The sequence below is a fragment of the Azospirillum sp. UENF 111221 genome (genome assembly GCF_058780625.1).
On sequence record NZ_JBSNCH010000005.1, the window covers coordinates 1,354,333 to 1,410,362 of the forward strand.

Here is a 56,030-nt window from a genome sequence, read left to right on the forward strand (position 1 = left end):
CATGCCGGATGCCACCACCGCTCCCTCCCCGCCGCCGCGCTGGACTCAGGACGCCGCCCTGGCGCTGGTGTTCCTGACCCGCCTGCCCCTTCCCCCCTTCGGCCCGCTGAATGGCCTGCTCAGCGGCCCCTTGGCCGAGGGCGCATCGGCGCGGGCGATGGGCTGGTTTCCGCCGGTCGGCGCGCTGATCGGGCTGGCCGGCGCGGCGGTGTACGCCGCCGCCGCCACCCTGCACCTGCCGCCGCTGGCCGGCGCGCTGCTGGCCCTGGCGGCAACCGTCCGGCTGACCGGTGGGCTGCACGAGGACGGGGCGGCCGACGTGGCCGACGGCTTCGGCGGCGGGCGCGACCCGGCGCGCAAGCTGGAGATCATGCGCGACAGCCGGGTCGGCAGCTATGGCGTGCTGGCGCTGGTCTTCTCGGTGGGCATCCGCGCCGCCGCCCTGGCCGCCCTGCCAGTGCCGGCGGCGGTCGCGGCGATGGCGGCAAGCGGCGCCCTGTCGCGCTGCGGGCTAGCGGCGATGGCCCGCGTTTTGCCGGCGGCCCGGCGCGACGGGCTGGCGGCAGCGCAGGGCCGGCCGGCGATGGCGACGGTGCTGCTGGCGCTCCTCTTCGGCATCGCAATCGCCGCCGTGGCGCTCGGCGGACTTGTCCTTCCCGCGCTTGCGGCGGCTCTCCTGGCGGTGGCCGCGGTGGCGGCGCTTGCCCGGCGGCAGATCGGCGGTCACACCGGCGACGTTTTCGGCGCGGCGCAGCAGGCGGCGGAGGCCGCGGTGCTGCTGACCCTGTCGGCCCTCATTGGACCAGCGGCCATCGGAGCAGCGGCATGACCGCCTTGAGCATCACCCCCCTGACCGTCACCCGCTGGTGGCTGATCCGCCATGCGCCGGTCCGCAATCCGGACAACGTCATCTGCGGGTCGAGCGACCGCGAGGCCGACACCGGCAACCGCGCCGCGGCAGATGCCCTCGCAGCCGGCCTGCCCACCGACGCCCTGTGGCTGACCAGCCCGCTGCGCCGCAGCCGCCAGACCGCCCAGGCCCTGTGGAGCCGTAACCCCCGCTTTGCCGGCACCGCCGTGGTAGAGCCGACGCTGGCCGAGCAGGATTTCGGCGACTGGGAGGGCATCAGCCACGACACCGCGGCCCGCCGCGATGCCGAGGCGGCGGCGCGCTTCTGGGCCGACCCGGCCCGCCATGCCCCACCGGGCGGCGAGAGCTTCGCCACGGTGATGGACCGCACGGCGGACGCGCTGCTGCGGCTGACCGACCTCCATGCCGGACGCGATCTGGTTGCGGTGATCCATGCCGGCACCATCCGCGGCGCGCTGGCACTGGCGCTCGATCTGACGCCGGAGGCGGCGCTGCGCCTGCGGATCGACCCCTGGTCGCTGACCCGGATCGACCACCACCACGCCGGGACGGGATCCTGGTCTGTCGGGGGAGTGAATCAGCAGGCCGGAACTTTCTGACCGCGGCGGGCGTTCCCCAGTCTCAGTTGGGCTACCGAACGAGAGGCAGACCATGGTCCATAGCACCACCGCCGGCCACGGCCACAGCCCCGACCAGGGCGATGTCAAGAAGCTCTGGGAGATGATGAAGGGCGTCCAGGTCGCGATGATGACCACGCTGGACGACAACGGCCGGATGAACTCCCGTCCGATGGCGACGCTGTCCCATGCCGGGTTCGAGGACGGCACCCTGTGGTTCTTCACCCGCGCCCATTCCGAGAAGGTGGACGAGATCGACCGCCACTGGCGCGTCAACCTCGCCTATGCCAACCCCGACAAGCAGGATTACGTGTCCGCCTCCGGCGTCGCCGAAGTCGTGCGCGACCGCGAAAAGAATCCGCTTCCTGTGGCGCGACATCATGACCACGTGGTTCCCCCAGGGTCCGGACGATCCCGAGGTGGCGCTGCTGAAGGTGTCGGTCGATCAGGCGGAATATTGGGACAGCCCGTCGAGCACCATGGTCTACGCCTATGGCTATGTGAAGGCGAAGCTGACCGGCCAGTCGCCGGACCCGGGCGACCACGCCAAGATCGCGTTCCAGTAATCGCGTTTTGGTGAAAGCCGGCTGTAGATGCCGGCCTGACACGAAAAAGCCCTCCCTGCCGACCGCGAGGCCAACAGGGAGGGCTTTTTCATTCAAGGCTTAAGAAGCGCGGGGGGCGCTGCTTACCAGCTCTTCGCACGGGCTGCCGGCTTGCCGTTGCCGTGGGCTTCACGACGGGCATGGCCATGGTCCGGGCGGGCGTCGCCGCGGTGGTTGTCATTGCGGGCATAGTCCGGACGCGGACCGCGCGGGGCGTGCGGGCCCTTGGACTCGCCGTTGCGGTGCCACGGCTTGCCGGCGCCGCCACCCGGACGGCCGTTGCGACCGGCCGGACGGCCGGCGCCGCCGGTGGTGAAGGGACGCGTCGGCTCCAGGCCGGGCACCACATGCACCTCGAGCGTCGCCTTCGTGTAGCGCTCGATGCGGACCAGCGTCTCGCGGTCGGCGCGGGCGGCGAAGGAGATCGCAACGCCCGAGGCGCCGGCGCGGCCGGTGCGGCCGATGCGGTGGACATAGTCCTCCGCCGAACGCGGCAGGTCGAAGTTGATGACGTGGGTGATGTCGCGCACGTCGATGCCGCGGGCGGCGACGTCGGTGGCGACCAGCAGGCGGACCTGACCGGTGCGCAGGCGCTGGAGCGTGCGGTTGCGCTTGGTCTGGTCCATGTCGCCGTGCAGGGCGGCGGCGGCATGGCCGGCGGCGCTCAGCTCCTCGGCCAGCGTGTCGGCATCACGCTTGGTGGCGGCGAAGATGATCGCCTTGCCGACCTCTTCCTGGGCGGCGAAATGCTGCAGCAGGCGGCGCTTGTGGTCGAGATCGTCGGCATGGTGCAGACGCTGCTCGACGTTGATCGCGGTCGCCTGGCTCTCGACGGCCACGCGCTCCGGGTTGCGCAGCAGGTTGCCGGCCAGCTGCGCCATGCGGCGGTCCAGCGTGGCGGTGAACAGCATGGTCTGGCGCGTCGGCGGGCAGCACTTGGCGATGGTCTCGACATCGTCGAGGAAGCCCATGTCCAGCATGCGGTCGGCCTCGTCGAGGATCAGCACCTCGACCTCGTCCAGCGCGATGCGGCGGCGGGCGACATGGTCCAGCAGGCGGCCCGGGGTGCAGACGAGAACGTCGACCGGACGCGACAGCAGGCGCAGCTGCTCGCGGTAGGGCATGCCGCCGACCACGTCCACGATGTTCAGCTTCATGAACTTCGCGTATTTGCGGGCGGCGTCGGTGACCTGCTTGGCCAGCTCGCGGGTCGGGGCCAGAACCAGCACGCGTGGGGTGGCGGCGCCGTTCAGCGGCAGCTCGGCGGTGCGGGTCAGCGCCGGCAGCATGAAGGCGGCGGTCTTGCCGGTGCCGGTCTCGGCGGTGGCGAGGATGTCACGGCCCTGGAGCGCCGGCGGAATGGCGGCGAGCTGGACCGGGGTCGGGGTGGTGTATTCGAACGCCTCGAGGGCCTTCAGGACGAGCGGGTGCAGGCCGAGTTCGGAAAACGTCAAGTCGTAACAACCTTCTCAAAGCAACACGGCACAGCCCCGCGCGCCCCGATGGCGGGCGTGGGACATACCGGCGGACTCGCCGGGAGGAGGTCGATAGAGGGAGAGGCGTCTATCCGATGCAGCGGCCAAAGCGTCCCTAGAACACCGGGACGTTTGCCCCCAGGAGGGCTGCCGTTGCGCAATCACAGCGCGTCTCGCTCAAGAGACGCGCGAGCCTCCAGCGAACAAGACGCCCTACATAGGCTATTGCGCCGCACAAAACAAGGCTGATCGCAGAATGAGCCCCGCGTGCCTCACTTGACGACCATGCGTTCGATGTAGATGTCGCGGAACAGGCCGGTGCCCGCCTCGCGGTTGACGGCATCCTTGATGCGCGCCTTCAGAATGTCGGCGGAGCCGGGGCCGGTCAGGGTTTCGCTGTCGATCCGGCCGATGGTCTGGAACAGCCGGTCGGCGATGCGGTCCTGATAGCGCAGGATGCGGTCGGGCTCGATCTTCGGCGCAAGCACCAGCGAGACCTGCATCTCCAACGCCCGAACGCTGCCCAGCGGCACCTCGATGGCAGGCAGCCGCGCCAATTGCGGCTTCGGCCCCATCCGCGCCTCGATCCGCCGCTGGTCCAGGATGCGGTCCAGCGCGATGCCGCCGGCATAGGCCAGCCCGGCCAGCGTGAACAGGGCGATCAGGACGACGATCAGCAGACGGGCGGGGTTTCCCGGCTCCGGCTGGGCGTCTTGGTGCGGCGCCAGCTCGTCCCGCAACGGGTCGGGCGGCGGGGTCGAGAACAGGTTTCCGTGCAGCGTGCGGTGCGTGGCCATGGTCGGCCTCCTGGGGTCGGCCTCCTGCGGGCCGGGCGGGAGCAGTGTGGAGCGTAGTGCGTCGGGTGTTAAGATTCGGTGGAGGGACGCACCCTGTCTCACCGCACGCAGTCGGCAAGCCCGTCCCGCCGCACCACCGCCATCCGCCGCTCGATCACCCCGGCGCGGCGGGTGACATAGGCGCTGGGCCGGGTGGGCGACCAGTTGCGCGGGCTGGGCAGCACCACCGCCAGCAGCGCGGCCTCGCGCCGGGTCAGGGCCGCGGCCGATTTGTTGAAATGGTGCCGCGCCGCCGCCTCGGCGCCATAGACGCCGTCGTCCCACTCCACGATGTTCAGATAGACCTCCAGGATGCGGCGCTTGCTCCACAGGCTTTCGATCAGCAGGGTGAACCACGCCTCCGCCCCCTTGCGGGTCCAGCTGCGGTCGGGCCAGAGGAAGGCGTTCTTGGCGGTCTGCTGGCTGATCGTGCTGCCGCCGCGCAGCCGCCGGCCCTCCTCGTTCTCCTCGAAAGCGCCCTCGATAGCCGCCCAGTCGAAGCCGCCATGACCGCAGAAGCCGGTGTCCTCTGAGGCGATCACCGCCTCGACCAGCGCGGGGGAGATGCGCTCCAGCGGTTCCCAGTCGCGCGACAGACCGGAACCGCCCAGCGCCCGGATCAGCATCAGCGGCGTCGCCGGCGGCGGCACGACCCGGTAGAGCGCCGCCCACAGGATGGTAAAGGCCATCAGCCCCGCGATCCCGATCAGCGCCCAGCGCAGCAGTTTCCGCATACAGCTCCGTCTCCGCTCGGCTCCCCCGGACTTCCCTCAATGGGGGTGAGGCGGCGTTCCGTCAACATGCGGCGCTCGCTTTGCGGCACGCCACCGCCATATAGTGCCGCCGATGGACCTGACCGCCGACCCCACCCCGATCAACAGTCTCGACAACGCGCCCGCCATGGTGGCCGGCGCGCGCCGTGTCGTGTCGCTGACCCTCGACGGCGAGGTCGAGGAGCTGTCGCTGGCTGCCGCCGCGGCGAAGGTGCGCCGCCAGCCGCCTCTGGTCTGCCATGCCCGCGCCTTCGCCCGCCGGCTGGGGATCGACGCCTTCCCGGCCTTCGACGTGCTGGAGCTGTTCGCCTTCGTCCACCCTGCCCGTTTCTGCGTCCCCACCCCGCGCGGCATCGCCGAGGCGCTCGACCTGCCCACGCCTGAGGGTCACGAGGCTGAGGCGCTGGCTCTCCAGCGCGCCGTGCGTCGTCTGCTGGGCGACCTCGGGGCAGCCGGACGGGAGGAGTCCTCCGACCCCGTCGCCTTCGCCTGGGAGATGGGGCGCGCCGGCTGGCCCTGGACGTCGGCGGTGCTGGCCGCGCTCGGCAAGCCGGACGGCCCGGAGAAGGGTGCGGCCCGCTCGGGCCTGCGCGTCTGGACCCGGATCAAGGAGTGGGAGGAGGGCGCACCGCCGCCGCCGCCCGCCCAGAACCCGGTCGATCCGGACGAGGCGCGCCGCCGCCTCGCCGCCATGCTGTCGGCCAATGTGCTGGGCAGGATCGCGGAACCGCGGCCGCAGCAGGCCGACTATTCCAGCGCGGTGTCCGCCGCCTTCGCCCCGCGCCAGCTGCCCGACACGCCGAATGTCGTGCTGGCGGAGGCCGGGACCGGCGTCGGCAAGACGCTGGGCTATCTGGCGCCGGCCACGGTGTGGGCAGAGAAGAATGGCGGGACGGTGTGGATCTCCACCTACACCCGCAATCTCCAGCACCAGATCGACGCCGAGCTGGACCGGCTCTATGCCGACCCGGCGACCAAGGCGCGCAAGGTGGTGCTGCGCAAGGGGCGCGAGAACTACCTATGCCTGCTGAATCTGGAAGAGGCGGTGCGCGCCATGCCGTTTCAGCCGCACAACGCCGTCGGCGTCGGGCTGATGGCGCGCTGGGCGGCGGCGACGCGCGACGGCGACATGACCGGCGGCGACTTCCCCGGCTGGCTGGTCGACATCGCCGGGCGCGGGCCGACCATGGGGCTGGCCGACCGCCGCGGCGAGTGCATCTATTCCGCCTGCGACCACTATGCCCGCTGCTACATCGAGAAGAGCGTGCGCCGCGCCCGCCGCGCCGACATCGTCATCGCCAACCACGCCCTGGTGATGGTGCAGGCGGCTCTCGGTGGCGGCGAGGAACCGACGCTGCCCAGCCGCTATGTCTTCGACGAGGGGCACCATGTCTTCGACGCCGCCGACAGCGCCTTTGCCGGCCATCTGACCTGCCGCGAGACTCAGGAGCTGCGCCGCTGGCTGCTGGGTGCCGAGGAGACCGGACGCAGCCGCGCCCGCGGCCTGAAGCGCCGGCTGGAGGACATCGTCGCCGGCGACGAGGAGGCTCTGCGCCATCTCGACGACATCCTGATCGGCGCCCGCGTCCTGCCGGCCGACGGCTGGTCGGCGCGTCTGGCCGCCGACAATCCCCAGGGACCGACCGAGCGCTTCCTGCTGTTGGCCCGCCAGCAGGTCTATGCCCGTACCGCCGGCCAGGGCGGCCCCTACAGCCTGGAGGCCGACAAGGCCTATCCGGTGGACGGCCTGCTGGAGGCCGCGGCGGAGCTGGAGCAGTCCCTGGTCCGCCTGTCCGAACCGGTGGAGGCGCTGGCCCGCCGGCTGGCCCAGCGGCTGGAGGATGAGAGCGCCGAACTCGACTCCGACCAGCGCCGCCGCATCGACGCGCTGTCGCGCAGCCTGAACCGTCGCGGGACCCTGACGGTCGAGGGGTGGCGTGCCATGCTGCGCACCCTGCCGACCGAGACGCCGTCGCATTTCGTCGACTGGTTCGCGGTGGAGCGGATCGACGGCCGCGACATCGATGTCGGGCTGTACCGCCACTGGGTCGATCCGACGGTGCCTTTCGCCGAGGCGCTGGCCGGTCCCGCCCATGGGCTGGTGGTGACCTCTGCCACGCTGACCGACGGCACCGGCGACATCGGCCAGGACTGGCGCGCGGCGGAGGACCGCTGCGGCGCCAGCCACCTGCCGGCCCCGGCGATCCGCGCCCAGGTCCCCTCCCCCTTCGATTACCCGAACCGCACCCGCGTCTTCGTCGTCAACGACGTGCGCAAGGACGATCTGGGACAGGTCTCGGCGGCCTACAAATCGCTGTTCCTGGCGGCGGGCGGCGGCGGGCTCGGCCTGTTCACCGCGATCAGCCGGCTGCGCGCCGTGCGCGACCGCATCGCCGAGCCGCTGGATCAGGCGAACATCCCGCTCTATGCCCAGCATGTCGATCCGCTGGATGTCTCGACCCTGATCGACATCTTCCGCAACGAGGAGCACGCCTGCCTGCTCGGTACCGACGCGGTGCGCGACGGGGTGGACGTGCCGGGGCGCAGCTTGCGCCTGATCGTCTTCGACCGCGTGCCCTGGCCGCGTCCCGACATCCTGCACCGCGCGCGGCGCGAGGCCTTTGGCCGCCGCCGCTACGAGGACATGATCACGCGGCTGCGCCTGAAGCAGGCCTTCGGCCGGCTGGTCCGCCGGGCCGACGACACCGGCGTCTTCGTCCTGCTCGACCCGATGATGCCGAGCCGGCTGGCCGGCGCCTTCCCCGACGGCGTGGAGATGCGGCGGGTCGGGTTGAAGCAGGCGGTCGAGGAGACAGCGGAGTTCCTGCGGGGGTGGTGAGGGGCAGTCTACCCCTCGCCATTTCCCGTTCTATGGCCTGTCAGGCGGCGCGCAACTCGCTGAGGAAGCTGTCCATCGCCTGCTTCAGCATCGCAGCCTGCCGGGTGAGATCGTCCGACGCATGCTTGACGTTGTTGGTGGCGGCCCCCGTTTCGTTCTCCGCCTGCTGAATACCCAGGACGTTGCGCGAAACCTCGGTCGTGCCGACCGCCGCCTGCTGGGCGTTGCGGCTGATTTCGGACGTGGCACCACTCTGCTGGTTCACCGATTGCGCCATATCGGCCGTGGAGTTGCTGATCTCCTCCACCTGACCGATGATGCTGCGCATCGCGCCGACCGTCCGGCCCGACGCCGCCTTGACCGCGCCGATCTGGTTGGTGATCTGCTCGGTCATCGCGTGGGTCTGGTTGGCAAGGTTCTTCACCTCGCTGGCGACGACGGCAAAGCCCTTGCCGGCCTCGCCGGCGCGGGCCGCTTCGATGGTCGCGTTCAACGCCAGCAGATTGGTCTGGCTGGCCACCGCATTGATCGAAGCCACGATCTGATCGACCTGATCGATGGAGGCGGACAGCAGATCGAGTTGGCGCTGGGCCTCGCCGGCCCCTTCGGCGGCCAGGCGGGAGCGGTCGGCGGCACGCCCCACGCGGTCGGACAGCTCGCCGATCGAGGCGGACAGCTCCTCCGACGCGGCGGCGACCGTCTGGACATTGGCGCTCGCCTGCTCCGACGCGGCGGCGACGGCGGTGCACTGGGCGCCGACCTCTTCGACGGCGGCGGCCAGCTGCGACGAGGTGGCCTGCAACTCGGTCGCGGAACTGCCGACCGCATCGACGATGGAGCCGACCCGCTCTTCAAAGGACCGGGCCATGTCCAGAGTCCCCTGGCGCTTTTCCGCAGCCGCCTGGGCCTCGGCGTCCTTGGCGTCCTGCTCCAGTTGGCGCGTGCGGATCATGCTTTGCTTGAACACCTCCACCGTCCGCGCCATTTCGCCGACCTCGTCGCCACGGCCGGCCCCTGCCACCTCCGTCGTGGTGTCGCCGGTCGCCAGACGCACCATCGCGGCATTCAGGACGGCAACCGGACGACGGATGCCATAGACGACCAGCAGCGCGGACCCCACGGCACCGAAGACGAGGAGCCCGATCGCAATCGACAGGGAGTTGAACACCGTCTGGTTGGTCTTGACGGTCAGATCGTCGGACGAACGGTACACTCCGGCCGACACCTCGTCAGACAGCTTCGCCGCCATGTTGAAGGCCTCGACCACCTGGGGACGCCCTTCCTTCCCATAGATGGCGGCCGCTCCGGCATGATCGGCCTTCTCCTTCGCCGCGAAGACCTTGGGCAGCGAGGACTTCACCATTGCCGTCAGCTCAACGATCCGGGTCACCTTGTCCTTGTTTTCGGGCCTTGCCAGACGGTTCATCACCGCGCTCGAATCCGCGATGGCCGCCTGGATGTCGTCCATCGCCTTGACCAGAGGCGGAAGTCCCGCGGGATCCTGAAGCAGCAGCACGTTGTTGGCCTGACGGCCGAGGTTGGCGAGGTCGCCGCGCATGCGTTCCAGCTTCAGCGAAAACGTCACGTCTCCATCGATCAGGCTGCTGTAGCGGTCGTCGATCTCACCGATCCGGTTGCTCATGTAGATCGACAGTCCCAGCGTGATCAGGCTGAGAAGCGCCACCACTGCATAGATTTTCGTGCCGATCCGGAGATTTTCGATAAGTTTCACAACGACACCTCAGTTGATCCCTGAAAAAAGCGGTTTCCCTGCCGACTTCGACCGACACGGCGAAAGCATTTCCAGAATCACCTAGGTTAACACGGTAAAAATTGCCTTAAGGAACCGGCGGCAAACTGTTCAAAAGACAAACGGACCAAGCCAAAACAGAGACAATCTCTATGAGATTGCATCGCAGACTCACAGCGGATGCCGATCACCCGCCCGGCGCATACACCGCCAGCAATGCAGACAGCGTCACCACGCTGAGCACCGTCGACACCAGGATGGCCGAGGAGGTGCGCTCCACATAGGTCTGGTACTGGCTCGCCACCACGAAGGTCAGGGCACCGGTCGGCAATGCCGCCAGGATCACCGCGCTGCCGGTCCAGAACGGGTCCATCGGGAACAGCGTCTGCGTCAGCACCCAGGCCAGCGCCGGATGGACCAGCAGCTTCAGCGCGCTGATCCAGCCCGCCTCCGCCAACCCGGCGGTCAGCCGCTGCGAGGCCAGGAACAGGCCGATGGCGAACAGCGCGCAGGGGCCGGCGGGGGAGCCCATCAGTTCGCAGAATGTCGCGATCGGCTTCGGCACCGCGACGCCGGGCAGCAGCGCCGACCAGGCGAGGCCGGCGGCGGTGGACAGGATCAGCGGGTTCTTCGCCAGCGCCCGGCCGACATCGCGCAGGGCCTTGCCCAGCCCGCTGCCCTGGCTGTTGGCGAACTCCATCCAGATCACCGCGATGCCGACCATGATGGCGCTCATGATGACGGTCGCCAGGATGGTGGGAGCGAGACGGTCCGGCCCGAAGGCGGCCAGGAACAGCGGGATGCCCATGTAGCCGGTGTTGGAGAAGGCCGAGTTCAGCCCCTGCATGCATTGGATCTGCGTGCGCTCGCGGTACACGAGGCGGCCGATCACAGCACCCAGCGCATAGACCAGCAGCATCGATCCCAGGAAGGCGCCGATGAACGGGCCGTTGAAGATCTCCGGGAGCGACCGCCGCGCCGTGCCCAGGAACAGCACCGGCGGCAGCGCCATCCAATAGACGAACTTGTTCAGCGCTTCCGACGAGGCGGCGCCGAGCAGCTTCGACTTCCCGGACAGGAAGCCGGCCAGGATGATGGCGAATACGGGAAATGCGACATTGAGGACGACGTTCATGGTGCGCGACAATAGGCAACGCCAACCGTCGCGTCGAGCGGCCGACCCCTCCACTCCCGGCATGGCACCCTTGACGGCGCGAAGGCGGCGTTCGAGATTGCCGACCTTACACGCGACCACTCCCCAGCGGAGACCGCCCCATGAGAAAGCCGACCAACTCCATGATCGACCACCACAGCGCACTCATCTACGTCATGGTCCTGGTGTCCGCCTGCGACGGCGACATGACCGACCTTGAACTGGAAGCCATCGGCGAGAATGTGCGCTACCTGCCGATCTTCAAGGACTACAGCGGCGATCAGGTGATGGCCGCCACCCGCGAATGCACCGCCATGCTGTCCGACAATGACGGGCTGGACACGGTGCTGACCATCATCGAACAGGCGCTGCCGTCCAAGCTGCGCGAGACCGCCTATGCGGTGGCCTGCGACATCGCCGCCGCCGATCCCAAGGCATCGCAGGAGGAACTGCGCATGCTGGAGCTGATCCGCCACCGGCTGGGGGTCGACCGGCTCTGCGCCGCCGCCATCGAGCGCGGCGCCCGTGCCCGCCACATGCGTCTGTGACTGTATCCACGTATAGTGAAAGCATCGACATGACCGAAGAAACCATCCGCCCCGACCTCGCCGGCCAGCGCGTCGGCGTCATCGGGCTTGGCCTGATGGGCAAGCCGATGGCCCGGGCGCTCGCCCGTGCCGGCGCGGAGCTGGTGGTGAGCAGCCGCAGCCCCGGCCCGGTCGCCGAACTGGCGGCGGAGGGGATGATCGCCGCCACCGGCCCAGCCGCCGTCGCCGGACAGGCGGGGATCGTCATCCTGATGCTGACCGACACCACGGCGGTGGAAACGGTGGCCGAGGCATTGCTGCCGGGCTTGCGTCCCGGCCATCTGGTGATCGACATGGGCACCACCGCCGTCGCCGCCACCCGCGCGCTGGCAAAGCGCGTCGCCGCCGCCGGGGCGGAGTGGCTCGACGCGCCGGTCTCCGGCGGGACCGTGGCGGCCGAGGGCGCCATCCTCACCATCATGGCCGGCGGGTCCGAGGCGGCCTTCGCCCGTGCCCTGCCGGTGTTGCAGGCGATGGGCCGCCGCATCACCCATGTCGGGGACAGCGGCGCCGGCCAGATCGCCAAGTCCGCCAATCAGGTCATCGTCGCCCTGACCATCGGCGCGGTGGCCGAGGCGCTGGCGCTCGCCCGGGCGGCCGGCGCCGATCCGGCCAAGGTGCGGGACGCCATCCGCGGCGGCTTCGCCGAATCCCGCATCCTCGACCTGCATGGCGGCCGCATGGTCAGCGGCGACTTCACGCCCGGCGGCCGCGTCACCACCCAGGTCAAGGATCTGCGCCAGGCCGAGGAGTTGGCGCAGCAGTCCGGCATCGACCTGCCGACGCTCGGCCTGTCGCTGGAGTTGTTCGAGATGCTGGTGGACCAGGGCGACGGCGCGCTGGACCATTCCGCGCTCTACCGGCTGTTCGCCCGCTGATCCCCGGAAGGCGGGGCGCAACGCTCCGCCATTCCCTTCCATTGCGAAGAAGACCCGCTTCCCGCAAGTTTCTTGTCAAAACGGTTGAGGATACGCGCTGCATCGTCCATTCTCCCGACTTTCCACAGGGTGGCAAACCGATGCCTATCCCTTTGTCTTGACAGGTCAGGCGGCGATGACGGGCGAGCGCATCTATCTCTACGACACCACGCTGCGCGACGGGGCGCAGACCCAGGACGTGGATTTCTCGGTCGCCGACAAGATCGCGATTGCCAAGGATCTCGACCGGCTGGGCATCGATTACATCGAAGGCGGCTGGCCGGGCGCCAACCCGACCGACGACCAGTTCTTCGCCGAGGCGCCGGAGCTGACGCGCGCCACCTTCACCGCCTTCGGCATGACCCGCCGCCCCGGCCGCAGCGCCGCCAACGACCCGCAGCTGACGGCCCTGGCCCAGTCGCGCGCCAAGGCGGTCTGCATGGTCGGCAAGAGCTGGGACTTTCATGTCGACGTGGCGCTGAACATCCCGCGCGAGGAGAATCTCGACCTCATCCGCGACAGCATCGCAACCCTGCACGCCGCCAAGGGCGAGGCGCTGTTCGACGCGGAGCATTTCTTCGACGGCTACAAACGCAACCCGGCCTATGCCGTGTCCTGCATCAGGGCGGCGTTCGAGGCCGGCGCGCGCTGGATCGTGCTGTGCGACACCAACGGCGGCACGCTGCCGCACGAAGTCGACGCCATCGTCCGCGAGGTGGTGGAGACACACGGTATCCCCGGCGACCGGCTCGGCATCCATTGCCACAACGACACCGAGAATGCGGTCGCCAACTCGCTGGCGGCATTGCGGGCCGGCGCGCGGATGATCCAGGGCACCATCAACGGGCTGGGCGAGCGGTGCGGCAACGCCAACCTCGTCTCGCTGATCCCGACGCTGATGCTGAAGATGGGCTACGAGACCGGCATCCGGCGCGAGGACCTGCCTCTCCTGACCCAGCTGAGCCGCGCCTTCGACGACCGGCTGAACCGCGCGCCCAACCGCCACGCCCCCTATGTCGGCGCCAGCGCCTTCGCCCACAAGGGCGGGCTGCATGTCTCGGCGGTTGAGAAGGACCCGTCCTCCTACGAGCATGTGGCGCCCGAGGCCATCGGCAACCGCCGCCAGATCGTCATGTCCGACCAGGCCGGCCGCTCCAACCTGATCGTGCGGCTGCGCGACATCGGCATGGTGGTGGATGCGAGGGACGACCGCCTTGCCGGCCTGCTCGACCTGGTCAAGCAGCGCGACAGCGACGGCTACGCCTACGATACGGCGGAGGCCAGCTTCGAGCTGCTGGTCCGGCGCGAGCTGGGCGAGGTGCCGCGCTTCTTCGAACTGCTGCGCTTCCACGTCACTGACGAGCGCCGCTACAACGCGGTCGGCAAGCTGGTGGTGGAATCGGAGGCGGTGGTGCGCGTGCGCGTCGGCGACGCCGTGCGGATGGAGGTGGCGGACGGCAACGGCCCGGTGCATGCGCTCGACGTCGCCATGCGCAAGGCGCTGGAGCCAGCCTATCCGGCGCTCGCCAGGGTCAGCCTGTCCGACTACCGGGTCCGCATCCTGGCCGCCAAGGACGGCACCGGCGCCATGCCGCGCGTGCTGATCCGCAGCGCCCGGACCGACGGCACCGAATGGTCGACGCTGGGCGTGTCCACCAACATCATCGAAGCCTCGATGGAGGCGCTGGTGGACAGCTACACCTACGCCCTGATGAAGGGCGAGGCGAAACCGGTCTGAGAGACGGCGCGAAGGGCCACGCGGCACCTTCCCAGCATGGCGATGTTCTGTTAGCTAGAGCGGTTTCTCGGGGCGCTCGCATTCACGCGGGGCCGGCTCCGGTCATCAGCGCCCGTATTGCCGCGGGTCCGCTCTCGGAGGATCATCGCCATGCTCTGGCTCGCCGCCTATATCGGCAGCATTCTTGCCATCAACTTCGCCTTCAGCCTGTTTCCGCACCTGGATCTGGTCTGGTCCTGCTGGGCCGGCCTGATCTTCATCCTGCGCGACATGGTGCAGGTGCGCTTCGGCCACTGGGCACTCGCCGCCATGCTCAGCGGGACCGTGCTGTCCTATCTGCTGACCGATCCCTTCGTCGCCACCGCCAGCGTCGCCGCCTTCGCCGTGTCGGAGATGATCGACTGGGCGGTCTTCACCGTCACCCGCCGCCCGCTGCGCGACCGGCTGTGGATCAGCGCCGCCCTGTCGGTGCCGGTCGACACCGCCATCTTCTTCGGCATGCTGGACGTCTGGGATCCGGCCGTCTGGGCCGCCAGCTTCGCGTCGAAGCTGCTGGGTGTCTCGGTGGTCTGGCTGCTGATGCGCGCCCGCGACGGGCGTGTGGCGGTCGCGGCGTAAGGCTGCGCGGTGTCAGGCCGTCGGCTCCGGATGCCCTCTCCCACCCTCTGCCAAGCGGGGTTAGGGAGAGGGCACCGCAGGCCGTAGTCTTCAGAACCGCTTCACGAACCGGTTGAAAAGCCGCCCCAGCGGTCCGGTCATCCGCAACCCGCCGATGGTGGTGGCGAGGCACAGGCAGCCTTCCGGGTCGGACACCGGGCGGTGGACCAGCGACGGGTCGCCGATGGCGATGTCACCGGGCAGGAAGGCGCCGAACTCGTCGGAGAAACCGCCCTCCAGCACCACGGTCAACTCGATGCCGCCATGGGTGTGCTTCGGCACGCCGACGCCGCCCTTCATGCGGATCAGCTTGGTGGTTCCGTCCGGGCCGGACAGCAGCTCCATGCTGCGCATGCCGGGCTGCAGGAACCGCCAGGCATCCTCCTCCAGCCGTCCTTCGCGGTCGAGCCGGCCGCGCAGATAGCTGCGCAGGGGCTCCGGATAGCGCGACCGCTCCGCCGAATGCTTCACAGCCGGGCGGCAGGGCGCCGGCCGCTCATGGTCCAGGCGGGCCATCAGCGCCTCCAGGCAGCCGTCGGACAGCGGTTCCGGTTCCAGATCGTCCAGCAGGGCGCCGCCGATCGCCTCCATCTCCGTCACGGCGTGGCGGCAGGCGGGGCAGAAGGCCATATGCGTGGCGACGGCCAGCGACGCGCCCTCGCACAGGGCGCCGCCGGCATAATCGATCAGCAGGGTGTCGCCGGGGTGGTGGCTCGGCCGGTTCATCAAAAATGCCTCATCCGACATCCTTCAGCGACCGGCGCAGGCGTTCCATCGCCAGACGCAGACGCGATTTGACGGTGCCGAGCGGGATGCCGTGCTCCGCGGAAATGACGCTGTGCGGCTTGTCCTCGAAATAAGCCATGCGCAGAAGCTCGGCCTGTTCCGGCGGCAGGTCCTTCAGCGCGGCGCGCAGGCGCCCGCTGCTCTCCTTCGCCTCGATCCGGCGGTCGGCGGCCTCATCGGGTTCGGGCACCAGGGCGGGATCGTCGGGGTCGATCTCCGGCCGCTGTTCGCGCCGCAACACATCGATCCGCTTGTTGCGGGCGATGGTGAACACCCAGGTGCCGGCCGAGGCGTGGATCGGATCGTAGGTTTCGGCGCGACGCCAGACCAACAGCATGACCTCCTGAACAAGCTCTTCCGCCCCGCCGGAATCGCATCCCAACCGGCGCAGATAGGTTTTCAGCCGTGGCGCGAAGTGGCCGAACAGAACCCCGAACGCTTGGCGGTCCCGCTCGCGCCCTACGGCGACGAGCAGATCTTCCAGGCTGGGGGCCATGTCGGCCGCGGGGGTGTGCTGGTCCTGCATGGTCCCATTCAAGGGGAACATCGGCTTCCGCACAAGCCGGGGATGGCACCCATTCCCGGAATTCGCGGCAGCCGCCCCGTTTTCAAGACCTCTGCGTCAATCCTGCACTCTGCCCTGCATCCCGCGGGCTTTCACGCCGGGCTGTATGTCGCATCGTGACCTTCGGTACGCAACCGTCCAGCCGCTGGATCACGAAAAAACCCGGCCTGCGGCATTTTGTTCGGTTTAGCCGGACGATTGGGCCGCCCCGTCTCTCCAGACCCTATCTGATGAACCCCATGGCGCGCAGGGCGTCGGCCACCTCCGGCATCTCCAGCGCCTCGACGAAGCGGCGGACGGCAGGACGGTCCCGGCGGGCAGCGGGGATGACGAAATCGTAATGCTCCTCCTGCAGCGGCAGGAAGCCCAGCCCGTAGAGGTTCGCCGCGGTTTCGATGGCCACACCCCAGTCGGCACGGTTCTGCGCCACCGCGACGGCGACGGCGTTGTGCGACTTGGCCTGCGTCCAGTAGCCGGTCGGCCGCGCCGGCCCCAGCAGCCGGTCGGTCAGGATGCGGGTGCCGCTGCCGGCATTGCGGTTGATCAGGATGCAGTCGGCCAGACCGGCGACCGCGGCCACCGCCTCCTGCGCCGCCCTGCCCTCGAACCGCGGATCGCCGCGGCGGAAGACGATGCCCTGCATGCGGCGGTAGCCGGTGACGAGGTCGAGACCCGGTGCCAGGAACGGCGTGTTGTAGGTGCCGGTGGCGGGGTCCATCAGGTGGACGGGGGCGATGTCGCACTCCCCGCGCCGCGCCGCCGCCAGCCCGCCCATCGAGCCGACATTCAGCGCCTTGACCGTCATCCCCCCACCGATCAGGCGGCCAAGCACGGCGTTCAGGCCGATGCACTGGCTGCCGACCACGATCAGGTCGGCGGGCGTCAGCGAACGGCCGAGCAGCTGGACCGACACCGGCGTGCCGGCCTCCACCGCCTCGGCCTGGGCGTCGATGGCGAGGAAGCCGTCGGCATGGCTGAAGGCGGTGACCGCACCCGACCCCTTCGACAGCGGATAGGCCGCCAGTTCGCCTTCCCCAGCACCCCCGCCGGCGCCATGGACCAGCGAGACCATGACATATTCGGTGCGCCCGCGCTCCGACCCCAGCCGCACCGGCAGGGTGGCAGTGACCTCCTCCGCCTGTGCCGGCGGCAGGCCGGCCAGGGCGCGGATCACCGGGGCGACGAAGCTGTGGAAGGTGAACATCGCCGAGGTCGGGAAGCCCGGCAGGATCACCACCGGCCTGCCGCCGGTCACCGCGAGGCACAGCGGCTTGCCCGGCTTCAGCGCCACGCCATGGGCGACGATGCCGGGGTCCGACAGCTGCGCCACGATGCGGTGGGAACGGTCGCCCGCCCCCTTCGACGTACCGCCCGACAGCAGCAGCGCGTCGCAGTCCAACCCCCGGGCGACCAGCTTCTCCAGCGCCGCGTCCTCGTCCGGGGCGATGCCCAGCGGCACCGGCTCCCCGCCCAGTTCGGCGACGGCGGCGGCCAGGATGGCGCCGTTGCTGTCATAGACCGCTCCGGTGCGGATCGGCTGGCCGGGTGCGACGATCTCGTCGCCGGTCGACAGGATGGCGACACGCGGCCGGCGCACCACGGCGACCTCGCCCAGCCCGATGGCGGCGAGCACGCCGATCTCGCGCGAGGTCAGCAGTTGGCCCTTGCGCAGCACCACCTCGCCCCGGCCGATGTCGGAGCCGGCGGCGGCGACGAAGGCGCCGGGGGTGGCCGGGCGGGTCAGGCTGACGAACAGGCCGTCGGGCCGCTCCACCGCCTCCGTCGTCTCCACCATCACCACGGCGTCGGCGCCGCGCGGCAGCATGCCGCCGGTGGCGATCACCGTGGCAGTGCCGGGCTCCACCGTCAGTTCGGGGGCATGGCCGGCGGCCAGCACCTCGTCGTTCAGGCGCAGGGCCACCGGCCGATCCTCGGCAGCCCCCACGGTGTCGGCGGCGCGCACCGCGAATCCGTCGACCACCGAGCGGTCGAAGCCGGGAACATCGACATCCGCCGTCACATCGGCGGACAGCACGCGCCCCAGCGCGGCCGATAGCGTCACCCGCTCCTCCCCCCGTGGCGACAGGTCGAGATGGCGGTGGAAGCGGGCACGCGCCTCCTCGCCGCTGACCACCTCCAGGAACTGGTCCTGGCGGGCGGCCTGGGCGACGAAACGGCGGATGTCCTCGCGGCTGCGGTCGGAACTGTGCACGCGGCAAACCTTTGCTCGATAAGATCAGTCGAACCTGTACATGGTGACGGGAACGCCGTCAGGCACGCCTTCGCTGTCCGCGCCGATCAGGACGAAGCCGTCGGCCCGCGCCGCCGCCGCCAGTCCCGGCCAGCCGGGCGAGGCCACCGGCTCGACCCTGCCGTCCCCATCCAACCGGACCCGGTGCAGGTCGAGGCAGCCGATTTCCGACACCAGCTTGCGCGCCGTCACCGCCCGGACCGTCGCATGGGGCAGATCGGCCGGCAAGCCGGCAGCGCGCCGCACCGCTCGGCCAGCCAGCAGTTCATATGCCGCCAGCGCCGCCATCGGCTCCCCCGGCAGCAGCAGGACGGGCACCGCGCCGGCAATGCCCAGCCCGGCACTGCCGCCCGGCCGCATGGCGATGCCGTGCAGGTCGATGCTGCCGGCCTGGGCCAGGGCGGACGCCGCCACATCGTCGGGGCCGGTGCCGGTTCGGCCGGCCGACAGGATCAGGTCGGCGCCTGGCCGGGCGAAGGCCTCGGCCAGGGCATCCGGGTCGGCCGGCACGGTCTCGACCACCTCGACACCCCCGCCGTCGCGCCCGACCAGCGCCGCCAGCATGGTCGCGACCTGCTCCGGCGCGTTGGCCTTGGGACCGCCGGCCATCAGAATCCGCACCCGCGGCGCCGGCAGGACCGATAGGGTGTCACGCCCCGCGGCGGCGAGCAGGCCGAGATCGCCGGGACGCAAGCGCCGCCCGGCCGGCAGCAGCGCGTTTCCGGCGGCGGTCCAGGCGCCTTGCCGCTCAACCCCGCTGCCGGGCGCCACCGTGTCGATGGCCTCGATGAAGGGACCGACGGCCTGCGCCGCCTCGTAGGGGATCACCGCGTCGCAGCCTGCCGGAAGAGGGTCGCCGGCGCTCACCGCGACCGCCGCCGTCAAGGGCACCGGGTTGTAGGAGCCGGCACCCAGCGTGTCGGCCGCCGCCACGGCATGGCCGTCCACCGCGGCACGGTCTGCCGCGGGCCAGTCCGCCAGCGCAGCGACGGCGCCGGCCAGCCGCAGCCCGCCGCATTCCGCCACGGGCCGGACCCTTGCGGCAGGCACGGCGACCCGGCGGTCGATCCAGTCCCAGCCATCCGCCAGCGGCGCACGGCGCGGGAAACCGCGGCCACGAACATCGTAAAAGGAAGATCCTGTCGGCGGCGCCGTCACAGCGCCGGCACCATGGCGTCCTGCACGCGGTTGCGGCCGGTGCGCTTGGCGCGGTAGAGCATCTGGTCGGCCATCTCCGCCAACTGCTCGGGACTGCCGTCGGCCGACGGGATCACGGTGGCGACCCCCAGGCTGATGGTGACATAGGGAATAACCGGCGACTGCGCATGCGGGATGCGGCATTCGGCGACGCCGGTCCGGAAGCCTTCCGCCACGCGGACGGCGCCGGGGCCGTCGGTCTCCGGCAGCAGGCAGACGAATTCCTCGCCGCCATAGCGGGCGACGAGGTCGCTCGGGCGCTTTGCCCGGCCCGACAGCAATTCGGCCAGCATGCGCAGGCATTCGTCGCCGGCCTGATGGCCGTAATGATCGTTGTAGGCCTTGAAATGATCGACATCGAGGATGATGAGCGACAGCGGCAGGTTCGACCGGGCACAGCGCCGCCATTCGCGCGCCATAGCATCGTCGAAGCGGCGGCGGTTGGCGATGCCGGTCAGCCCGTCCAGGAAGGACAGGCTGCGCAGCAGGTCGGTCTGCCGCTTCAACAGCAGATGGTTGCGCACCCGCGCCTTCACGATGGGCGGGCTGATCGGCTTGGTGATGAAGTCGATGGCCCCCACCTCCAGGCCACGGGTCTCGTCCTCCACCTCGCTCTTGGCGGAGATGAAGATGACTGGAATGTCGTGGATGGCGGGGTCGGCCTTGATGCGCCGGCACACCTCAAACCCATCCATCCCCGGCATCATGATGTCCAGCAGGACGAGATCCGGCATCCGGGCCTGAACCAGATCCAACGCTTTCTCGCCGTCGGTGGCGAAATAGATGTCGTAGTCGTCCTTCAGGATGCGGCTCAGCACATGGACGTTGGACGGGATATCATCCACCACAAGGATTTTCGGACGGGGATCGGCCATCAGCGCGTTCAGACCATCGGTTATGGGAGGCCGAGGTTGCGTGCTATCCGCCGCACGATTCCAAGTGCCTTGGTGAAGTCCAGACCGTCGATGGCGGTGGACAACCCCTTCATCGTCGAAGGCTCGACCCAGTCCGTCAGCAACGGCGCCAGAATAGCGAACTCCTCCGCCGCTGCGAAGTTACTCTCTTGCAACAAAGTTACGAATTGGGGTAGGCGATTCGCCAGCAACGACCGGGTTTCCGCCGACCGGCCGGACATCGCCGGCTCTCCCGCCGGCCCCGTCTTCCCGTCGGGCACCGCGCGCAGCCGCTGCGCGCTCTCCAGCACGAGCGCCAGTTCGCTGCGCAGCACCGGCACCTGGGCAGCAGCCGCGACGGCATCGTCTCTGTAGGCGGCGATCTGCAATGCATCGGCGGCGACCGACAGGCCGCGTGCACCGAGGTTGCCGGCGACGCTTTTCAGCTCATGCGCGATGGACTTGGCAGTGGCCAGATCGTTGCCGTTCACCGCAGCGGCGATGCGTTCGGCGACATTGCCATAGCCGTCGGCGAACTGGCCGATGAAACGGCGGAACAGGTCGGTATCCCCGCCCAGCCGGTTGAGCGCATCGGCAATGTCGATGCCCGGCAATCCATCGGGCAAATCGGCCAGCGGTCCGGCGGGACGGCCAATCGGCATGGCGCGCGTCAGCATGGCGTCGCCTTGCAGCGGGACAGGGGCGGCGCCACAGGGCGCGCAGGGCCGCACCGCCACCAGCGGCGGCCCGATCCAGCGGGCCAGCGTGGCGAACAGCTGCGGCAGGTCGAGCGGCTTCGGCACATGGGCGTCCATTCCGTTGTCGAGGCAGCGTTGCCGGTCCTCCGGCAGGGCGCTCGCCGTCATGGCGATGATCGGCAACAGCCGCCCACCAGGCAACGCACGGATCGCTGCGGTCGCGGCGAAGCCGTCCATGTCCGGCATATGCACGTCCAGCAGCACGGCGTCGAACGGCTGGCCGGCCGCGCGCACACAGTCCAACGCCTCCCGCCCCGTCGATGCCGCGGTGACCGACGCGCCGGCGCGCTCCAGGATCTCGCACGCCACCTGCCGGCTGATGTCGTTGTCGTCGGCCAGCAGCAGCCGGCGGCCATGCAGCGCCCGGCTGGCGTCCCAGGCCGGCCCGCCCAACCCGCTGCCGCCGGACGGCGCCGGAACCGGGGATGGCAGGAGAGGCGCGCCATGTCCGGCCTGGGCATAGGCGACGGTCACGGCGTCGAGCAGGGTGGAGGCGGTGACCGGCTTCACCAGGAAACCGGATATCCCGGCCTCCTCGAAGCGGGCGCCCAGCCGCTCGCGGCCATAGCCGCTGATGACGATGATCATCGGGGTGCCGGCATGGACATCGGCGCGGATGCGGCGCGCCGCCTCAATGCCGTCCATCCCCGGCATCTTCCAGTCCATCAGCACCATGTCATAGGCATGGCCTGCCGCGGCGGCACGTTCCAGTTCGGCGATGGCGCTCTGGCCGTCGCAGCAGGCGGTGACGGTCCAGCCGAAGGCGGTGGCGATGGCGCCCATCACTTCGCGCGCGGTGGGGTTGTCGTCGACCACCAGCACCGTCAGGTCGCGCGGCACCGGGCGCGGGTGGGAGTCGGGCAAGCCGGCCGCAGCCCCGCCGGTTCGCCGGCCGGCCCCACCGGGATGGCGGCCGAACTCCGCCTGGAAACGGAAGACGCTGCCCTTGCCGGGCTCGCTCTCCACATCCATCGTTCCCTTCATCAGCCGGACGAGCCGGGCGCAGATCGCCAGCCCCAGCCCCGTGCCGCCGAACCGCCGGGTGGTGGAGCTGTCGCCCTGGCTGAAGGCCTTGAAAAGCCGGTCGCGCTGGTCCGGCGGGATGCCGATGCCGGTATCGCGCACGGCGAAGTCCAGCACGGCGCGCCCATCGTCACCCAGCGACCGCACGCCGACCGACACCACGACCTCTCCCGCCTCGGTGAACTTGATGGCGTTGCCGGCGAGGTTGATCAGGACCTGCTGGAGCCGCAGCGGATCGCCGATCAAATCCAGCGGCACATCCGGCGCCACCGAGAACAGGACGTCGATGTCCTTCTCCTGCGCGGCCGACCCGACGATGACCGCCAACGTCTGCAACAGATCGTCCAGGCGGAAATCGACCCGCTCCAGCTCAAGCTTGCCGGCCTCCACCTTCGAGAAGTCGAGGATGTCGTTCAGGATGCCCAGCAGCGACTGCGCCGATACCCGCACTTTCTGCACGTAATCGGCCTGCCGGCTGTTCAGCTCGGTCTGCTGCAGCAGGTGGATCAGCCCGAGGATCGCGTTCATCGGCGTGCGGATCTCGTGGCTCATGTTGGCCAGGAACTCGCTCTTGGAGCGGCTCGCCGCCTCCGCCGCCAGCCGGGCGCGCTGCATCGCCGCCTCCGCCCGCTTGCGCTCGGCGATCTCGTGGAAGACCACCACGGCGCCCTCGACCTTGCCTTCGGCCAGCATCGGAGACGCCGTGTACTCCACCAGGAAGGGTTTCCCCACCTTGCTCCAATAGGTGTCCTCCAGCCCGCGCCGGCTCTCCCCGCTCAGCAGCACCTCGGTCACCGGGCATTCCAGCGCCGGGAAATGGCTGCCGTCGGCACGGCGGGAATGGATCAGCGCATGCAGGTTGCCGCCCAGCAGCTCCTCGTTGGAATAGCCCGTCAGCGCCGAGGTGGCGGGGTTGGCGAAGGTGATCATCCCGTCGCGGTCAATGCCGCAGATGCTGTCGGACGCCGAATGCAGGATCAGGTTCAAACGGCGGTTGGCGCTGGCAAAGGCCTCGTTGGCGGTTTCCAACTCGCTCTTCTTGGTGTCCAGCTCGGCGTTGGTGTCGGCCAGCATGCGGCGGCCGGCCACCTCGCGCTCCAGGCTGCGCAGCGCGGTATAGGCCAGACCGGCGCAGGCCAGCACCGCCAGCCCGACCAGGATGCTGCCCCGGAGTGTGCGCTCCCGCCAGGGGGCCAGTTCCGTCCGCTCCGACAGGGCGACGAAGACGATCAGCGGCAGGGTCGGCACCCGCTGATCAGGACAGGATCCGCTTGCCGACCCCGTCGGGTCCGTCGGTCTGGAACACCTCGGTCGCGGCCTCCGCCGCATGGCGCAGAACCGTTGGACCTTCCGGCCCGTCCAGCGGCTCCGTGTCGGGGAACCTCAACACCGGCTTGCCGTCGGTGCGGTAGATCGCGATGGCCGAACCGGCTCCGAGTTCCAGCCCCTCGTACAGCATCCGGTAATAGTCGAACTCGATGTTGGTGTGGATGACGGCCAGCAGCGCGCCGTCCTGCCGCATCGCCCGGCTGACCGTGAAGGAAAGCGCTCCGGTCAAACGGCCGGTGATCCGTTCACCGACGTGGAAATCGACGCCATCGCGATGGGCGCGAAAATAAGTCCGGTCGGCGACGTTGCCTGCCGGTGCCGGAAACTGGCGGCTGGTCAGCACATTGTCGCCGTTCGGGCGATGCACCCACAGCGCCGCGATTTCCGGCAGGTTGTCCACCATATCGCGGATGGGGATCCAGGCGTCGCGGTTGGTGTCCAGGCCGGGCATGCCGTGATAGCGGATCAGGTCCTGCACGCGGCCGATGGCGAGGTCGGCGGTCGCAACCGTCCGCCGCACCTGCTCCTGCAGCAGGCGGGCGGCGGACTGGGCCTGTTCCCGGCTGTTGCGCAGAGTCTCTTCCCGGTCGGCCCAGACGACATAGCCCCAGAAGCCGGCGCCGAGCAGCGCGATCAGCGCGAAGGCCGCGGCCAGCAACAGACGGGTGCGGGTGGGCGAAAGCGTGAGTGCCGCAGCGTCGATCGGGTGTCTGTCCATCATTGCAGAGTTGTCGCCGCACCGCCGCCGGCAACCGGCGCCACCCGCCGGTCCTTCCGCCTAGATCGGTCGGAGTATGGTCTGGCGCCGGCTGCGTCCGCAAGCAACTTGATGTGCACAAGGGTGACGTTCGCGACACCCGGCGCTTGCGGGGGACCCCTCCGGTACAGCCCCCCTTGCACCGCCTGTGTCCGTACAACGGCTGGGGCATCGTCCCCATATTCACGTCCGATATTTGTCATGCCCGCCCCGCCCCCTTCGCCCTCGCCTCCGCCGTGAAAGCGACCGTCCGATGGCCGACCGCCGCCCCCTGCCGCCCAAGCCTTTCCTGTTCGCCACTCTGCTGGCTTTGGCCGCCGGCCCGGCCCTGGCGCAATCGGCGCTGACCGGCCCGGTGCGGTCGGACCCGATGCAGACGGTCGGTGCCGAGGTGCATGTGCGGATCGAAACCCTGCCGAAGCCCTATGCCACGCCCGCGGTCGCCAACGAGGCGGTGCTGGTGCCCCGCCCCGCCGAGCAGCCCCTGCGCGCGCCGCGCGGCTTCACCGTCACCCTGTTCCGCGACCATGTGGAGAATGCGCGCAACCTGCTGGTCCTGCCCAACGGCGACGTGCTGGTGGCCCAGCAGCGGCCGGGCACCCTGACCCTGCTGCGCGATGCCGACGGCGACGGCCGGGCGGAGATGGCCCAGGTCTGGGCCGACGGCTTCGACCATCCCTTCGGCCTCGCCTTCCATGACGGGGCGGTGCTGGTCGGCGATCTGGCCGGGGTGTGGCGGCTGCCCTGGACCGCCGGGGCGACCCAGGCGGGGGAGCGGCGGCGGCTGACGGCGGAGGGCGCCTTCGGCAGGCGCGGCGGCCATGCCACGCGCTCCGTCGCGGTGGCGCCGGACGGGCGGCACTTCTATGTCGGCATCGGATCGGAGGGAAACATCGGGGTGGAGCCGGAGCCGCGCGCCACCATCCAGGAATTCCGCATCGACGGCAGCGGCCAGCGCACCTACGCCGCGGGCCTGCGCAACGCGGTCGGCCTCGCCTTCAAGCCCGGCACCGGCGACCTCTATGCCGTCGTCAACGAGCGCGACGGGCTGGGCGACCAGCTGGTTCCCGATTTCCTGACGGCGGTGAAGCCGGGCGGCTTCTATGGCTGGCCCTATTCCTACATCGGCGACAACCCGCAGCCCGACCTTGCCGGCCGGCGGCCCGATCTGGTGAAGGCGGCGCTGGTGCCGGGGCTGCTGTTCCAGGCCCATTCGGCTCCGATCGGGCTGGCCTTCGGCGACGCCACCCATTTCCCGGAGCGCTACCGCATGGGGGCCTTCGTGTCGCTGCACGGGTCGTGGAACCGCTCGCGGCCGACGGGCTACGCCATCGCCTTCGTGCCTTTCGACACCGCACCCTTCGACAAGAGCCGGCCGACCGGCACCTACGAGACCTTCGTCACCGGCTTCCGCGTCACCCCGGCCGCGGGAACCGCAACGGGGAGCGCCGCGGAGGGCGACGAGACCCCGAAGGTCTGGGGCCGGCCGAGCGGGCTGGCGGTGACCGCCGACGGTGCCCTGCTGATTGCCGAGGACGCCTCCGGCACGGTCTGGCGCGTCGCCTATGCCGCAGCGGACAAGGATGCCGAGAGGGAGCCGGCGGGCAGGACGGCTCCCAGGCCCTGACGGGTCAGCAGCACTCGTCCTCCAGCTGGCGCAGCATCGCCAGCCCGTCCTCGTCGTCGTGCTCCTCGAAGAGGTCGGCGATGTAATAGATGTTGGCGCAGAGCAGGCACAGCCCGTCGGCCTGCCGTTTCAGCGGGTCCTCGGCCACCGCCAGCTTGGCGCGGAACCGCTCCCAGAAGGCGTTGGTCTTGGCGGGGTCGTCGATGTGCATGTACAGGCGGTCGATGATGCGGCGGCTGTTGCCCTCGCAGTCGATCCCCTTGAACGAGACATAGCGGTCGGGCGCGTCGATGCTGTCCACGGGTGCGGGCTCCTCATTCCGATTGGCAGGGGCCGGTCGGCAGGGGTGGGGAAGATTGGTCCGATGCTTCCCCGCTGGCACGCCTGCGATCAAGCGGCCCTGCACCAGCGGCATCCGGCCTGCGCGAATGGCGGGATCGCTGCATGAACGGAACGGTCGCCGAAGCTTGACCATGCCCGGCCCACGGACCACTCTCGCGCCACGGATGCAACCGACGGGCGATTGGAACGGGGGACATGGCGGTCCAGGACTTTGCGGCGGCGGCCGGGCATTTCCGCGACGGGCGCCGGCAGGAGGCGTATGACGCCTGCATCGCGCTTCTCGGCCGGGAGCCGGAGACGGGAGACGCCTGGCAGCTTTCCGCCATCGTCCGCTTCCAGCAGGGGGCCGACGGCGCGGCGGATGCGATTGCGCGCCAATGCCGTGCCTGCGCCTGCGATCCGGCCCGCGCCGACTATGCCGCCAACCTCGCCGCCATGATCAAGGCCCGCGGCGACGCCGGGGCGGCGATGGTCTGGCTGCGCCGCACCGCCCTGCTGACCCCGGCCGATTCCATGCCCTGGCGCCGTCTGGCCGCCGCCCGTCAGCAGGCTAGCGACCGGGCGGGCGCCGTCGACGCCCTCCGTGAAGCGGCCGGCCGGCATCCTCTGCGATCCGACCTCCATGCCGAGCTTGGCGCGCTGGCCTTGCAGCATGGGGACGCAGCCACGGCCGTGCAGGCCTTCCGCAACGCCCTCGTCCTCACTCCCGGCGATGCCGGCGCCCTGCGCACCGTTGGCGTCGCGGCCCTGCAGCATGGCCCGGCGGAGGCGTCGGTGGCTTGGCTAAGCCGGCTGCTGGCGGTCGAGCCGGAGCATGAGGACGGCTTCTGCGATCTGGCCCTGGCTCTGCACCGCCGGCAGATCGCAAGCGGCGGAGCCCGGTGGCGGCATCATGACCGGCGTCGGTTTCCACCCGCTCCCAACCGGCTGCGCGTCTATTACCGGCTGAGCGACCGCGGGAACCCCAAGGAGAAGATCGCCGGCCCCTTCGCCTGCCTGGCCAATTTCCTCGATGTCTTCCGTCCGGCCGCCGACGAGCTGCGGGTGATCGCCGACAATTGCCGGGACGATACGGTGGAGCGGGTGGAGGCGATGCTGGCACAGGCCGGCTGTCTCCATCCAGCCGTCATCCAGCGCACGGCGCTGGGCCATCACGGCTCCTTCCTGCATGCCAAGGCGCTGGCTCTGGCCGACCTGTCCGACCGCCAGTATGACCAGGACGCCATCGTCTATTTCCTGGAGGACGACTATCTGCATCTGCCCGGTGCCCGCGCCATGCTGGCGGAGGGGTTGCAGATCGCCGATTACGTGACGTTGTACGACCATGCCGACAAATACGCCGCCCCCGAGGCCACCGGCCTCGATGGGGTGATCGCGGCCGGCGGCGAGGAAACCTGCGTGCTGCGCCAGCCGCTCAGCCATTGGAAATTCACCGCCAGCACCACCATGACCTGGGCCTGCCGCCTGTCGACCCTGCGCGAGGACGGCGCCGTCTGGGACCGCTTCCGCATCGAACGGCGGTCCATCGACTATTGCCTGCACTACACGCTGGGGGCGGCCGGCCGTTTCCTGGCCTGCCCGCTGCCGGGCCACGCCACCCATGGCGAAGCGAACTGGGCCTCACCCGGTCGCGACTGGCCGGCGCTGGCACGGCAGATGGAACAGCGGCTATAGCGCCAGCCGCTTCTTCAGCGCCTCGGCCCGGTTGCGGCTGACCGGCACACGGGGGGCGCCGGGGGCGGCCATGACGAAGGCGGCGCGCCCGTCCTGCCGCTCCACCGCACGGGCATGGCGCAGGTTGACGATGTAGCCGCGATGGGTGCGCACGAAGGATCGGGCGTCGAGCCGCGCCTCCAGCTCCGACAGCGGCAGGCCGCAGAAGAAGGCGCCATCGGCGGTGTGGACCGTGGTGTAATGGCCGTCGGCCTGGAGATAGACGGCATCGGCCGGGTCGAGCAGCACGATCCCCTGCCCCTTCTCCACCGGCAGCTTGACCAGCGGTTCAGGCGCCTGCGCCGTGGGCGGTGGCGACGGCGGGACTTGGACATCGGCCGCCGATGGCCGCGCCGCCTCCATCAGCATCAGGGCGGTGACGGCACTCCCCTCCCCCGCCGCGGTGGCGGGCGCCAGCGCGGTCGCCTTCACCACCAGCACCCGGCCGGGAAGCGCCACCATCATCGAACAGGCCGATGCCGGGGCCGCCGGTTCGCCGGCCGCGGCCAGCAGCAGTTCCACCTTGGCGCGGTGGGAGGGCGGGTGCAGGTCGTGCAGATAGGCGCCGACCAGACCGGCCGCGCGGTCGCCCAGCAGCCGGACCGCCGCCGGGTTCAGGGCCAGCACCCGCCGCGCGCTGTCCAGCAGCACCAGCCCGACATCCATGTTCTGCAACGCATAGTCCATGGACGCCCACTATAGCGGTGCTTGAGGTTTAACTCCCGCCTTTCCGCTTGTCGCCCTCGACCAGGGCGGTGACGACACCGTGGAGGGTGCGGACCTCCTGCTCAGTCATCTCCATCCGCTCGAAGGCGTTGCGCAGGGTGCGGATCATCGAGGGGCGCTTGGCCTCGCTGGTGAAGAAGCCGGTACGGTCCAGCGACGCCTCCAGCCGCTCGAAGAAGTTCACCCGCTCCGCCATCGTCGCCGGACGGGTCTGGCCGGTGTGCAGGAAGCGGTCGGGCGTGCGATCGCCGGCCTGGAACCACTCGTAGCCGATCAGCAGCACCGCCTGCGCCAGATTGAGCGAAGAGAAGGCCGGGTTCAGCGGCACCGTCACCAGCGTCTGGGCAAGGGTCAGGTCGTCGTTGAACAGCCCGGTGCGCTCCGGCCCGAACATCACGCCGACCTTCTGGCCGGCGGCATAGCGCTCCCGCATCTCGCCGGCCGCGACGCGCGGGGTGACGAAGCGCTGGATCATGTCGCGGGTGCGCACCGTGGTGGCGAAGACCGACTCCAGATCGGCGACCGCCTCGGCTGTCGTCTCGAAGATCCTGGCATTGTCGATGACGAGGTCGGCCCCCGACGCCGCGGCATTCGCCTTCGGGTTCGGCCAGCCGTCCCGCGGCTTGACCAGCCGGAGGTCGGTCAGCCCGCAATTCAGCATCGCACGCGCGCAGGCGCCGATGTTCTCGCCGAGCTGCGGCTGCACCAGGATGACGGCCGGGCCGCCAAGGATCGATTCACGGGTGGGGTTCTGGCCGGAGGTCATGGGGACGATTGTGGTTGAACGATGAAGGGCGAAGACGGCCGGATTGCCGCCTATTCCTGCTGCTCCGCCGGCTCCGCCTCGGTCTTCACCGGGCCGCCATCGATGGCGGTCAGGCGCGCCTTGAGGTCGGAGACGTCGGCGAACAGACGCTTCAGACGGGCGAGGCCCTTGTATTGCTCGAAGGCGCGGGCGCGCGGCACGGCGGGATAGCCCATCCACACCGACTTCGGCGGGATGTTCATGCCGACGCCGGAATTGGCCGCCACCACCGCGTCGCTGCCGATCTTGATGTGGTCGGCGACGCCGACCTTGCCGGCCAGGACCACACGGTCGCCGATCACCGTGCTGCCGGCGATGCCGACATGGCCGCACAGCATGCAGTTGGTGCCGACCTGGACGTTGTGGCCGATCTGGACGAGGTTGTCGATCTTGGTGCCGTTGCCGATGCGGGTGGCCGTCACCGTGCCGCGGTCGATGGTGGCGCCGGCGCCGATCTCGACATCGTCGCCCAGCACGACCGTGCCGATGGAGTTCACCCGGCGGATCAGCACGTTGGTGCCGACGACGCGGCCGGTGGTCTTGGCCGATTCGACGCTGCCCGGCTCCGGGGTGACGAAGCTGAAGCCGTCATTGCCGACGGCGGCGTTGGGATGGACGATGCAGCGGGCGCCCATCTCCACCCGCTCGCCGATGCGGGCACCGGGGTGCAGCAGGCTGCCCTCGCCGATCACCGCGTCCGCCCCGACCGTGACATGCGGCAGCACGACCACACCGGCGCCGATGCGGGCGCGCGGGCCGATGTAGGCGAAGGGAGCGATGGAGGCATCGGGCGCCACCACCGCGTCGGGCGCCACATAGGCCTGGGGCGACACCCCCGGCTCGGCATGCACCGGACGTTCGAAGATGTCGAGCATCCCGGCCATGGCATAGCGCGGACGCTTCACCACGATGCGGCCCTTGATGCCCTCCGGCACCTCGACCCCTTCGGCGACGACGGCGGCGACCGCCTTGCTGCCGGGCAGCAGGGCCAGCAGATCCTTGTCCATCGCAAGCGCCAGATCCTCCGGCCCTTCCGCTTCCGACGGATGGACGGCGCGGCGGATCGTGAGGGAGCCGTCGCCTTCGACCGCGGCGCCCAGCGCTTCGGCGATCTCGGTGAGGGTACGGGGGGCGTGGATCATGATGGGACGCACCGGTGTCAGGGTCTTGCATGGGGGCCGTCCTGGCAGACGGCGCGGCGGACCCTAACACGGGCGTCCGGCGGATGGCGAGGTGTCAGAACGCGGTGCCGGGCTGCACAGTCGCCGCCGGCCCGCCCTTGGCTTCCGGCCGCAGCCAGCCCTTCACCCGCGCCTTCATCCGCCGCAGCAGCGGCTGGCGCGCCTGGACCGCATAGTATTTCCGCACCGTCTCCAGGATCTCCCAGGTGCCGGTGAAGCCCATCGGCAGCACCAGCGCGTCGCCGGCCTTGTATTCCCGCGGGGTTCCGCCCTCCGGCGTGATGATCACCCGGCCCGACAGCAGGACGCAGAACTCATGATAGGGCCAGTCCTTCATCGCGACGAGGCCAGGCGTGCACTGCCACACCCCCGACCGGAAGCGGCTGTAGTCGCCCTCGAAGATGTTGCGGTGAATCTCCAGCGGCTGGCCGGACAGGATGGCACCGAAGACCGCCGGCTTGCCGACCTCGTCGTCGGCGATGCGGTGGCTGTCGATGGGAATGGGGGTGTGATCCGGCATCGGCTCTCCCGGTCAGGGGTTGGAGGGAGGGGCACACAGGGCCGAAGGCCCGTCAGCGCTCCTGCGCAACACCCCACCCCGCCAAAGGTTCCCGGCGGATCGGAAAAAAACATCAGCCGCCGAGATTGACGATCTCCACCCGCCGGTTGGCCGCGGCCTTCGGCTGGTCGGGCAGCAGCAGTTCACGCGCGCCCATGCCGGACGCCTCCAGCCGGTCGGCGTGGATGTGGTGACGAGACACCAGATACTCGACCACCGCCGCCGCCCGCCGCTTGGACAAAGAGAGGTTGGCCGCGTCGCCGCCGACCGCGTCGGTGTGGCCGACGATGCGGAAGCGGGTGGTGCCGGCCGCCCCCATCACCGCCGCCACCTTGTCCAGAATCTCCCGCGATTCCGGCCGGATGACGGCGGAGTTGAAGTCGAACTCCACCCGGAAGGCGGCGCGCAGTTCCGGTGCCTGCATGGCGGTCGGTCCGGGCAGCGGCGGCACCGTCACCGGTCCCGGCCGCTGACCGGGGGATGCGGCGGGGGATGTGGCCGGCGGCGGGGCGGCCGGTCGCTGCATCGCCACCGGCGGGCAGTTGGGTCCGGTGGTGCCGAGGAGCGCCGCCTGGATCTCGCACTCGCTGGGATTCGGCCCCATCGGGGTCGCCGGGCCGGGCAGCCCCTGGGCAAGGCCTGCAGCAGGTGACGTCAGCCAGACACAAACGCCGAGCGCCAGAACCAGCCGCATGGCCGCATTGTTCGGACCGCGGACGGTCGCTTCAAATTGCGCGTGGAACAGTCCTGCGTGCATCTGTACGATCCCGGTCCGTATCTTTCGTATAGGGCGCTTGGGAGGAAACAAGCATGAAATCGCTGAAGGCTCTGCTCGCCGGCATCGCGCTGGCCGCTCTGACGGTTCCGGCTCTGGTTGCCGGTGCGGCGAACGCTGCCGACTACAAGGCGGAGTACAAGCTTTCGACCGTTCTGGGCAAGCCCTTCCCCTGGGGTGTCGGCGGCGACCGCTGGGCCGAACTGGTCAAGGAGAAGACCGGCGGCCGCATCAACATCAAGATGTATCCCGGCACCTCGCTGGTGAACGGCGACCAGACCAAGGAGTTTACGGCACTCCGCCAGGGCACCATCGACATGGCGGTCGGCTCCACCATCAACTGGTCGCCGCAGGTGAAGGAGCTGAACCTCTTCTCCCTGCCCTTCCTGATGCCCGACCACAAGGCGCTGGATGCTTTGACCCAGGGCGAGGTCGGCAAGACGCTGTTCGAGCTGCTCGCCACCAAGGACGTGGTGCCGCTGGCCTGGGGTGAGAACGGCTTCCGCGAGATCTCCAACTCCAAGCACCCGATCCGCACGCCAGCCGACCTGAAGGGGCTGAAGATCCGCGTCGTCGGCTCGCCGCTCTACCTCGACACCTTCACCGCACTCGGCGCCAACCCGACGCAGATGAGCTGGGCCGACGCCCAGCCGGCCCTGTCGACCGGCGCCGTCGACGGGCAGGAAAACCCGCTGGCGATCTTCGTCGCCGCCAAGCTCGCCACGCTGGGCCAGAAGAACCTGACCCTGTGGGGCTATGTCGCCGATCCGCTGATCTTCGTGGTCAACAAAGAGGTTTGGGCCAGCTGGTCGAAGGAGGACCAGGAGGCCGTGCGCGCCGCCGCCGTCCAGGCCGCCGCCGAAGAGGTCGCGATCTCCCGCAAGGGCATCACCGCCGAGGACGACAGCCTGCTGAAGGAGATCACCGCCCAGGGCGTCGAGGTGGTTCGCCTGACGCCGGACCAACAGAAGGCCTTCCAGACCGCCACCCAGCCGGTCTTCGACAAGTGGGCCAAGCAGATCGGCCCCGATCTGGTGAAGGCGGCCCAGGCCGCCATCGGCGAGCGGAAATGACTGTCCGTGCGCTTGGCTGACGACTACGGCGCCCTGCGGGGCGCCGTTTTCAGGCCCAATTGTTTGACTTGTTTTTTTTTAAGCCCTTAAGGCACTTGCTTGTGATGCGTGCCCAGGCGGATTGCGCTACAACTCCCCCAGGGCCGAATGGTTTGCGGAGCGGGCGCGTATGACGTCGGAAATGCTGCTGGCGCTGTTCAGCATCGGCGCCACCCTGCTGTTTCTGGGCATCCGCCGCGGCCTGATCCTGCGGACGGACCGGGAAATCCGCCGCTGCGGCGCGGCCCTGACCGCCGAACGCGACGCGCTGGAACTCCAGGCCAACGAGTTGGAGGCCATGCAGGCCGAAATCGAGGCGACGAAGGCAAGGCTGGTGGAGCTGTCGACCGACAAGCTGGTCCTGAACCGCCGCAGCGGCAAGCGCACCGCCGCCGCGCGCCGCTTCATCCACGAGATCGGCCGGCCGGAGCCGGGGCGCAACCATTTCACCTTCCGTTTGGCGATGACCCCCGGCTTCACCGCCCGGCCCGATGCCAAGGCGGTGGTCCACCCCGCCATCTGGCGCTTCGGAAACGAGGCGCAGGTCTGGGCCTCCGACTTCGCCGCCGCCCAGATGCTGACCCGCAACATCTTCCACGAAGGCGTGGGCGTCACCGTCTCCAGCGAGGAGGCCGACGAAGACGCTGTGGCCGGGGCCTCCGCACCATGAGCCCCGTGTGGGTTCTGGGAGCCGTCACCAGCTTGGTGATCGGCGTGCTGGCAGAGCGCATCCTCGGCATGCGCGCCCGCCGGCAGTCGGAGAAGCTGACCGCGCTGAAGGAGCGGCTGGACGTCTATGCCAACTACGCCAAGCTAGCCTCGGTCCGCCGGGTGGAGGCGGAGGAAACCCTCGCCGGCCTGCGCCACGAGGCGGCGGAGGTCGAGGGCGAGATTTTGTCTTTGCAGTCGGCGGCCACCGACGATGCCGCCCTGACGCCGATGGAGTTCTATTGCGTCGACCGCGTCGCCCGGTCCAGCGGCCCGCTGTGGTATGTCGCGGTGGAGGCGCTGGACGCCACCGCCCCCTGGACCGGCATCCGCACCTACGCCATTGCCGCGGAAAGTGCGGAAGACGCCCGCAAGCGGATCGTCGAGCGCCACCCCTCCCCCACCGCCTTCACCATCTCCCCCGCCGCCCCGCTGGTGCTGCCGGAGCGGTGAGGGTGGTCGTGCCGTTGGGGGTGAGAACCTGACACGACAAAGAAAAAGGGGCGCCCCACCGGAGCGCCCCTTTTCCCCGTGAAACCTGCCGTCAGGCGTTGTTCATGCGGTTGTCGATCAGGTCGGTCACCACGCCCGGATCGGCCAGCGTCGAGGTGTCGCCCAGGCTGTCATGCTCGTTCGCGGCGATCTTGCGCAGGATGCGGCGCATGATCTTGCCGGAACGGGTCTTCGGCAGGCCGGGGGCCCACTGGATCAGGTCGGGCGAGGCGATCGGGCCGATCTCCTTGCGGACCCAGGCGACCAGTTCCTTGCGCAACTCCTCGGTCGGAGTCTCGCCGGCGTTCAGCGTGACGTAGGCGTAGATGCCCTGGCCCTTCAGGTCGTGCGGATAGCCGACGACCGCGGCCTCGGCGACCTTCGGGTGGGCGACCAGCGCGCTCTCGACCTCTGCGGTGCCCATGCGGTGGCCGGACACGTTGATGACGTCGTCGACGCGGCCGGTGATCCAGTAATAGCCATCGGCGTCGCGGCGGCAGCCGTCACCGGTGAAATACTTGCCGGCGAAGGTCGAGAAGTAGGTCTGGATGAAGCGCTCGTGGTCGCCATAGACCGTGCGCATCATGCCGGGCCAGGCATCGGCGATGCAGAGGTTGCCCTCGGTCTCGCCTTCCAGGATCTGGCCTTCGTTGTCGACGACGACCGGCTGGACGCCAAAGAACGGCTTGGTGGCGGAGCCCGGCTTCTGGCCGATGGCGCCGACCAGCGGGCTGATCAGGATGCCGCCGGTCTCCGTCTGCCACCAGGTGTCGACGATCGGGCAGCGGGCGTCGCCGACCACATTGTAGTACCACAGCCACGCTTCCGGATTGATCGGTTCGCCGACCGAACCCAGCACGCGGAGCGAGGCGCGCGAGGTCGTCTTCACCGGTCCTTCGCCTTCACGCATCAGCGAGCGGATGGCGGTCGGGGCGGTGTAGAAGATGTTGACCTTGTGCTTGTCGATGACCTGCCAGAAGCGCGAGACGTCCGGGTAGGTCGGGATGCCTTCGAACATCAGCGTGGTGGCGCCGTTGGCGAGCGGGCCATAGACGATGTAGCTGTGGCCGGTGACCCAGCCCACGTCGGCCGTGCACCAGTAGACCTCGCCGTCCTTGTAGTCGAAGACATACTGATGGGTCATCGACGCATAGACGAGATAGCCGCCGGTGGTGTGCAGCACGCCCTTCGGCTTGCCGGTCGAGCCGGAAGTGTAGAGGATGAACAGCGGATCCTCGGCGTTCATCTCCTCCGGCGGGCAGTCGGCGGAGACGCTCTCCATCTCCTCGTGGTACCAAAGGTCGCGGCCCTCGGTCCAGGCGACGTTGCCGCCGGTGTGCTTGACCACCAGCACATGCTTGACCGTCGGCGCGCCGGCCACCGCCTTGTCGGCGTTGGCCTTCAGCGGCACCTTGCGGCCGCCGCGCAGGCCCTCGTCGGAGGTGATGACGAAATGGCTGTCGCAGTCGACGATGCGGTCCTTCAGGCTGTCGGGCGAGAAGCCGCCGAAGACGATGGAGTGGATGGCGCCGATGCGGGTGCAGGCCAGCATCGCATAGGCGGCTTCCGGGATCATCGGCAGATAGATGGTGACGCGGTCGCCCTTCTTGACGCCGTTCTTCTTCAGCACGTTGGCGAGACGGCAGACCTTCTCGTGCAGCTCCTTGTAGGTGATGGCCTTGGAAACGCCGGGATCGTCGCCTTCGAACAGGATCGCGGTCTGGTCGCCGCGGGTCGCCAGATGGCGGTCGATGCAGTTGGCCGACACGTTCAGCGTGCCGTCGTAGAACCAGCGGATATGGACGTCGTCGTTGAAATTGACGTCCTTCACCTTGCTGTAGGGCTGGATCCAGTCGAGCCGCTTGCCCTGTTCGCCCCAGAACGCCTCGGGGTCCTTGACCGACTGCTCGTACATGCGGGCATAGGCTTCCGCATTCACGTGGGCGGCGGCCGCGATCTCGGGCTTCACCGGAAAGAAGCTGTTGTCGGTCATGAGTGCGATTCCCCCGTGGTGCTTCCGAATTGGCCGGAAGATGATTGGAGGGCGGCGGGCCGCCGCCCGGAATTGAGCGGCATTATCCACACAAGTTGCGGGACGAACAAGCAGATCGGCCCCCGCAGGCCCCCCGACCAAAGGAGGATTGTGTCGCTGATTTTGCAGCGCGAGACTGTTTCTTCCCCAAGCATACCGAGGCATGCCAATGCCTCCGTGACCGCGCCGCCAACCGGGCCGGAAGGGCGGCGGTCCCGTTCCGCGACCATCCGCCGCGCCGCGGCGCAGCATGGAGGGCAGCATTCGGGGATGTCTGTCCTGTAACGGACGATCCCTTGCTTAACCCGACCTTAACCCGCCGGCAGCTATAGAGTTGCTGCATCACGGTAACGATCAGCGGCGGCAAGGATCGCAATGCCCAGCACCACCAACGCGGACGATCTTCCGAAAGCCGGCGACCGCAGCGACCGTCTCGCCGGCATGGCCGACCGCACCAGCCTGATGGCCATCGACGCCACGCTGCGCGCGCTCGGCGGCCCCATGAGCGCCATCTCGGCAGCCGGCATGGCGGACATCGCCCGGCGCATGATGCAGGCGACCAACGACTTCCATGCGGCGATGCAGGAAGCGGCGGAGTAGGTCTTTCACCGAAGCAACCGGGCAGCGGAGAGCGGGGCCGCTTTCGCCCCGCCTTACGCCCCTCAGGCCGGCACGCCGACCCCTGCCAGATCGCACACCCGCGCCCACTCCTCGTCGGTGACCGGGCAGACCGACAGCCGCGACTGACGCACCAGCGCCATCGACTGAAGATGCGGATCGGCCTTGATCTGCTTCAGCGTGACGGGTGTCTTCACCGGCATCACCGGCGCCACGTCGACCATGCCGAAGCGGCCGGCCTCGTCGCTGGGGTCCGGGTAATAGGTGCGGACGATCTCGACGATGCCGACGATCTCCAGACCTTCGTTGGAGTGATAGAAGAAGGCGCGGTCGCCCACCTCCATCGCCTTCAGATTGTTGGACGCCTGGTAATTGCGCACCCCGTCCCAATGGGTCCGGCCATCGGCGACCATGCGGTCCCAGGAATATTTGAACGGCTCGGATTTCACCAGCCAGTAGGCCATCGCCAGCGCTCTCCCGCTCAGGCCTTGGGATAGACGCGGCGCCAGGGCCGGATCGTCACGCTGTCGAACAGGCCGGCCTTGGCATAGGGGTCGCCGTCGGCGAACGCCTGCGCGGCGGCGGCATCGGCGCACTCGACGATCAGCAGGCTGCCGACCATGCCGCTCTGGTCGTCCGACAGCAGCGGGCCGGCGGCGAAGAGGCGGGCGGCATTGGCTTCCAGATAGGCCAGATGCTCGGTACGGTTGGCGGCGCGGACATCGGCGGCGCCCGCCTTGTCGACGCAATGGAACATGAACAGCATGCGGTTCGCTCCTTCACACGGTGGAGCGGGAGCCTAGATCGGATCGCGAAAAATCGGAATCGATTTGAAGCGTAAAGCCGATCGCAAAAATCTAAACGCAGGGGAAGCCGGGGGGAAAGCGTCGGCTGACAGTTCACGCCACCACGCGCGGGCGGCGCGGCGGCGCCTTGCCGCCCTTGCAGGGCGAATATCCGCCGGGGGCGATGCGGCCCAGGCGGATACCGGTGCGCTCGATCTCGCCGAAGCCGCCCAACCCCATCTCCAGCGCCGCGGCCAGCGCGATGCGGCCGCAGGCCTCGGCGTCGCTGCCGGCATGATGGTGGTGGAGCGCGATCCCCAGAAAATCGGCCAGATGGTTCAGCCGGTGTCCGGTCAAGGCCGGCCAGGCCCGGCGCGCCATCATGACGGTGCAGAGAAAGTCGCAGGCCGGCAGGTCCACGCCATAGTCGGTCAGGGTATGGCGCAGCACACTGAGGTCGAAGGCGGCGTTGTGGGCCAGGATCAGCCGGCCCTGCACCCGCTCCCGCAGACCCGCCCACACCTCCGGGAATTCGGGCGCGTCGGCCACGTCCTCTTCACGGATGCCATGGATGGCGCTGTTGAAGGGGTTGAAGCGCGGCTCGCGCGGGCGGATCAGATGCTCTTCCGTCCCGGTCACGCGGCCGTTCTCGATCCAGGCAACGCCGATGGAGCAGGCGCTGGTGCGGGTCTCGTTGGCGGTCTCGAAATCGATGGCGACGGCGTGGCCGGAAATGACGGTCATTGAGATCCGATTTGTTGGCGGTTCAATCGCCGGCAGGTCAGAGGCGGAGAATGCCGGCGAGGTCGTCGGGCAGCGCGCCTTCCGCCGCCAGCACCCGCAGCTTCAGCAGGCTGGCCACCGCCATGGCGTCGGTGATGGCGCCGGACAGCACCATGTCGATCACCTCGGCGAAGGGCAGGCGGCGCACCGCCAGCACCTCGGTCTCGTCGGGCGCGGACTCGCCCTGCTCCATATCCCAGGCGACGAAGGTGTGGGCCACCTCGTCGGTGATGCAATTGGACAGGTGCAGCGTCATCAGCGGCATCCAGCGCCGCGCCGTCAGGCCGGTTTCCTCGCGCAGCTCGCGCGCGGCGGATTCCTGCGGTTCGACACCCTTGCGCCCGCCGCCCTCGGGGATTTCCCAACTGTATTGCTTCAGGGGGAAGCGGTACTGGCCGACCAGGGTCACCGTGCCGTCGGCATGGACCGGCACCACGCCGGTGGCAAGACTGCGGGGATGGACGACGCCATAGATTCCCGGAGAGCCCTTCGGGGTCAGAACCTTGTGTTCCACCACCTCCATCCAGGCATTCTCGTATTTCGTCGTGCTGGTCAGCACGGTCCAGGGATTGCCGGTGGACTCACCGGTTTCGATCGGCACGCCAAGCCCCCTTCGTCGGTTGCGTCGGGAGTATAGGGAGGCGCCCCGGCGGCCGCAATGGCCGCACAGAGCGCGACGCACAGACAAAAACTGGTAAAATTTTCCAACAATTGGCGAAAACGAAGTCGAAATCGTTAAACAATGGTTTCTTGACAGACAAATCAGGCCAACCTACTTCTAAATCACGGTGCCGGATGTCGTGACTATACCCAAAAGTGGTAGATCGGTGATCCGCCGCTTGACCTGGAAAGGGCAGATGCGTGGTGCCGCAGATCAGTCCACAGGATTTGGAGCGGTGGCGTAACCCCGACTGGCGCATCCGTTTGGCTGCGTGGTGGGAGGGCTATGACCTGTCCCGCCTGCCCCGCATTTCGAGCCGGACCGACCCACGCGCTTTGGCGGGCCGCCGGCAGCCCGGCCCGGTCGATGCAGTCGGCAGCACCACACCTCCAGCACCGCCGGCCGCAATCGCGCTGCCGGCTCCGCCCACCGGCAACCCGGACCTGGACCGGCTGGCGTTGATGCAACTCGACCGTCACGGCGAGCCGGTCTGGTCGCCGGCGCGCAGCGAGGGCGCGCAGCTTCTGTGGGGCCAGGACATGACCGGGCCGGAGGAAGCGGCGTGGATGGTCGATTCCGTCCGCTCCTTCGGGCTGAACCCGGCCAAGAGCGTGCTGGACCTGTCGGCCGGCCTGGGCGGCACCGCCCGCGCGCTGGTGCAAAGCTGCGACACCTGGGTAACCGGGCTGGAGCCGTCGCCGCTGCTGGCGAAGCTGGCCATGGACCGGTCGAAGGTGCTGGGCCTATCGAAGAAGGCGCCCATCGCCCATTACGACCCGGAGCATTTCAACCAGGCCGGCAGCTTCGACCTCGTGATGGCCGACCGCATCCTCCACCGTGTGCGCGACAAGGACCTGTTCCTCGACCGGCTCGGCGACTGCGTGAAGCCCAAGGGCGGCATCGCCCTGTACGACTATGTGATCGACGGCACCCCCAGCTCCTGGGACAGCTGGAACGGCTGGCGGGAGGAGGAGCCGATGGAGGTCTATCCCTGGACCGCCACCCGCATGGCCGACGAACTGACCCAGCGCAACCTCGACCTCCGCATTTCGGAGGATCTGACCCAGCTGCACCGCCGCCACATCATCGACCGCGTGCGCAAGCTGGCCGACACGCTGGCCGCGGCCGTGCCGCCGGCCCCGGTGCTGGCCGCACTGAAGCGCGAACTGGCACTGTGGTGGGCACGGCTGCGGGTGCTGGGCAGCGGCCTGCGCTTCGTCCGCTATGTGGCGATGAAGCCGGCGTGACGAAGCCCGCCCGATAGGATGGCGTGAGGGTCGCCGCAGCGTATCGGATCAGTGGATCAGCCCGATGCGGTCGAGCCGCAGGGCCGCCGGCCAGCGGGCCGGTTCGTCCAGCGCGGTTGGGTCGACGGAGAAATGCCGCAGGTCGGCCCGGCCGATGAGGTTTTCGGCGGGAACGAAGCCGACGCCGCCGGCCGTTGCCGCAACCCGGCTGTCCAGCGAATTGCTGCGGTTGTCACCCAGCATGAAGTAATGGCCATCCGGCACCCGAAGCGGTGGGGTGTCGTCCAGGCCGTCGCGCCCGGCCACATGCAGGACACGGTGCGTCGGACCATCCGGCAGATGCTCCACATATTGCGGGATGGTCCGGCGGGCACCGTCGGCTCCCGTCTCGACGAAATCTTCCAGGCGCTCCAGCGCCGCCGGCTGGCCGTTCACATGCAGAACGCCGTCCCGCATCTGCACCACCTCGCCCGGCAGCCCGACGAGCCGCTTCACATAGACCTGCTCCGGGTCGCGCGGCAGACGGAAGACGGCGATGTCGCCACGCTCCGGCGCATGGCCCAGCACCCGCCCGGCGATGGGAAGCGCGTCGAGCGGGAAGGAATAGCGGCTGTATCCGTAGGGGAACTTGCTGGCGAACAGGAAATCGCCGACCTCCAGCGTCGGCTCCATCGATCCCGACGGGACGTGGAAAGGCTGCGCCACCACCGAGCGGGCCCCAAGCGCCAGCAGCCCCGCGACCGTGACCGTGCGGACCATCTCCCAATGACCGCTCTTGCCCGTCACCGCCCGCCTCCGTCCATGTGTCGCCGCGGGCAGACTAGCCGGACAAGCACCTCGCTGAAAGCTATATGCAATTCCGGACGGCATAAAACTTTGTAATGTATGGACCACCGCACCGTAATCGTTTCCAGTATCCAGGCACACGCCAAGTCCTGCCCCATGGATTGGACTTCCACCTCGTCTTGCGGCAGGGGTCATCCGGTGCGTTGATAGACCGGCCTCGCGCCCTACATCTTGGCTGTATGGCGCGTCCTGTCCGGCGGCCGTCCGGTCCATCCCCGGTCCATCCGACGAGAAGCATCTTCCCCCAGGCATCCGTCCCGGTGCCCGCCCGAACCGAAAGCCACGATCCGGACTGCCGGGTCCAAAAGCCACAGAAGCCAAGGAGTCTTTCCCGTGACCACCTTCACCGGTCAAGATTCACTCAAGACCCGCCGCTCGCTCAGCGCGGGCGGCAAGAGCTACGACTATTTCAGCCTGAAGGCCGCCGAGGAGGCAGGTCTCGGCGATCTGTCGCGGCTGCCGTTCTCGATGAAGGTGCTGCTGGAAAACCTGCTGCGGTTCGAGGATGGGCGCACCGTCTCCGTCGACGACGTGAAGGCGGTGGCCCAATGGCTGGTCGACAAGCGGTCCGACCGTGAAATCGCCTATCGCCCGGCCCGTGTGCTGATGCAGGACTTCACCGGCGTGCCGGCGGTCTGCGATCTGGCGGCGATGCGCGAGGCAATGGCGTCGCTGGGCGGCGACCCGACGAAGATCAACCCGCTGGTGCCGGTCGATCTGGTCATCGACCATTCGGTGATGGTCGATTACTTCGGTGGCGCCGAGGCCTTCCAGAAGAACGTCGATCTGGAGTTCGAACGCAACCTGGAACGCTACGAGTTCCTGCGCTGGGGCCAGAAGGCCTTCGACAATTTCCGCGTGGTGCCGCCGGGCACCGGCATCTGTCATCAGGTCAACACCGAATATCTGGCCCAGGTCGTGTGGACCGACGGCGACCCGTCGGGCAAGCCGGTGGCCTATCCCGACACGCTGGTCGGCACCGACAGCCACACCACGATGGTGAACGGCCTGTCCGTGCTGGGCTGGGGCGTCGGCGGCATCGAGGCGGAGGCCGCGATGCTGGGCCAGCCGATCTCCATGCTGATCCCGGAGGTCGTCGGCTTCAAGCTGACCGGCCGGCTCAAGGAGGGCATGACCGCCACCGATCTGGTGCTGACCGTCACCCAGATGCTGCGAAAGAAGGGCGTGGTCGGCAAGTTCGTCGAGTTCTTCGGGCCGGGCCTGGACAGCATGACGCTGCCCGACCGCGCCACCATCGGCAACATGGCGCCGGAATATGGCGCGACCTGCGGCATCTTCCCCATCGACGCCGAGACCATCCGCTACCTGACCTTCACCGGCCGCGATCCCGACCGCGTGGCGCTGGTCGAGGCTTATGCCAAAGCCCAGGGCATGTGGCGCGAGCCGAACAGCCCCGATCCGGTCTTCACCGACGTGCTCGAACTGGACATGGGCACGGTGGAGCCGTCGCTGGCCGGTCCGAAGCGTCCGCAGGACCGCGTGCCGCTGTCGGCGGTGGCGCAAGGCTTCGCCAAGGACATGACCGAGGCCTACAAGGCTGACGACTCGAAGAAGGCGGTTCCGGTGAAGGGCGCCGATTACAGCCTGGAACAGGGCGCCGTCGTCATCGCCGCCATCACCTCCTGCACCAACACCTCCAACCCGGCGGTGCTGATCGCCGCCGGTTTGCTGGCCAAAAAGGCGGTGGAAAAGGGGCTGAAGCAGAAGCCGTGGGTCAAGACCTCCCTGGCGCCGGGCTCCCAGGTGGTCACCGACTATCTCGCCAAGGCCGGTTTGCAGCCCTATCTCGACCGCATCGGCTTCAACATCGTCGGCTATGGCTGCACCACCTGCATCGGCAACTCCGGCCCGCTGCCCGACGCCATCGCCGCGGCCGTGGAGGACGGCAACCTCGTGGTCGGCGCCGTGCTGTCGGGCAACCGCAACTTCGAGGGCCGCGTCAACCCGCACACCCGCGCCAACTACCTCGCCTCGCCGCCGCTGTGCGTCGCCTATGCGCTGGCCGGCAACCTGAACATCGACCTGACGACCGATCCGCTGGGCATCGGCACCGACGGCCAGCCGGTCTATCTCAAGGACGTCTGGCCGAGCAACCGCGAGGTGCAGGACGCCATCGACGCCTCGCTGACCGCCGAGATGTTCCGCAGCCGCTATTCCGACGTGTTCAAGGGTCCGGAACAGTGGCAGGCCATCGCCACGGCGGAAGGCCAGACCTACCAGTGGCAGGACGGCTCCACCTATGTGAAGCTGCCGCCCTTCTTCACCGGCCTGACCAAGACGCCGGACCCGGTGTCGGACGTGCGCGGCGCGCGGGCGCTGGCGGTGCTGGGCGATTCCATCACCACCGACCACATCTCCCCCGCCGGCTCGATCAAGAAGACCAGCCCGGCCGGCGAGTACCTGCTGAGCTATCAGGTGCGTCCGCAGGACTTCAACAGCTACGGCGCCCGCCGCGGCAACCATGAAGTCATGATGCGCGGCACCTTCGCCAACATCCGCATCCGCAACGAGCTGATCCCCGGCGTCGAAGGCGGCGAGACCAAGCATTACCCGTCGGGCGAACGGCTGCCGATCTACACCGCCGCCATGCGCTACGCCGACGAGGGCGTGCCGCTGGTCGTCGTCGCCGGCAAGGAATACGGCACGGGGTCGAGCCGCGACTGGGCGGCAAAGGGCACCAGGCTGCTGGGTATCCGCGCGGTGATCGCCGAGAGCTTCGAGCGCATCCACCGCTCCAACCTCGTCGGGATGGGCATCCTGCCCTTGCAGTTCAAGGACGGCCTGACCCGCAACGACCTGAAGCTGGACGGATCGGAACGCTTCGACATCGCCGGCATCGAACAGGATCTGCGGCCGCGCAAGGACGTCGCCCTGACCCTGACCCGCGCCGACGGCACGGTGGAGACCTACCCGCTGCTGCTACGCATCGATACGCTGGACGAGGTGGAGTATTACCGGAACGGCGGCGTGCTGAACTTCGTGCTGAGGAATCTGGCGAAGTAAGGCTGCCGGAGTTCGGATAAGGCAAGGGCCGCGTCCCGGTGGGGGAGCGGCCCTTTTTGCTGCCGAGGAAAACCGAACCGGCGCATCACGCCGCCCCGGCGCTCGCCATCATGCGGCGGAGGTCGTTGGGGAAGACCGGCTTGTGCAGGATGCGGAAGCCGCGGCGTTCGGCTTCTTCCTGGCGTTCGGAGCTGGTGTCGCCGGTCAGGATGATGCCGGGAACCGACTGGCCCAGCATGGTCTGGACCGCACAGACCGCCTCCGGACCGGTGCGGCCCTGCTGGAGCTGGTAGTCGGCCAGCACGATCTGCGGGCAGCGGCCGTCGGCGCGCAGCCGTTCCAGCGCCTGATCGCCCGACTTAGCGGTTAGCACGTCATAGCCCCAGCCTTCCAGGATCGCCTTGAGGCCGAGCAGGATGATCGCCTCGTCGTCGATCACCAGCACCATGCCCTTGGCGGATCCGGCCGCAACTGCGGCAGCCGGCGCGGCAATCGTCTTGGTCGCCCCGCCAGCGCTCCGCCCACCGCCGAAGGCGTTGGCGATGGCGCTGATCGCCTGCCCCCGATCGTTCGCGGCATTGGCCGCCGCCGCATCGTTGGCGATGGACCGGCGCGCGAGCGTCGCGGCGGCGGCGGCGGTGCCGCTGGCCGGACGCGGGTTGCCCAGGATCACCCGCGGCAGCTCGACCGCGAAGACCGACCCCTTGCCCTCCCACGAGCGCACCGTCACCGGATGGCCGAGCAGCCGCGACAGCCGCTTGACGATGGCCAGCCCCAGGCCGAGGCCGCGTTCGCTGCGCTCGCCCAGTTGGGTGAATTCCTCGAAGATGTCTTCCAGCCGGTCGGCGGGGATGCCGGCGCCGGTGTCCCACACCTCCACCCGCATGCCGGACGGCGTCCGGCGGCAACCCAGCAGCACCTTGCCCCTGGTGGTGTAGCGCAACGCGTTCTCGACGAGGTTGCGCAGGATGCGCTCCAGATGGGCCGGATCGGTGCGGACCCAGGCGCGCGTCGGCACGGCGCGCAGCACCAACCCCTTCTGGGCGGCGCGCGGGCCGTATTCGGCGACCAGCCGGCCGAGCATCTGGTTCAGCCGTACTTCCACCGGCGTGGCGACGATCTTGCCGGATTCCAGCCGCGACATGTCCAGGAGACCGTCCAGCAGGCTCTTCAGCGTGTCCAGCCCCTGGCGGATGTTGTCGAGGATCGGCAGCGCCGCATGACCCTGCAACCGGTCGCTCAACGCCGCGGTGAAGAGATAGAGCGACTGCACCGGCTGGCGCAGGTCGTGGCTGGCGGCGGCGAGGAACTTGGACTTGCCGTCGTTGGCCTGATCGGCCTCCTCCCGCGCACGGCGCAGTTCGGCCTCGGCCTTCTTGCGGTCGGTGACCTCGACGGCGGCGCAGGTGACGCCCTCGACACGGCCGGAGGGATCGAGCAGCGGATCGACGGTCAGGTCGAAGAAGCGATCCTCGCCCTTGCAGTGGATGCGCACCTCCTCCCGCGCGCCGACGCCGCTCTCCATCACCCGGCGCTTCAGCGCCATCATGCCGTCGGCATCCTCACGCTGGCTGCACAGGTCGGCGTCGGTACGGCCGATCAGTGCGTCGGGAGAGAAGCCGAGCCATTCCGAATGCGCCCAGCTGTAGCGCAGGTCGCGGTCCTGGTTGAGCACCACCACGCCGGAATTGCGCAAGCCGGTGCGCACGCGCTCCTCGGCGACACGCAGCGCCTCCTCGGTGCGCTTGCGTTCGGTGATGTCGATGCCGGTGGCGATCAGGTGGGTGACATGGCCGTCGGCATCGACCATCGGGGTCAGGTTGACGTCCACCGTCATCTCCCGCGGAGTGGTGTCCCGCCCGGTGGCGACGCGCAGCCCGGCGTCGAAGCGGGAGGACCGTCCGCCGGCGCCCAGCGCCAGCGCCTGCCGCAACCGCTCCCGCCCGGCCTCGTCGAAGGACAGCCAGCAGATCTCGTCGAAGGGGCGGCCGACGATGCGGGCGGGCGGCAGCCCGGCGGCATCGGCGGCGGCACGGTTGACCTGGGCCACCGCCCCGTCCGGCGTCAGCACGCCGACATAGGCCGGCAGCGCGTCCAGCACGGCGCGGATGTGGCTTTCGGACTGGCGCAGCGCCGCTTCACGCGCCTCCAGCCGTTCAGCCATCATGTCGAAGGCGTAGCCGAGCTGTCCGATCTCCGACGAGCGGTCGGACAGCTTCACCCGGGTGGCGGTCTTGCCCTCGCTCCAGTCGCGGGCGGCGGAAACCAGCGCATCGACCGGGCGGCGGATGAACAGGGTACCGCCGATCCAGGCGGCGGCGGCGGCGACCAGGAAGCCCGACAGTGTCATCAGCAGCCCGTCCCGGGTGGCGCGGTCCACCGCGCCCATGGCGGCGCCGCGGTCGACGCCGACGCTGATGAACAGGTCGCGGATGCCGGCGGCCGGCGGGGAGAAGGCAAGGATGCGCGACACGCCGTCCAGTCCGGGCAGCATGGTCACGCCGGCTTCCCGTTCCGACAGAAGCCCCAGATAGCTGTCCGGCAGCCGTTCGCCGGCGCGGCCCTGGGTGCCCGGCAGCTTCACCAGGATGGTGCCGGAGCGGTCGGCGACGGTCAGGGTGGTGTTGTCCGGCATCGGACGGGAGGCGAAGAGGGCGGTCAGCCGCGGGACGTCGAGCGACAGGGCGACCACGCCGGCCCGCCGGCCGTCGCTGTCCGAATAGGGAGCGGCGACCGGCAGTTCGCCGCCGTCGGCGCCGGAATGGGTGATCGTCCATTCGCCGACGGCGAAACGGCCCTGCGCCATCGCCCGGCGGAAATGCGGCTGGACGCTCAGAGAGGCACCGATGCGCGACGGATCGGCGCTGCACAGGATGCGCCCCTCGGTATCGGTGATCGACAGGGTGCGGTAGTCGGCGGAACGGGTCGCCAGCCGCTCCAGATAGGTCTGGCAGCTGTCGGCCTCGCCCCGGCGCAGGAAGCGCGCCTCGGTCACCGCGGTGACCATCAGGCGGGCGCTGTCGATGAGACGGAAATGCTCGCTTTCGACCTGCCGGAGAAGCCGTTCGGCCTGGAGTGTCACCTCGCCTTCGCGCTCCGCCCGCTGTTCGAGCACGCTGTAGATCTGGATGCCGATCGCCGGCAGCACCGCGAGCAGGACCAGGATGAAGAGGCGTGCCAGAAGGGTCATGACGTAGACGAGGCTCCTCCGCAAAGCCGACCGGATGAAACGACGGATGCGCCACCCTGCGGCAGGCCTATCGCTAACGCACTTATGGTTAAGCGGCGGTTAATTTAGAAAAGAATGAGCCGGAACAGAGGGGAGAAGCCGATCGAACGGCTGTTATCCTCTCCCAATTTGCCGCCAACTGCAGGGCATTTACATCAAAAACCAAAACATACCACCATCGAGTGGTTACGGTCGAAAGGGATATGCACCGCAGCCTGCTTGAATTCGCGTCATTGCAGTGTTCAAGGACTTCCGATGCAACTGGAATCCCGATGCAGCTCCATCGATGGAACAGGCTGCGGGGTGGGCTGTTGAAGCCTTGCAATGACCACACCCTTCCTCCTCCCCCCGCTCCGCACCACGTCCCAGGGCACGCCGCGCCGCGTGGGGGTGGAACTTGAATTCGCCGATCTGGACGCGCCGTCGGCCGCAGCCTGCGTGCACCGGCTGTTCGGCGGCACCGTCACCGTCGAGAACCCGCACCGATGTCTGGTGACGGAGACGCGGCTCGGCGACTTCACGGTCGAACTGGACATGCGCTCCGCCCACAAGGGCAAGGGGGGTGCGGCGATCCTCGACCCGCTGCGGCCGTTGTGGGGCAACATCGGCAGTCTGGTGATGCCCTTCGAGATCGCCGCCCCGCCGGTGACGGTGGATCAGATGCCGGAGTTGGAGGAGATGGTCGCCCGCCTGCGCGCGCTTGGTGCCGCCGGGACGGAGGCCAGCCCGCTGTTCGCCTTCGGCCTGCATTTCAATCCGGAGGTGGCGCGGACCGATGGCGATTACCTGCTGGACATGCTGAAGGCCTTCCTGCTGCTGGCCCCTTGGCTGCGGCGGGAAATCCGGGTCGACGTCACCCGGCGCCTGTCCGGCTTCATCGCCGCCTTCCCGACGCCCTATACCGCAAAGGTCGTCGATCCTGCCTATCGTCCCGACCTGGGCGGGCTGATCGACGATTATCTGGCCGACAACCCAACCCGAAACCGCGAGCTGGACCTGTTCCCGCTGTTCGCCCATCTCGACCGCGACCGTCTGGCCGCGGCGATGGAGGATCCGCATGTCCGCCCGCGCCCGACCTTCCATTACCGGCTGCCGAACGCACGGCTGAGCGATCCCGGCTGGTCGCTCGCCGCCGACTGGAACCGCTGGGTGGCGGTGGAGCGGCTGGCCGCCGACCGCGCGCTGCTGGACGGCCTCGGCACCGAGTACCGCCGGGCGGCCGAAGCGCAGCAGCTCGACGGCTGGGCCGGGCGCATCGACGCCGTGCTGGCCGCCAATCCGGGCATTCACGGTGACCACGCAGGCAGCGCCGGACAAGCGGATGGAACCGACGGCCCCGCCCGTCAGGCCGGCTGAGGGAGTTTTCCATGGCAGCCATCGTCGGCAGGTCCCGGCCGCTGGTCGGCATCACCGCCTCGATCCATGGCAGCCGCATCGCCGCCATGGCCAACCGGCTTGCCCTGTGGCGGGCCGGCGCGTCGTCGGTCCGCATCACCGCCGAGTTCCCCTTCCCCATCGACCGGCTGGACGCGCTGGTCGTCGGCGGCGGCGACGACATCGACGCCTCGCTCTACGGCGAATCCGCCCGTCCGCAAATCCGCATCGATCCCGAACGCGACCGGTTGGAGATGCTGGCGCTCGACTGCGCCGCCAAGATCGGACTGCCGGTGCTGGGCATCTGCCGCGGCTCGCAGATGATCAACGTCCACCGTGGTGGCTCGCTCCACGTCGACATCCACGAGATCTACGAGGAAGCGCCGCATATGCGCACCGTGCTGCCGCGCAAGCGCATCCGGATCGCGCCGGACAGCCGGCTCTACCGCATCCTCGGCATCGCCGAATGCCGCGTGAACGCCCTGCACCACCAGTCGGTGGACCGCGTCGGCGACGGCCTGCGCGTCGTCGCCCGCGAACGCGCCGGCATCGTCCAGGGCATCGAGGCGCCGAACGAGCCCTTCATGATCGGCGTGCAGTGGCATCCGGAATATCTGGTTGCGGACAGCCGGCAGCAGGCCCTGTTCCGCCGTCTGGTCGAAACCGCCGCCGGCACAGCCCCGCTGGACGAACTCGTCGAGAGTCCCGCCCGCCGCCCGGCCCGCGCATCCAGCTGATACTCCCTCAGTCCATCTTTTACCGTGCGCCATGATGGTGACGCGGCGGCATCCTGCCGCCACCACCTGCCGGACGGATCGCAACACCGGAACGACGTGCAAAAACGACGCGGGCGCCGCCGGAGGGATGGCTCCGGGGCGCCCGCGGTTTTGCCGCAACGGGAGGCGTGTTACTTGCTACCGTTGTCCGGGCCGCAGTTCGGGGTGCCCGGCGGGCAGTGGGTACCGGTGGCGGTCTGGTTGTCGCGCGGAACGTTGCTGCCGGTGTTGTTGCCCATGCCCGACGGGGCGGTGGTCACACCCGGCACCGGCGAGGTCGAGGAGCCCGACATGGTGCCCGTGGTGCCGGTCGAACCCGACATGCCCGCACCGCCCGTCGTGGAGCCGGCCGACGGCGAGGTGGTGGCGCCCGGCGGGGTGTGGACGATGCCGTCCGGCCCGACGTTGGTGGTGCTGCTCGGAGCGGTGGTGTATGCGCCGCTGCCCTTGACGGCGCCGGGGTTGGCTTGCTGAGCGGTCTGGGCCATGGCCGGGGCGGCCATCAGGAGAACTGCCGAAACAGCACCGATCATCAGGTTACGCATCCTCGAACTCCTTCATGGTGGCAACGCCTCGCATTTGGGCGTCTTTGGAACGGGACGGACGCCGTGTTTGGAGCCGCAATCGGCGTCCGGTCAGGGCGTCGTTGTCTTTCATGGGTTTAGAACAGGGCAATCGGGGCATGATCTCGGTCGGTCCCTGTTCTTTTTTTGAAAAACGCCGGCAAAAGAGCGGCAAAAACGCGTCCGGCGGGTTCCTTCGGCCAGCCACCGAAGCACAGCCTGCGAGGCGGGAACAACAGACGCGTCATAGGGTTCAAGCCGCGAGGCGGATGGTCCGCGCAAAGCCTCCCGACGCGTTCTCAACGAGGGTTCCAGCCGTGCCAGACGCCTCCCAGGATGCCGCCCATCACTTCGGACCCTATGATCCCGATATGTCCCCGGTGCTCCATCCCGGCCGGACCTGCTGGCGGACCGAGCGGGCCGGGCGGGTGGCGGTGCTGGTCGACGGCGCCGATTACTTCGTTGCCGCCCGCGCTGCCATGGAGCAGGCGAAGCGGTCGATCCTGCTGGTCGGCTGGGACATCGACCCGCGCATGCGCCTGGATCCCGAAAGCCAAGAGACGCTGGGCCGCTTTCTCGCCCGGCTGATGCGGTTGCGGCCCGGGCTGCATGTCCGGGCGCTGAAATGGGACATGCCCTTTCCCATCGCGCTCGACCATCCGCACGAGCCGCTGGAGCGGCTGGACCGCAGCACCGGCCGCCGGCTGAACGCCCGGCTCGACGGGGAGCTGCCGGTCGGCGCCGCCCAGCACCAGAAGCTGCTGGTGATCGACGATGCCCTGGCCTTCTGCGGCGGGATAGATTTCTCCTTCGACCGCTGGGACACGTCGGAGCATCTTGATGACGACCCGCGCCGCCGCTGCCCGAACGGCGAGCCCTATGGCCCGCGCCACGACGTGATGATGATGGTCGACGGCGATGCCGCCCGTGCCCTGTCCGAACTGGCGCGGGAGCGCTGGCGTTGCGCCACCGGCGAGGTGCTGGAGCCCTGCCCGCCGCCCGACACCGACCGGGCCGATCAGGATCCCTGGCCGGACTGTCCCCTGCCCGACTGCGCCAGCCCGATCCTGACGGACGCGCGGATCGGCATCTCCCGCACCGTGCCGGAAATCGACGGGCGGCCGGCGATTCGCGAGAGCGAGGCGCTGACCTTCGCCGCCATCGCTGCGGCAGAACGCACCATCTATCTGGAGAACCAGTATTTCGCCTCCGCCCGCGTCGCCGAGGCGCTGGCCCGCCGGCTGGCCGAGCCCGACGGGCCGGAGGTGGTGCTGGTGGTGTCGATGGAAAGCCCGAGCTGGTTCGACCGCATGGCGATGGACACACCGCGCTCGGTGGCCTTGCGCTGCCTGCGCGAAGCCGACCGCTACGGCCGGCTGCGTGCCCTGACCCCGGTGACGAAGGGCGGCGGGCCGGTGATCGTCCATTCCAAGGTGGTGGCGGTGGACGGCCGACTGCTGCGCATCGGCTCGTCCAACCTGAACAACCGGTCGATGGGCTATGACAGCGAGTGCGACCTGACCATCGAGGCGCCGCGGGAGGACGGGCCGGAGCGGACCTGCGCGGAAGCCGCGATCATCGGCGTGCGCAACCGCCTGCTGGCCGAGCATATGGGCATCGACCGGACCCGGCTGGAGGCGGAGCTCCAGGTGACCGGCAGCGTCGTCGCCGCCATCGACCGACTCTGCCCGCAGTCCGGCCGCCGGCTGGCCGAACTGCCCGCCAGCGATCCCAGCCTGACCGAACAGGCCTTCGCCGTCCTGCGCATCGCCGATCCCGACGACCCGAACGAGGCCTGGGCGCCGTGGAAGCGCCTGCCGCCGCCGCGCTCCGCCCTGCGCGCCGCCGCCGCCGCTCTGTTGACGGTCGGGCTGGCCGCCGGGGTCTGGGGTGTGATCCGCAACGGACGCGAAAAAGCCCGCCCCGCGCGCGACTGACCGTCACGCAAGGGGCGGGCCCAATTTCCGAAATCCCCTCTCCCACCGTGTGAGAGGGGATTTCCATGTCGGGACTTATCGCGTCTCCGCGACGCGGCCGTCGTCGGAGATGACGATCTCGACGCGGCGGTTCTGCTGGCGGCCGGCATCGGTGTTGTTGGCAGCCACCGGCTGCGCCTCGCCCATGCCCTGGGTGACGATGCGCGCCGGAGAGACGCCGCGCATGGTCAGGGCGTCGCGGACGGAGTTGGCGCGGGCTTCCGACAGGCGCAGGTTGGTGGTGTCGCTGCCGGTGCTGTCGGTGTGGCCCTCGATCCGGATGGTGCGGCCGGGCTGGGATTGCAGGAACTGGGCGAGCCGGTCGATGCGCTCATAGGCGCCGGGGGTCAGCTCCGCCCGGCCGGTGGCGAACAGGATGTCGCCCAGCGTCATGACCAGACCACGTTCGGTCCGCTGCGCCTGGAGGTCGCGCAGCTGCTGCTCCAACTCGGTGTTGCGAGCCTGGAGGCGGTAGGTGTCGGCGTTGGCGACCACGGTCTGGGCGCCCTTCACCCCGGCCGTCTCCTGGGCGATCTGCACCCGGCGGCTGACGATGTAGGCCTGGTGATCGACCTCGGCGGCGTCGGCGCCCTGGTCGCGCATCGCCTCGGCACGGCGCAGGGCCGTCTCGGCGTCGCGCAGCTGCAATGGGGCGTTGCCCGCGACCTGCGGGTTGGCGGCGGCAAGGCTGTAATCCTGCCGCGCCTGGGTCAGGGCGGCGCTGTCGGTCGGCTGGGTGGCGCAACCGGCCAGCCCGAGGCCGAGACCCGCGAGGACAAGAATGCTGCGGGAAGCGAACGCGGTCATTGACGCACCTCCGGATAGCTGTAACCCCAGCTGTTGCCGCCGCCGGTTCCGACGCCTGAACCGCCCACCGAGCCGCCAACCGTGCCGAGCGAACCGGCAGGTGCCGGCGGAACCGCGGACGGAGCCGGATAGCTGGAGCCGCTCATCCCGGAACCGCCATAGCCGGCCCCGCCGGACGGCGTGCCGCCCAGCGTCGAGCCGCTGTAGACCGGCGCCACGTTCGGCGCGGCGGCCGACCGCGGGCTGTTGGGGATCGCGGACTTGGCCACTGCGGTGGCCGCCTGCTGAGTCACCGCGCGCTGCGAGGTCACCGTCGCCAGCTCGGCATCGACGCGGGCCTCCTCGGCGAGGCGGCGGGCGCGGGTGCGCTCGTCGGCGCGCATGGCCTTGTCGGCAGAGGCCAGCTTGTCGCGGGCGCTCTGCAACGCCACCGGGGCATATTGCAGGGCGTTGGCGCGCTCGGCCTCCTGCACCGCCTGGGACGCGGCGCCGAGCTGGGCGGTGGGCGGCGGCACGTCGGAGGCGCAGGCGGCCATGCCGAGCGCCGCCGACAACACGGCGGCGGCTCGCCACCGGTTCGTCATTGCGGATTTGCGGGTCATCTGGTCGGTTCCTTTCGGATCGGGCTTCACGCCGGAAACCGGGGGCGGGCCAAGGTCGCGTCCCCTCAAAGTCATGTCCTTTCGGCCATGGCCTTTCGGGATGTCTCGCGCCTCAAACGCGCCAGCACGGGTGAAGGTTCCGCACCGGTTCAGCCGCCGCTGCGCGAAATCCCGTCACGGTCGGCCCGGCGGTTGTCGCGCCGGTGGCGGACCAGCCGCAGCACATAGGCGGCCAGCAGGACGATGAACAGCACCAGCGCGCCCGGCACCATCCAGTCGGCGATCCAGGGAAAGCCGACACGCACCAGATAGCCGGTGCCGGCCAGCACCAGCGACCACAGCACCGCCCCGGCGGCGGCATAGAGCAGGAACACCGCCATCGGCAGCCCGCAGGCCCCGGCGGGAACCGAGATCAGCGTGCGCAGCCCCGGCAGCGGCTGGCACAGCAGAACGGCGACGCCGCCGCGACGGGCGAACCATTCGGTGGCGCGGTGGACCTGCTCGGGCTTCACGGTCAGCCAATGACCATGGCGGCGGAGGAAGGCTTCAAACCGCTCTCGCCCCATCCAATGGGCCGGCAGGTACCACACCAGTTCCCCCACCGCCGACCCCGCCCCGGCGGCCAGCGCCACCAGCAGCAGGTTGAACTCCCCCGTCGCGGCCCCCATGCCGGCCAGCGGGATCACCGTCTCCGCCGGCACCGGCGGCAGCACGCGGGCCAGGACCAGCATCAGGAAGATGCCGAGATAGCCGAACTGCTGCACGATCTGGATGATCCACTCGGTCATTGGGTCCACAGAGGTCGGGGAGAAGAAGGCCGTCTCCAGTGAACCGTGCGGACCTTGCCGGCGTTCCCCGTTTTTCCATCCCCCTTGACCACAATCTCGACCCCAATCTTGACCCCAATCAAGGCAGAGGCCGTTCGTGCACGGTTCAGTGTCTCCATCATGACCGCATCCCTTGCCCTCGCCGCCGCCCTGCTGTTCCTCAGCCATGCCCTGCCGTCCTGGCCGGGAGTGCGGCCCGCCCTGATCGCCCGGCTCGGCCGCGGCGGCTTCGTGACGATCCATTCCGTCGGCTCGCTGCTGACGCTGACCCTGTTCGTGTGGGCCTACCGCGCCGCCGACGGCGGGGAGGTGCTGTTCACGCCCTTCGACTGGGCCGCCCCGCTGGTGGCGGTGGCGATGCCCATCGTCTTCCTGCTGCTGGTCGCCCGCGTCACCACCCGCTTCGGCAGCCAGGGCGCGCCCAACCCGCCCCGCGGTATCTACCGCCTGACCCGCGCGCCGGGCAGCCTGGCGCTGCTGCTGTGGGCATGCGCGCACCTGAACGCCACCGGCGATGGACGCCGCGTGCTGCTGTTCGGCACCATGGCGGCCATCGCCCTGTTCGCGCTGGTGAAGAACGAGATCGTGCTGCGCCGCAGCCCCGCCGGACGCGCCTGCCGGAGCGAAACCTCGCTGCTGCCGCTGACGGGGCCGCAGGGATGGCGCGGGGCGCTGCGCGGACTGGCGGAGATGGGACCGGCAAGACTGATCGGCGGACTTGCCGCTTATGGTGGGATGCTGATGCTGCATCCCCTGCTCTTCGGGGTGGATCCACTCTACTGGGTAGGTTGAGCGGGACGGCTGACCGGTGCATCTGTTGAGGACGGGACAGGAGTACCGCCTCCCTCGCCCAGCCCGACCTCCGCCCCGGTACCCCTTGCCATCGCTCCCCCCGCCATTGCTTCAGGAAGCCTCCGCATGAAAATCCGCGAGATCATGACCCGCGACGTGCAGACGGTACGGCCCGACGACAGCATCCGCCGGGCCGCGCAATTGATGGACCAATTGAATGTCGGCATCCTGCCCGTCTGCGACGGACGGGATCTGATCGGCGTGGTGACCGACCGCGACATCACCATCCGGGCGATCTCCGCCGGAAAGCCGCCGGACCGCACCAGGGTGTCGGAGGTGATGACCGCCAATCCGCGCTATTGCTACGAGGACGATCCGGTCGGCAGCGTGACCGAGCTGATGGCCGGCCAGCAGAATCCGGCGGGTGCCGGTGGTGGACCGCAACGACCGCCTGACCGGCATCGTCTCGCTGGGCGACCTTGCCACCGACGCCAAGAACGACCGCGCGGTCCAGGACACGCTGGAGCGGATTTCCTCCCCCTCCGAGCCGGACCGCAGCTGATCGGAACAACTGATCCGGGCCGGTTCGACCGGCTCCCCTCGACAACAGGAACCAACCATCATGGAAGACACATCGGGTGCGGACGACCCACGGGTCCGTGAACGGGCCT

At 69.2% G+C, this 56,030-nt stretch carries 51 protein-coding genes and 2 pseudogenes (2 of these 53 only partly in view); 24 read left to right on the plus strand and 29 right to left on the minus strand.

The window, feature by feature from the left end:
* The 4 genes and pseudogenes from cobS to ACWPN3_RS20965 form a co-directional block, all read left to right on the plus strand.
* Positions 1-829, plus strand: partial view of an adenosylcobinamide-GDP ribazoletransferase gene (gene cobS, locus ACWPN3_RS20950; protein WP_492241027.1) — the 3' portion only. Its footprint begins 8 nt before the window's first position; the window shows 829 of its 837 coding nt (coding positions 9-837); the start codon falls outside the window, past its left edge; its stop codon occupies positions 827-829.
* Complete coding sequence (locus tag ACWPN3_RS20955) at positions 826-1,470, plus strand: histidine phosphatase family protein (RefSeq protein WP_492241028.1); 645 nt, start codon at positions 826-828, stop codon at positions 1,468-1,470. Before cobS ends, ACWPN3_RS20955 begins: the two co-directional genes overlap by 4 nt.
* A gap of 148 nt (positions 1,471-1,618) precedes the next feature.
* A pseudogene (locus ACWPN3_RS20960) lies at positions 1,619-1,783 on the plus strand (pyridoxamine 5'-phosphate oxidase family protein); the annotation flags it as partial.
* Positions 1,784-1,868: 85 nt separating this feature from the next.
* Positions 1,869-2,054, plus strand: coding sequence for a pyridoxamine 5'-phosphate oxidase family protein (locus tag ACWPN3_RS20965; protein WP_492241029.1), 186 nt, complete (start codon positions 1,869-1,871; stop codon positions 2,052-2,054).
* Between the two features lie 122 nt (positions 2,055-2,176).
* Here the strand turns inward: ACWPN3_RS20965 and ACWPN3_RS20970 are convergent, their stop codons facing one another.
* The 3 genes from ACWPN3_RS20970 to mtgA all read right to left on the minus strand — a co-directional run bounded on the left by ACWPN3_RS20970 (position 2,177) and on the right by mtgA (position 5,138).
* A complete protein-coding gene (locus ACWPN3_RS20970; RefSeq protein WP_109445539.1) occupies positions 2,177-3,547 on the minus strand; it encodes a DEAD/DEAH box helicase in 1,371 nt (456 codons plus the stop codon).
* Between the two features lie 293 nt (positions 3,548-3,840).
* Positions 3,841-4,365 (minus strand): flagellar basal body-associated FliL family protein, encoded by a 525-nt coding sequence (locus ACWPN3_RS20975; RefSeq protein ID WP_492241030.1) that lies wholly within the window; start codon positions 4,363-4,365, stop codon positions 3,841-3,843.
* A gap of 98 nt (positions 4,366-4,463) precedes the next feature.
* A complete protein-coding gene (gene mtgA, locus ACWPN3_RS20980; protein ID WP_109445535.1) occupies positions 4,464-5,138 on the minus strand; it encodes a monofunctional biosynthetic peptidoglycan transglycosylase in 675 nt (224 codons plus the stop codon).
* 112 nt (positions 5,139-5,250) lie between these two features.
* On the opposite strand from mtgA, the gene ACWPN3_RS20985 reads away from it, so the two are divergent.
* Positions 5,251-8,016, plus strand: coding sequence for an ATP-dependent DNA helicase (locus ACWPN3_RS20985; protein WP_492241031.1), 2,766 nt, complete (start codon positions 5,251-5,253; stop codon positions 8,014-8,016).
* A 40-nt stretch (positions 8,017-8,056) separates the two neighbouring features.
* On the opposite strand, the gene ACWPN3_RS20990 is transcribed toward ACWPN3_RS20985, so the two are convergent.
* Entirely contained in the window at positions 8,057-9,748 is a 1,692-nt protein-coding gene (locus ACWPN3_RS20990; protein WP_492261722.1) for a methyl-accepting chemotaxis protein, read from the minus strand.
* Between the two features lie 205 nt (positions 9,749-9,953).
* Positions 9,954-10,901 carry an AEC family transporter gene (locus ACWPN3_RS20995; RefSeq protein ID WP_492261723.1) on the minus strand — a complete coding sequence of 316 codons (948 nt, stop codon included), beginning with the start codon at positions 10,899-10,901 and terminating at the stop codon, positions 9,954-9,956.
* 140 nt (positions 10,902-11,041) lie between these two features.
* Here ACWPN3_RS20995 and ACWPN3_RS21000 point away from each other — a divergent pair, with 140 nt between their 5' ends.
* The 4 genes from ACWPN3_RS21000 to ACWPN3_RS21015 all read left to right on the plus strand — a co-directional run bounded on the left by ACWPN3_RS21000 (position 11,042) and on the right by ACWPN3_RS21015 (position 14,779).
* Complete coding sequence (locus tag ACWPN3_RS21000; protein WP_492241033.1) at positions 11,042-11,467, plus strand: tellurite resistance TerB family protein; 426 nt, start codon at positions 11,042-11,044, stop codon at positions 11,465-11,467.
* Positions 11,468-11,496: 29 nt separating this feature from the next.
* On the plus strand, positions 11,497-12,384 hold the full coding sequence (locus tag ACWPN3_RS21005) for an NAD(P)-dependent oxidoreductase (RefSeq protein WP_492241034.1): 888 nt from the start codon (positions 11,497-11,499) through the stop codon (positions 12,382-12,384).
* Between the two features lie 175 nt (positions 12,385-12,559).
* Positions 12,560-14,161 carry a citramalate synthase gene (cimA, locus tag ACWPN3_RS21010; RefSeq protein WP_492241035.1) on the plus strand — a complete coding sequence of 534 codons (1,602 nt, stop codon included), beginning with the start codon at positions 12,560-12,562 and terminating at the stop codon, positions 14,159-14,161.
* A gap of 150 nt (positions 14,162-14,311) precedes the next feature.
* A complete protein-coding gene (locus tag ACWPN3_RS21015; RefSeq protein WP_109445523.1) occupies positions 14,312-14,779 on the plus strand; it encodes a preQ0 transporter in 468 nt (155 codons plus the stop codon).
* A gap of 90 nt (positions 14,780-14,869) precedes the next feature.
* Here ACWPN3_RS21015 and ACWPN3_RS21020 read toward each other — a convergent pair whose 3' ends face one another.
* The 7 genes from ACWPN3_RS21020 to ACWPN3_RS21050 all read right to left on the minus strand — a co-directional run bounded on the left by ACWPN3_RS21020 (position 14,870) and on the right by ACWPN3_RS21050 (position 24,341).
* Positions 14,870-15,544, minus strand: coding sequence for a ChrR family anti-sigma-E factor (locus ACWPN3_RS21020; protein ID WP_492241036.1), 675 nt, complete (start codon positions 15,542-15,544; stop codon positions 14,870-14,872).
* A gap of 10 nt (positions 15,545-15,554) precedes the next feature.
* Entirely contained in the window at positions 15,555-16,130 is a 576-nt protein-coding gene (locus ACWPN3_RS21025; protein WP_109452609.1) for a sigma-70 family RNA polymerase sigma factor, read from the minus strand.
* A 262-nt stretch (positions 16,131-16,392) separates the two neighbouring features.
* The gene (locus ACWPN3_RS21030) at positions 16,393-18,381 is read right to left on the minus strand and encodes a molybdopterin biosynthesis protein (RefSeq protein WP_492241038.1); all 1,989 of its coding nucleotides are present in this window, start codon (positions 18,379-18,381) and stop codon (positions 16,393-16,395) included.
* A gap of 24 nt (positions 18,382-18,405) precedes the next feature.
* The gene (locus ACWPN3_RS21035) at positions 18,406-19,578 is read right to left on the minus strand and encodes a molybdopterin-binding protein (RefSeq protein WP_492241040.1); all 1,173 of its coding nucleotides are present in this window, start codon (positions 19,576-19,578) and stop codon (positions 18,406-18,408) included.
* Positions 19,575-20,462 carry a diguanylate cyclase gene (locus ACWPN3_RS21040; protein ID WP_492241041.1) on the minus strand — a complete coding sequence of 296 codons (888 nt, stop codon included), beginning with the start codon at positions 20,460-20,462 and terminating at the stop codon, positions 19,575-19,577. The genes ACWPN3_RS21035 and ACWPN3_RS21040 overlap by 4 nt, the downstream gene beginning before the upstream one ends.
* Positions 20,463-20,512: 50 nt before the next feature.
* Positions 20,513-23,539 (minus strand): response regulator, encoded by a 3,027-nt coding sequence (locus ACWPN3_RS21045; protein WP_492261724.1) that lies wholly within the window; start codon positions 23,537-23,539, stop codon positions 20,513-20,515.
* A 7-nt stretch (positions 23,540-23,546) separates the two neighbouring features.
* Entirely contained in the window at positions 23,547-24,341 is a 795-nt protein-coding gene (locus ACWPN3_RS21050; protein WP_492261725.1) for a PDC sensor domain-containing protein, read from the minus strand.
* A 289-nt stretch (positions 24,342-24,630) separates the two neighbouring features.
* On the opposite strand from ACWPN3_RS21050, the gene ACWPN3_RS21055 reads away from it, so the two are divergent.
* Entirely contained in the window at positions 24,631-26,004 is a 1,374-nt protein-coding gene (locus tag ACWPN3_RS21055; protein ID WP_492241043.1) for a PQQ-dependent sugar dehydrogenase, read from the plus strand.
* Positions 26,005-26,008: 4 nt separating this feature from the next.
* On the opposite strand, the gene cowN is transcribed toward ACWPN3_RS21055, so the two are convergent.
* On the minus strand, positions 26,009-26,305 hold the full coding sequence (cowN, locus tag ACWPN3_RS21060; protein WP_085090167.1) for a N(2)-fixation sustaining protein CowN: 297 nt from the start codon (positions 26,303-26,305) through the stop codon (positions 26,009-26,011).
* A 236-nt stretch (positions 26,306-26,541) separates the two neighbouring features.
* Between cowN and ACWPN3_RS21065 the strand changes: the two genes are divergently transcribed.
* Positions 26,542-28,020: a tetratricopeptide repeat protein gene (locus ACWPN3_RS21065; RefSeq protein WP_492241044.1), complete on the plus strand. Its 1,479-nt coding sequence runs from the start codon at positions 26,542-26,544 to the stop codon at positions 28,018-28,020.
* Here ACWPN3_RS21065 and ACWPN3_RS21070 read toward each other — a convergent pair.
* From ACWPN3_RS21070 to ACWPN3_RS21090, 5 genes are all read right to left on the minus strand, one after another.
* Entirely contained in the window at positions 28,015-28,746 is a 732-nt protein-coding gene (locus ACWPN3_RS21070) for a LytTR family DNA-binding domain-containing protein (RefSeq protein ID WP_492241045.1), read from the minus strand. The genes ACWPN3_RS21065 and ACWPN3_RS21070 overlap by 6 nt on opposite strands.
* A 28-nt stretch (positions 28,747-28,774) precedes the next feature.
* Complete coding sequence (locus ACWPN3_RS21075) at positions 28,775-29,551, minus strand: RNA methyltransferase (RefSeq protein WP_109445505.1); 777 nt, start codon at positions 29,549-29,551, stop codon at positions 28,775-28,777.
* Between the two features lie 50 nt (positions 29,552-29,601).
* Entirely contained in the window at positions 29,602-30,732 is a 1,131-nt protein-coding gene (locus tag ACWPN3_RS21080; protein WP_492261726.1) for a UDP-3-O-(3-hydroxymyristoyl)glucosamine N-acyltransferase, read from the minus strand.
* Positions 30,733-30,826: 94 nt separating this feature from the next.
* A complete protein-coding gene (locus ACWPN3_RS21085) occupies positions 30,827-31,291 on the minus strand; it encodes a cupin domain-containing protein (RefSeq protein WP_492241047.1) in 465 nt (154 codons plus the stop codon).
* Positions 31,292-31,403: 112 nt separating this feature from the next.
* Complete coding sequence (locus ACWPN3_RS21090) at positions 31,404-32,087, minus strand: OmpA family protein (protein WP_492241048.1); 684 nt, start codon at positions 32,085-32,087, stop codon at positions 31,404-31,406.
* Positions 32,088-32,140: 53 nt separating this feature from the next.
* Here ACWPN3_RS21090 and ACWPN3_RS21095 point away from each other — a divergent pair, with 53 nt between their 5' ends.
* The 3 genes from ACWPN3_RS21095 to ACWPN3_RS21105 all read left to right on the plus strand — a co-directional run bounded on the left by ACWPN3_RS21095 (position 32,141) and on the right by ACWPN3_RS21105 (position 34,378).
* Positions 32,141-33,178: a DctP family TRAP transporter solute-binding subunit gene (locus ACWPN3_RS21095; protein WP_492241049.1), complete on the plus strand. Its 1,038-nt coding sequence runs from the start codon at positions 32,141-32,143 to the stop codon at positions 33,176-33,178.
* Between the two features lie 169 nt (positions 33,179-33,347).
* A complete protein-coding gene (locus ACWPN3_RS21100) occupies positions 33,348-33,887 on the plus strand; it encodes a hypothetical protein (protein ID WP_492241050.1) in 540 nt (179 codons plus the stop codon).
* Positions 33,884-34,378, plus strand: a complete 495-nt coding sequence (locus ACWPN3_RS21105) for a hypothetical protein (RefSeq protein WP_109445495.1) — start codon at positions 33,884-33,886, stop codon at positions 34,376-34,378. Before ACWPN3_RS21100 ends, ACWPN3_RS21105 begins: the two co-directional genes overlap by 4 nt.
* 91 nt (positions 34,379-34,469) lie before the next feature.
* Here ACWPN3_RS21105 and acs read toward each other — a convergent pair whose 3' ends face one another.
* Positions 34,470-36,410 (minus strand): acetate--CoA ligase, encoded by a 1,941-nt coding sequence (gene acs, locus ACWPN3_RS21110; RefSeq protein WP_492241051.1) that lies wholly within the window; start codon positions 36,408-36,410, stop codon positions 34,470-34,472.
* Between the two features lie 414 nt (positions 36,411-36,824).
* Between acs and ACWPN3_RS21115 the strand changes: the two genes are divergently transcribed.
* Entirely contained in the window at positions 36,825-37,049 is a 225-nt protein-coding gene (locus ACWPN3_RS21115) for a hypothetical protein (RefSeq protein ID WP_492241052.1), read from the plus strand.
* 62 nt (positions 37,050-37,111) lie between these two features.
* On the opposite strand, the gene ACWPN3_RS21120 is transcribed toward ACWPN3_RS21115, so the two are convergent.
* The 4 genes from ACWPN3_RS21120 to ACWPN3_RS21135 form a co-directional block, all read right to left on the minus strand.
* Complete coding sequence (locus tag ACWPN3_RS21120; RefSeq protein ID WP_109445492.1) at positions 37,112-37,531, minus strand: EVE domain-containing protein; 420 nt, start codon at positions 37,529-37,531, stop codon at positions 37,112-37,114.
* Positions 37,532-37,548: 17 nt separating this feature from the next.
* Positions 37,549-37,833, minus strand: a complete 285-nt coding sequence (locus ACWPN3_RS21125; protein ID WP_109445491.1) for a YciI family protein — start codon at positions 37,831-37,833, stop codon at positions 37,549-37,551.
* A 133-nt stretch (positions 37,834-37,966) separates the two neighbouring features.
* Positions 37,967-38,596 carry a 3'-5' exonuclease gene (locus tag ACWPN3_RS21130; RefSeq protein ID WP_492241053.1) on the minus strand — a complete coding sequence of 210 codons (630 nt, stop codon included), beginning with the start codon at positions 38,594-38,596 and terminating at the stop codon, positions 37,967-37,969.
* A 37-nt stretch (positions 38,597-38,633) separates the two neighbouring features.
* Positions 38,634-39,236, minus strand: coding sequence for an NUDIX domain-containing protein (locus ACWPN3_RS21135; protein ID WP_109445489.1), 603 nt, complete (start codon positions 39,234-39,236; stop codon positions 38,634-38,636).
* Between the two features lie 260 nt (positions 39,237-39,496).
* On the opposite strand from ACWPN3_RS21135, the gene ACWPN3_RS21140 reads away from it, so the two are divergent.
* Complete coding sequence (locus tag ACWPN3_RS21140; protein ID WP_492241054.1) at positions 39,497-40,543, plus strand: class I SAM-dependent methyltransferase; 1,047 nt, start codon at positions 39,497-39,499, stop codon at positions 40,541-40,543.
* Positions 40,544-40,591: 48 nt separating this feature from the next.
* On the opposite strand, the gene lepB is transcribed toward ACWPN3_RS21140, so the two are convergent.
* The gene (gene lepB / locus ACWPN3_RS21145; RefSeq protein ID WP_492241055.1) at positions 40,592-41,329 is read right to left on the minus strand and encodes a signal peptidase I; all 738 of its coding nucleotides are present in this window, start codon (positions 41,327-41,329) and stop codon (positions 40,592-40,594) included.
* A gap of 393 nt (positions 41,330-41,722) precedes the next feature.
* Here lepB and acnA point away from each other — a divergent pair, with 393 nt between their 5' ends.
* On the plus strand, positions 41,723-44,413 hold the full coding sequence (gene acnA, locus ACWPN3_RS21150; protein WP_492241056.1) for an aconitate hydratase AcnA: 2,691 nt from the start codon (positions 41,723-41,725) through the stop codon (positions 44,411-44,413).
* Between the two features lie 85 nt (positions 44,414-44,498).
* On the opposite strand, the gene ACWPN3_RS21155 is transcribed toward acnA, so the two are convergent.
* On the minus strand, positions 44,499-47,603 hold the full coding sequence (locus ACWPN3_RS21155) for a PAS domain-containing protein (RefSeq protein WP_492241057.1): 3,105 nt from the start codon (positions 47,601-47,603) through the stop codon (positions 44,499-44,501).
* A 363-nt stretch (positions 47,604-47,966) separates the two neighbouring features.
* Here ACWPN3_RS21155 and ACWPN3_RS21160 point away from each other — a divergent pair, with 363 nt between their 5' ends.
* Entirely contained in the window at positions 47,967-48,998 is a 1,032-nt protein-coding gene (locus tag ACWPN3_RS21160; RefSeq protein WP_492241058.1) for an amidoligase family protein, read from the plus strand.
* 11 nt (positions 48,999-49,009) lie between these two features.
* Positions 49,010-49,753, plus strand: a complete 744-nt coding sequence (locus ACWPN3_RS21165; protein WP_492261727.1) for a gamma-glutamyl-gamma-aminobutyrate hydrolase family protein — start codon at positions 49,010-49,012, stop codon at positions 49,751-49,753.
* 170 nt (positions 49,754-49,923) lie between these two features.
* Here ACWPN3_RS21165 and ACWPN3_RS21170 read toward each other — a convergent pair whose 3' ends face one another.
* A complete protein-coding gene (locus tag ACWPN3_RS21170) occupies positions 49,924-50,337 on the minus strand; it encodes a hypothetical protein (protein ID WP_492241059.1) in 414 nt (137 codons plus the stop codon).
* 389 nt (positions 50,338-50,726) lie between these two features.
* Here ACWPN3_RS21170 and ACWPN3_RS21175 point away from each other — a divergent pair, with 389 nt between their 5' ends.
* Positions 50,727-52,292 carry a phospholipase D-like domain-containing protein gene (locus tag ACWPN3_RS21175; RefSeq protein WP_492241060.1) on the plus strand — a complete coding sequence of 522 codons (1,566 nt, stop codon included), beginning with the start codon at positions 50,727-50,729 and terminating at the stop codon, positions 52,290-52,292.
* Positions 52,293-52,367: 75 nt separating this feature from the next.
* Here the strand turns inward: ACWPN3_RS21175 and ACWPN3_RS21180 are convergent, their stop codons facing one another.
* The 3 genes from ACWPN3_RS21180 to ACWPN3_RS21190 all read right to left on the minus strand — a co-directional run bounded on the left by ACWPN3_RS21180 (position 52,368) and on the right by ACWPN3_RS21190 (position 54,528).
* On the minus strand, positions 52,368-53,138 hold the full coding sequence (locus ACWPN3_RS21180; RefSeq protein ID WP_109445480.1) for an OmpA family protein: 771 nt from the start codon (positions 53,136-53,138) through the stop codon (positions 52,368-52,370).
* Positions 53,135-53,740: a DUF4398 domain-containing protein gene (locus ACWPN3_RS21185; protein WP_109445479.1), complete on the minus strand. Its 606-nt coding sequence runs from the start codon at positions 53,738-53,740 to the stop codon at positions 53,135-53,137. The genes ACWPN3_RS21180 and ACWPN3_RS21185 overlap by 4 nt, the downstream gene beginning before the upstream one ends.
* A 149-nt stretch (positions 53,741-53,889) precedes the next feature.
* A complete protein-coding gene (locus ACWPN3_RS21190; RefSeq protein ID WP_109445478.1) occupies positions 53,890-54,528 on the minus strand; it encodes a DedA family protein in 639 nt (212 codons plus the stop codon).
* Positions 54,529-54,687: 159 nt separating this feature from the next.
* Between ACWPN3_RS21190 and ACWPN3_RS21195 the strand changes: the two genes are divergently transcribed.
* The 4 genes and pseudogenes from ACWPN3_RS21195 to ACWPN3_RS21210 all read left to right on the plus strand — a co-directional run.
* Positions 54,688-55,359 (plus strand): NnrU family protein, encoded by a 672-nt coding sequence (locus ACWPN3_RS21195; protein WP_492241061.1) that lies wholly within the window; start codon positions 54,688-54,690, stop codon positions 55,357-55,359.
* A 144-nt stretch (positions 55,360-55,503) separates the two neighbouring features.
* Positions 55,504-55,584: pseudogene (locus ACWPN3_RS21200) on the plus strand (CBS domain-containing protein); the annotation flags it as partial.
* 208 nt (positions 55,585-55,792) lie between these two features.
* Positions 55,793-55,921: a hypothetical protein gene (locus ACWPN3_RS21205; RefSeq protein WP_492241062.1), complete on the plus strand. Its 129-nt coding sequence runs from the start codon at positions 55,793-55,795 to the stop codon at positions 55,919-55,921.
* Between the two features lie 60 nt (positions 55,922-55,981).
* Positions 55,982-56,030 carry the start of a DUF2934 domain-containing protein gene (locus ACWPN3_RS21210; RefSeq protein ID WP_492241063.1) on the plus strand. Its footprint extends 218 nt past the window's final position, so the window shows 49 of its 267 coding nt (coding positions 1-49); the start codon lies at positions 55,982-55,984; its stop codon lies beyond the right edge, outside the window.

Coding starts and splice junctions, on each gene's coding strand:
- ACWPN3_RS21190 (WP_109445478.1), bottom strand. CDS start 54,528: ATGACCGAGTGGATCATCCAGATCGTGCAGCAGTTCGGCTATCTCGGC.
- ACWPN3_RS21050 (WP_492261725.1), bottom strand. CDS start 24,341: ATGATGGACAGACACCCGATCGACGCTGCGGCACTCACGCTTTCGCCC.
- ACWPN3_RS21125 (WP_109445491.1), bottom strand. CDS start 37,833: ATGCTGTTCATGTTCCATTGCGTCGACAAGGCGGGCGCCGCCGATGTC.
- ACWPN3_RS20985 (WP_492241031.1), top strand. CDS start 5,251: ATGGACCTGACCGCCGACCCCACCCCGATCAACAGTCTCGACAACGCG.
- ACWPN3_RS21080 (WP_492261726.1), bottom strand. CDS start 30,732: ATGATCCACGCCCCCCGTACCCTCACCGAGATCGCCGAAGCGCTGGGC.
- ACWPN3_RS21025 (WP_109452609.1), bottom strand. CDS start 16,130: ATGCAGGACCAGCACACCCCCGCGGCCGACATGGCCCCCAGCCTGGAA.
- ACWPN3_RS21100 (WP_492241050.1), top strand. CDS start 33,348: ATGACGTCGGAAATGCTGCTGGCGCTGTTCAGCATCGGCGCCACCCTG.
- ACWPN3_RS21015 (WP_109445523.1), top strand. CDS start 14,312: ATGCTCTGGCTCGCCGCCTATATCGGCAGCATTCTTGCCATCAACTTC.
- ACWPN3_RS21070 (WP_492241045.1), bottom strand. CDS start 28,746: ATGGACTATGCGTTGCAGAACATGGATGTCGGGCTGGTGCTGCTGGAC.
- mtgA (WP_109445535.1), bottom strand. CDS start 5,138: ATGCGGAAACTGCTGCGCTGGGCGCTGATCGGGATCGCGGGGCTGATG.
- ACWPN3_RS21155 (WP_492241057.1), bottom strand. CDS start 47,603: ATGACCCTTCTGGCACGCCTCTTCATCCTGGTCCTGCTCGCGGTGCTG.
- ACWPN3_RS21000 (WP_492241033.1), top strand. CDS start 11,042: ATGAGAAAGCCGACCAACTCCATGATCGACCACCACAGCGCACTCATC.
- ACWPN3_RS21180 (WP_109445480.1), bottom strand. CDS start 53,138: ATGACCGCGTTCGCTTCCCGCAGCATTCTTGTCCTCGCGGGTCTCGGC.
- cimA (WP_492241035.1), top strand. CDS start 12,560: ATGACGGGCGAGCGCATCTATCTCTACGACACCACGCTGCGCGACGGG.
- ACWPN3_RS21065 (WP_492241044.1), top strand. CDS start 26,542: ATGGCGGTCCAGGACTTTGCGGCGGCGGCCGGGCATTTCCGCGACGGG.
- ACWPN3_RS21020 (WP_492241036.1), bottom strand. CDS start 15,544: ATGAACCGGCCGAGCCACCACCCCGGCGACACCCTGCTGATCGATTAT.
- ACWPN3_RS21105 (WP_109445495.1), top strand. CDS start 33,884: ATGAGCCCCGTGTGGGTTCTGGGAGCCGTCACCAGCTTGGTGATCGGC.
- ACWPN3_RS20995 (WP_492261723.1), bottom strand. CDS start 10,901: ATGAACGTCGTCCTCAATGTCGCATTTCCCGTATTCGCCATCATCCTG.
- acs (WP_492241051.1), bottom strand. CDS start 36,410: ATGACCGACAACAGCTTCTTTCCGGTGAAGCCCGAGATCGCGGCCGCC.
- ACWPN3_RS21195 (WP_492241061.1), top strand. CDS start 54,688: ATGACCGCATCCCTTGCCCTCGCCGCCGCCCTGCTGTTCCTCAGCCAT.
- ACWPN3_RS21185 (WP_109445479.1), bottom strand. CDS start 53,740: ATGACCCGCAAATCCGCAATGACGAACCGGTGGCGAGCCGCCGCCGTG.
- ACWPN3_RS20965 (WP_492241029.1), top strand. CDS start 1,869: ATGACCACGTGGTTCCCCCAGGGTCCGGACGATCCCGAGGTGGCGCTG.
- ACWPN3_RS20975 (WP_492241030.1), bottom strand. CDS start 4,365: ATGGCCACGCACCGCACGCTGCACGGAAACCTGTTCTCGACCCCGCCG.
- ACWPN3_RS21005 (WP_492241034.1), top strand. CDS start 11,497: ATGACCGAAGAAACCATCCGCCCCGACCTCGCCGGCCAGCGCGTCGGC.
- ACWPN3_RS21160 (WP_492241058.1), top strand. CDS start 47,967: ATGACCACACCCTTCCTCCTCCCCCCGCTCCGCACCACGTCCCAGGGC.
- ACWPN3_RS21075 (WP_109445505.1), bottom strand. CDS start 29,551: ATGACCTCCGGCCAGAACCCCACCCGTGAATCGATCCTTGGCGGCCCG.
- ACWPN3_RS21095 (WP_492241049.1), top strand. CDS start 32,141: ATGAAATCGCTGAAGGCTCTGCTCGCCGGCATCGCGCTGGCCGCTCTG.
- ACWPN3_RS20955 (WP_492241028.1), top strand. CDS start 826: ATGACCGCCTTGAGCATCACCCCCCTGACCGTCACCCGCTGGTGGCTG.
- ACWPN3_RS21115 (WP_492241052.1), top strand. CDS start 36,825: ATGCCCAGCACCACCAACGCGGACGATCTTCCGAAAGCCGGCGACCGC.
- ACWPN3_RS21120 (WP_109445492.1), bottom strand. CDS start 37,531: ATGGCCTACTGGCTGGTGAAATCCGAGCCGTTCAAATATTCCTGGGAC.
- ACWPN3_RS21175 (WP_492241060.1), top strand. CDS start 50,727: ATGTCCCCGGTGCTCCATCCCGGCCGGACCTGCTGGCGGACCGAGCGG.
- ACWPN3_RS21090 (WP_492241048.1), bottom strand. CDS start 32,087: ATGCACGCAGGACTGTTCCACGCGCAATTTGAAGCGACCGTCCGCGGT.
- ACWPN3_RS21170 (WP_492241059.1), bottom strand. CDS start 50,337: ATGCGTAACCTGATGATCGGTGCTGTTTCGGCAGTTCTCCTGATGGCC.
- ACWPN3_RS21165 (WP_492261727.1), top strand. CDS start 49,010: ATGGCAGCCATCGTCGGCAGGTCCCGGCCGCTGGTCGGCATCACCGCC.
- ACWPN3_RS21130 (WP_492241053.1), bottom strand. CDS start 38,596: ATGACCGTCATTTCCGGCCACGCCGTCGCCATCGATTTCGAGACCGCC.
- ACWPN3_RS21085 (WP_492241047.1), bottom strand. CDS start 31,291: ATGCCGGATCACACCCCCATTCCCATCGACAGCCACCGCATCGCCGAC.
- ACWPN3_RS21055 (WP_492241043.1), top strand. CDS start 24,631: ATGGCCGACCGCCGCCCCCTGCCGCCCAAGCCTTTCCTGTTCGCCACT.